Source organism: Bordetella sp. FB-8 (assembly GCF_000382185.1).
In the GTDB taxonomy this organism is placed as follows: domain Bacteria; phylum Pseudomonadota; class Gammaproteobacteria; order Burkholderiales; family Burkholderiaceae_B; genus Bordetella.
Genome location: NZ_KB907784.1, coordinates 3,415,212 through 3,471,040, shown reverse-complemented (window position 1 = coordinate 3,471,040; position 55,829 = coordinate 3,415,212). Strand labels below are relative to the sequence as shown.

53 protein-coding genes, 1 tRNA gene and 2 pseudogenes (2 of these 56 cut by a window edge) are annotated in these 55,829 nt (G+C 63.8%); 23 read left to right on the top strand and 33 right to left on the bottom strand.

What is annotated here, in order from left to right:
* Both glcE and glcF read left to right on the top strand, forming a co-directional pair.
* Positions 1-911 carry the 3' portion of a glycolate oxidase subunit GlcE gene (glcE, locus tag H143_RS0116575; protein ID WP_019939385.1) on the top strand. It extends 193 nt beyond the left edge of the window, so 911 of the gene's 1,104 nt are visible here — the last part of the coding sequence; its start codon lies beyond the left edge, outside the window; the stop codon is at positions 909-911.
* Positions 912-2,141 carry a glycolate oxidase subunit GlcF gene (glcF, locus tag H143_RS0116570; RefSeq protein ID WP_019939384.1) on the top strand — a complete coding sequence of 410 codons (1,230 nt, stop codon included), beginning with the start codon at positions 912-914 and terminating at the stop codon, positions 2,139-2,141. It begins immediately after the preceding gene.
* Between the two features lie 20 nt (positions 2,142-2,161).
* Here the strand turns inward: glcF and H143_RS0116565 are convergent, their stop codons facing one another.
* From H143_RS0116565 to H143_RS0116505, 13 genes are all read right to left on the bottom strand, one after another.
* On the bottom strand, positions 2,162-3,571 hold the full coding sequence (locus H143_RS0116565; protein ID WP_019939383.1) for an FAD-binding oxidoreductase: 1,410 nt from the start codon (positions 3,569-3,571) through the stop codon (positions 2,162-2,164).
* Positions 3,568-4,386 carry an N-formylglutamate deformylase gene (gene hutG / locus H143_RS0116560; protein ID WP_019939382.1) on the bottom strand — a complete coding sequence of 273 codons (819 nt, stop codon included), beginning with the start codon at positions 4,384-4,386 and terminating at the stop codon, positions 3,568-3,570. Before hutG ends, H143_RS0116565 begins: the two co-directional genes overlap by 4 nt.
* Positions 4,387-4,441: 55 nt before the next feature.
* Positions 4,442-5,830 (bottom strand): formimidoylglutamate deiminase, encoded by a 1,389-nt coding sequence (locus tag H143_RS0116555; protein WP_019939381.1) that lies wholly within the window; start codon positions 5,828-5,830, stop codon positions 4,442-4,444.
* Complete coding sequence (gene hutI, locus H143_RS0116550; RefSeq protein WP_019939380.1) at positions 5,827-7,050, bottom strand: imidazolonepropionase; 1,224 nt, start codon at positions 7,048-7,050, stop codon at positions 5,827-5,829. Before hutI ends, H143_RS0116555 begins: the two co-directional genes overlap by 4 nt.
* A gap of 11 nt (positions 7,051-7,061) precedes the next feature.
* The gene (locus tag H143_RS0116545; RefSeq protein WP_019939379.1) at positions 7,062-7,658 is read right to left on the bottom strand and encodes a HutD family protein; all 597 of its coding nucleotides are present in this window, start codon (positions 7,656-7,658) and stop codon (positions 7,062-7,064) included.
* Positions 7,655-8,323, bottom strand: a complete 669-nt coding sequence (locus H143_RS0116540; protein ID WP_019939378.1) for an amino acid ABC transporter permease — start codon at positions 8,321-8,323, stop codon at positions 7,655-7,657. Before H143_RS0116540 ends, H143_RS0116545 begins: the two co-directional genes overlap by 4 nt.
* A 10-nt stretch (positions 8,324-8,333) precedes the next feature.
* Positions 8,334-9,086 (bottom strand): transporter substrate-binding domain-containing protein, encoded by a 753-nt coding sequence (locus H143_RS0116535; RefSeq protein WP_019939377.1) that lies wholly within the window; start codon positions 9,084-9,086, stop codon positions 8,334-8,336.
* Between the two features lie 78 nt (positions 9,087-9,164).
* The gene (hutU, locus tag H143_RS0116530; RefSeq protein WP_019939376.1) at positions 9,165-10,889 is read right to left on the bottom strand and encodes a urocanate hydratase; all 1,725 of its coding nucleotides are present in this window, start codon (positions 10,887-10,889) and stop codon (positions 9,165-9,167) included.
* 91 nt (positions 10,890-10,980) lie between these two features.
* Positions 10,981-12,540 (bottom strand): histidine ammonia-lyase, encoded by a 1,560-nt coding sequence (gene hutH, locus H143_RS0116525; protein ID WP_081627145.1) that lies wholly within the window; start codon positions 12,538-12,540, stop codon positions 10,981-10,983.
* Positions 12,541-12,686: 146 nt separating this feature from the next.
* Positions 12,687-13,445, bottom strand: a complete 759-nt coding sequence (gene hutC / locus H143_RS0116520) for a histidine utilization repressor (RefSeq protein WP_051094507.1) — start codon at positions 13,443-13,445, stop codon at positions 12,687-12,689.
* Positions 13,446-13,453: 8 nt separating this feature from the next.
* The gene (locus H143_RS0116515) at positions 13,454-14,230 is read right to left on the bottom strand and encodes an ABC transporter ATP-binding protein (RefSeq protein WP_019939373.1); all 777 of its coding nucleotides are present in this window, start codon (positions 14,228-14,230) and stop codon (positions 13,454-13,456) included.
* Positions 14,230-15,018 (bottom strand): ABC transporter permease, encoded by a 789-nt coding sequence (locus H143_RS0116510; RefSeq protein WP_019939372.1) that lies wholly within the window; start codon positions 15,016-15,018, stop codon positions 14,230-14,232. The genes H143_RS0116515 and H143_RS0116510 overlap by 1 nt, the downstream gene beginning before the upstream one ends.
* Entirely contained in the window at positions 15,015-15,977 is a 963-nt protein-coding gene (locus tag H143_RS0116505; protein ID WP_369751154.1) for an ABC transporter substrate-binding protein, read from the bottom strand. Before H143_RS0116505 ends, H143_RS0116510 begins: the two co-directional genes overlap by 4 nt.
* Positions 15,978-16,212: 235 nt before the next feature.
* Here H143_RS0116505 and mnmA point away from each other — a divergent pair, with 235 nt between their 5' ends.
* On the top strand, positions 16,213-17,337 hold the full coding sequence (mnmA, locus tag H143_RS0116500) for a tRNA 2-thiouridine(34) synthase MnmA (protein WP_026350163.1): 1,125 nt from the start codon (positions 16,213-16,215) through the stop codon (positions 17,335-17,337).
* A 15-nt stretch (positions 17,338-17,352) separates the two neighbouring features.
* Here the strand turns inward: mnmA and H143_RS0116495 are convergent, their stop codons facing one another.
* Entirely contained in the window at positions 17,353-17,961 is a 609-nt protein-coding gene (locus tag H143_RS0116495) for a glutathione S-transferase (protein WP_019939369.1), read from the bottom strand.
* A gap of 176 nt (positions 17,962-18,137) precedes the next feature.
* Between H143_RS0116495 and purB the strand changes: the two genes are divergently transcribed.
* Together purB and H143_RS0116485 are read left to right on the top strand one after the other, a co-directional pair.
* Positions 18,138-19,514 (top strand): adenylosuccinate lyase, encoded by a 1,377-nt coding sequence (gene purB / locus H143_RS0116490; RefSeq protein WP_019939368.1) that lies wholly within the window; start codon positions 18,138-18,140, stop codon positions 19,512-19,514.
* 35 nt (positions 19,515-19,549) lie between these two features.
* Complete coding sequence (locus H143_RS0116485) at positions 19,550-20,005, top strand: cytochrome c (protein ID WP_019939367.1); 456 nt, start codon at positions 19,550-19,552, stop codon at positions 20,003-20,005.
* 12 nt (positions 20,006-20,017) lie between these two features.
* Here H143_RS0116485 and H143_RS0116480 read toward each other — a convergent pair whose 3' ends face one another.
* From H143_RS0116480 to H143_RS0116470, 3 genes are read right to left on the bottom strand one after another with little or no spacing between them, the layout of a single operon-like run.
* On the bottom strand, positions 20,018-20,752 hold the full coding sequence (locus H143_RS0116480; RefSeq protein WP_019939366.1) for a hypothetical protein: 735 nt from the start codon (positions 20,750-20,752) through the stop codon (positions 20,018-20,020).
* Entirely contained in the window at positions 20,749-21,690 is a 942-nt protein-coding gene (locus H143_RS0116475; protein WP_019939365.1) for an ornithine cyclodeaminase family protein, read from the bottom strand. Before H143_RS0116475 ends, H143_RS0116480 begins: the two co-directional genes overlap by 4 nt.
* Before the next feature lie 51 nt (positions 21,691-21,741).
* Positions 21,742-22,413, bottom strand: a complete 672-nt coding sequence (locus H143_RS0116470) for a cytochrome b/b6 domain-containing protein (RefSeq protein ID WP_019939364.1) — start codon at positions 22,411-22,413, stop codon at positions 21,742-21,744.
* Positions 22,414-22,536: 123 nt separating this feature from the next.
* Here H143_RS0116470 and H143_RS0116465 point away from each other — a divergent pair, with 123 nt between their 5' ends.
* Positions 22,537-23,586, top strand: coding sequence for an AI-2E family transporter (locus tag H143_RS0116465; RefSeq protein ID WP_019939363.1), 1,050 nt, complete (start codon positions 22,537-22,539; stop codon positions 23,584-23,586).
* A gap of 41 nt (positions 23,587-23,627) precedes the next feature.
* Here the strand turns inward: H143_RS0116465 and H143_RS22160 are convergent.
* From H143_RS22160 to H143_RS0116430, 6 genes and pseudogenes are all read right to left on the bottom strand, one after another.
* Positions 23,628-24,385 (bottom strand): IS5 family transposase gene (locus H143_RS22160; RefSeq protein ID WP_196801278.1). Its coding sequence is split into 2 segments (ribosomal slippage): positions 23,628-24,064 and positions 24,064-24,385, totalling 759 coding nucleotides; the frame shifts between segments, so codons are not numbered across the junction.
* A 58-nt stretch (positions 24,386-24,443) separates the two neighbouring features.
* Positions 24,444-24,735: pseudogene (locus H143_RS21440) on the bottom strand (YnfA family protein).
* Between the two features lie 39 nt (positions 24,736-24,774).
* Complete coding sequence (locus tag H143_RS20940; RefSeq protein WP_019939362.1) at positions 24,775-25,839, bottom strand: OmpA family protein; 1,065 nt, start codon at positions 25,837-25,839, stop codon at positions 24,775-24,777.
* Positions 25,836-26,681: a motility protein A gene (locus tag H143_RS0116440; RefSeq protein WP_019939361.1), complete on the bottom strand. Its 846-nt coding sequence runs from the start codon at positions 26,679-26,681 to the stop codon at positions 25,836-25,838. The genes H143_RS20940 and H143_RS0116440 overlap by 4 nt, the downstream gene beginning before the upstream one ends.
* A 161-nt stretch (positions 26,682-26,842) precedes the next feature.
* Entirely contained in the window at positions 26,843-28,414 is a 1,572-nt protein-coding gene (locus H143_RS0116435; RefSeq protein WP_019939360.1) for a benzoate-CoA ligase family protein, read from the bottom strand.
* Between the two features lie 22 nt (positions 28,415-28,436).
* Complete coding sequence (locus H143_RS0116430) at positions 28,437-28,907, bottom strand: DUF4863 family protein (protein ID WP_026350162.1); 471 nt, start codon at positions 28,905-28,907, stop codon at positions 28,437-28,439.
* 162 nt (positions 28,908-29,069) lie between these two features.
* Here H143_RS0116430 and H143_RS0116425 point away from each other — a divergent pair, with 162 nt between their 5' ends.
* The 5 genes from H143_RS0116425 (at position 29,070) to H143_RS0116405 (ending at position 35,890) form a co-directional block, all read left to right on the top strand.
* Positions 29,070-29,975 carry a helix-turn-helix transcriptional regulator gene (locus tag H143_RS0116425; protein WP_019939358.1) on the top strand — a complete coding sequence of 302 codons (906 nt, stop codon included), beginning with the start codon at positions 29,070-29,072 and terminating at the stop codon, positions 29,973-29,975.
* A gap of 97 nt (positions 29,976-30,072) precedes the next feature.
* Positions 30,073-31,734, top strand: coding sequence for a 2,3-epoxybenzoyl-CoA dihydrolase (boxC, locus tag H143_RS0116420; RefSeq protein WP_019939357.1), 1,662 nt, complete (start codon positions 30,073-30,075; stop codon positions 31,732-31,734).
* Positions 31,735-31,814: 80 nt separating this feature from the next.
* On the top strand, positions 31,815-33,242 hold the full coding sequence (gene boxB / locus H143_RS0116415; protein WP_019939356.1) for a benzoyl-CoA 2,3-epoxidase subunit BoxB: 1,428 nt from the start codon (positions 31,815-31,817) through the stop codon (positions 33,240-33,242).
* 72 nt (positions 33,243-33,314) lie between these two features.
* Positions 33,315-34,550, top strand: coding sequence for a benzoyl-CoA 2,3-epoxidase subunit BoxA (gene boxA / locus H143_RS0116410; protein ID WP_019939355.1), 1,236 nt, complete (start codon positions 33,315-33,317; stop codon positions 34,548-34,550).
* A gap of 86 nt (positions 34,551-34,636) precedes the next feature.
* Complete coding sequence (locus tag H143_RS0116405; protein ID WP_019939354.1) at positions 34,637-35,890, top strand: hydantoinase/carbamoylase family amidase; 1,254 nt, start codon at positions 34,637-34,639, stop codon at positions 35,888-35,890.
* A gap of 43 nt (positions 35,891-35,933) precedes the next feature.
* Here H143_RS0116405 and H143_RS0116400 read toward each other — a convergent pair whose 3' ends face one another.
* Positions 35,934-37,199, bottom strand: a complete 1,266-nt coding sequence (locus tag H143_RS0116400) for a M20/M25/M40 family metallo-hydrolase (protein ID WP_019939353.1) — start codon at positions 37,197-37,199, stop codon at positions 35,934-35,936.
* A gap of 118 nt (positions 37,200-37,317) precedes the next feature.
* On the opposite strand from H143_RS0116400, the gene H143_RS0116395 reads away from it, so the two are divergent.
* A complete protein-coding gene (locus H143_RS0116395; protein ID WP_019939352.1) occupies positions 37,318-38,013 on the top strand; it encodes a GntR family transcriptional regulator in 696 nt (231 codons plus the stop codon).
* Between the two features lie 11 nt (positions 38,014-38,024).
* On the opposite strand, the gene H143_RS0116390 is transcribed toward H143_RS0116395, so the two are convergent.
* From H143_RS0116390 to H143_RS23020, 6 genes and pseudogenes are all read right to left on the bottom strand, one after another.
* A complete protein-coding gene (locus tag H143_RS0116390) occupies positions 38,025-38,747 on the bottom strand; it encodes an amino acid ABC transporter ATP-binding protein (protein ID WP_019939351.1) in 723 nt (240 codons plus the stop codon).
* Entirely contained in the window at positions 38,728-39,387 is a 660-nt protein-coding gene (locus H143_RS0116385) for an amino acid ABC transporter permease (protein ID WP_019939350.1), read from the bottom strand. Before H143_RS0116385 ends, H143_RS0116390 begins: the two co-directional genes overlap by 20 nt.
* Positions 39,384-40,052, bottom strand: coding sequence for an amino acid ABC transporter permease (locus tag H143_RS0116380; protein WP_026350161.1), 669 nt, complete (start codon positions 40,050-40,052; stop codon positions 39,384-39,386). Before H143_RS0116380 ends, H143_RS0116385 begins: the two co-directional genes overlap by 4 nt.
* Positions 40,053-40,078: 26 nt before the next feature.
* Positions 40,079-40,861 carry a transporter substrate-binding domain-containing protein gene (locus H143_RS0116375; protein WP_019939348.1) on the bottom strand — a complete coding sequence of 261 codons (783 nt, stop codon included), beginning with the start codon at positions 40,859-40,861 and terminating at the stop codon, positions 40,079-40,081.
* A gap of 202 nt (positions 40,862-41,063) precedes the next feature.
* Positions 41,064-41,717, bottom strand: a pseudogene (locus H143_RS23025) (M20/M25/M40 family metallo-hydrolase); the annotation flags it as partial.
* A 63-nt stretch (positions 41,718-41,780) separates the two neighbouring features.
* Entirely contained in the window at positions 41,781-42,083 is a 303-nt protein-coding gene (locus H143_RS23020; protein WP_231378515.1) for a hypothetical protein, read from the bottom strand.
* Between the two features lie 270 nt (positions 42,084-42,353).
* Between H143_RS23020 and H143_RS23195 the strand changes: the two genes are divergently transcribed.
* The gene (locus tag H143_RS23195) at positions 42,354-43,913 is read left to right on the top strand and encodes a methyl-accepting chemotaxis protein (RefSeq protein WP_019939345.1); all 1,560 of its coding nucleotides are present in this window, start codon (positions 42,354-42,356) and stop codon (positions 43,911-43,913) included.
* Positions 43,914-44,039: 126 nt separating this feature from the next.
* Here the strand turns inward: H143_RS23195 and H143_RS0116360 are convergent, their stop codons facing one another.
* Both H143_RS0116360 and H143_RS0116355 read right to left on the bottom strand, forming a co-directional pair.
* Positions 44,040-45,587 (bottom strand): methyl-accepting chemotaxis protein, encoded by a 1,548-nt coding sequence (locus H143_RS0116360; protein ID WP_369751153.1) that lies wholly within the window; start codon positions 45,585-45,587, stop codon positions 44,040-44,042.
* 328 nt (positions 45,588-45,915) lie between these two features.
* Positions 45,916-46,000 (bottom strand) — tRNA-Leu (locus H143_RS0116355).
* Positions 46,001-46,258: 258 nt separating this feature from the next.
* Here H143_RS0116355 and H143_RS0116350 point away from each other — a divergent pair.
* Both H143_RS0116350 and H143_RS0116345 read left to right on the top strand, forming a co-directional pair.
* On the top strand, positions 46,259-47,653 hold the full coding sequence (locus H143_RS0116350; protein ID WP_019939343.1) for an OFA family MFS transporter: 1,395 nt from the start codon (positions 46,259-46,261) through the stop codon (positions 47,651-47,653).
* Positions 47,654-47,667: 14 nt separating this feature from the next.
* The gene (locus H143_RS0116345; protein ID WP_019939342.1) at positions 47,668-47,799 is read left to right on the top strand and encodes a hypothetical protein; all 132 of its coding nucleotides are present in this window, start codon (positions 47,668-47,670) and stop codon (positions 47,797-47,799) included.
* Positions 47,800-47,985: 186 nt separating this feature from the next.
* Here the strand turns inward: H143_RS0116345 and H143_RS0116340 are convergent, their stop codons facing one another.
* Entirely contained in the window at positions 47,986-48,627 is a 642-nt protein-coding gene (locus H143_RS0116340; RefSeq protein WP_255345330.1) for a response regulator transcription factor, read from the bottom strand.
* A gap of 361 nt (positions 48,628-48,988) precedes the next feature.
* On the opposite strand from H143_RS0116340, the gene thrS reads away from it, so the two are divergent.
* The 8 genes from thrS to pdeR all read left to right on the top strand — a co-directional run.
* The gene (gene thrS / locus H143_RS0116335) at positions 48,989-50,941 is read left to right on the top strand and encodes a threonine--tRNA ligase (protein WP_019939340.1); all 1,953 of its coding nucleotides are present in this window, start codon (positions 48,989-48,991) and stop codon (positions 50,939-50,941) included.
* A 42-nt stretch (positions 50,942-50,983) separates the two neighbouring features.
* Positions 50,984-51,529, top strand: a complete 546-nt coding sequence (gene infC, locus H143_RS0116330; protein WP_081627078.1) for a translation initiation factor IF-3 — start codon at positions 50,984-50,986, stop codon at positions 51,527-51,529.
* A gap of 146 nt (positions 51,530-51,675) precedes the next feature.
* On the top strand, positions 51,676-52,632 hold the full coding sequence (gene gshB, locus H143_RS0116325; RefSeq protein WP_019939338.1) for a glutathione synthase: 957 nt from the start codon (positions 51,676-51,678) through the stop codon (positions 52,630-52,632).
* A 16-nt stretch (positions 52,633-52,648) separates the two neighbouring features.
* Positions 52,649-53,050 carry a PTS sugar transporter subunit IIA gene (locus tag H143_RS0116320; RefSeq protein WP_019939337.1) on the top strand — a complete coding sequence of 134 codons (402 nt, stop codon included), beginning with the start codon at positions 52,649-52,651 and terminating at the stop codon, positions 53,048-53,050.
* Between the two features lie 37 nt (positions 53,051-53,087).
* The gene (locus tag H143_RS0116315; protein WP_019939336.1) at positions 53,088-53,357 is read left to right on the top strand and encodes an HPr family phosphocarrier protein; all 270 of its coding nucleotides are present in this window, start codon (positions 53,088-53,090) and stop codon (positions 53,355-53,357) included.
* Positions 53,358-53,409: 52 nt separating this feature from the next.
* Positions 53,410-55,125, top strand: a complete 1,716-nt coding sequence (ptsP, locus tag H143_RS0116310) for a phosphoenolpyruvate--protein phosphotransferase (protein WP_033366789.1) — start codon at positions 53,410-53,412, stop codon at positions 55,123-55,125.
* 112 nt (positions 55,126-55,237) lie between these two features.
* A complete protein-coding gene (locus tag H143_RS0116305; RefSeq protein ID WP_019939334.1) occupies positions 55,238-55,432 on the top strand; it encodes a hypothetical protein in 195 nt (64 codons plus the stop codon).
* 176 nt (positions 55,433-55,608) lie between these two features.
* A protein-coding gene (pdeR, locus tag H143_RS0116300; RefSeq protein WP_019939333.1) for a cyclic di-GMP phosphodiesterase crosses the window boundary here: on the top strand, positions 55,609-55,829 show its 5' portion. It continues 1,792 nt past the right edge of the window; the window shows 221 of its 2,013 coding nt (coding positions 1-221); it begins with the start codon at positions 55,609-55,611; its stop codon lies beyond the right edge, outside the window.

Genomic DNA, 55,829 nt, shown 5'->3' with positions numbered 1-55,829 from the left:
TGGTGACGGCCCGCGCCGGCACGCCGCTGGCCGAGCTCGAGTCCGAGCTGGAGCGCAGCGGGCAGATGCTGGCTTTCGAACCGCCGCATTTCGGCGCCGCCGCGACGGTGGGCGGTTGCGTGGCGGCGGGCCTGGCGGGTCCGCGCCGCATGGCCGCGGGCAGTGTGCGCGACTTCGTGTTGGGGGTGCGCGTGCTGGATGCGCAGGGCAATCTGACCTCCTTTGGTGGCGAGGTCATGAAGAATGTGGCCGGCTACGATGTGTCGCGTCTGATGGCCGGCTCCCTGGGTATCTTCGGTGCGCTGCTGGAAGTCTCGCTCAAAGTGTTGCCGCGTCCGCTCGAAGAATCCACGCGTGTGCTCGAAGCGACCCAGGACGAGGCCTTGAAGCTTTTCACGGATTGGCGCAGCCAGCCGTTGCCGATCTCGGCATCGGCCTGGATGCCGGACGAGGTCGCCTCCGGCGGGGGGAGGCTGGCCGTGCGCCTGTCCGGCGCGCCGCCCGCTGTGCGGGCTGCCGTGGCGCGTATCGGTGGCGACGATCTGGGCGATGCCCGCGCCTGGTGGCGCAGCCTGCGCGAACAGACCCATGACTTTTTCGATCGCGAACGGCCTTTGTGGCGCGTGGCGCTGCCGCCGACGGTGCCCTCCCTGGACTGCGGGCCGATGCTGCTTGAGTGGGGCGGCGCGCAGCGCTGGTTCAGCGGTTCGGCCGACGCCAATGCATTGCGCGCGGCGGCCGAGCGCGCAGGCGGCCATGCGACGCTGTTTCGTGCCGCTGAGGGGGGCGAACCCGAGGGCGGGGTCTTCCATCCCTTGCCGCCGGGCGTGGCCACGATCACGCGGCGGCTCAAGCAGGAACTCGATCCATCAGGCCTGTTCAATCCGGGCCGGCTCTATCCGGAGCTTTAAATGCAGACCCATCTGGCTTCCTGGGCGCAAGACACCGAACCGGGCAAGGAGGCGGACGCCATCCTGCGCCGCTGCGTGCACTGCGGCTTTTGCTCGGCCACCTGTCCAACCTATCAGGTCCTGGGCGACGAGCTGGACAGCCCGCGCGGGCGCATCTATCTGATCAAGCAGGTGTTCGAGGGGGCCGAACCGACGGTGGCAACGCTGCAGCACCTGGACCGCTGCCTGACCTGCCGCAACTGCGAGGCGACCTGTCCGTCGGGCGTGCAATATGGCCATCTAGTCGATATAGGCCGCAAGGTGGTGGCTGAGCGCGTGTCGCGGCCTCTGGTGCAGCGCCTGCAGCGGTTCATGCTGCGCAAGGGCCTGAACTCTTCCTGGTTCGCGCCGGCCTTGCGGTTGGGGCAATCGCTGCGCAGCCTGTTGCCGCCGGGAGTACGGCGCAAGGTGCCGGCTCGGCGCGAGGTCGGCGTGCTGCCCGACGCGTCGCGCCATGAACGCCAGGTGCTGATGCTGGCCGGCTGCGTGCAGCCGGCCATGATGCCCACGATAGACGCGGCCACCATCCGCGTGCTCGATGCGATCGGAATCGGTGCGCGCGTGGCATCGAGCGGCGGTTGTTGCGGCGCGATCAATTTTCATCTGGATGCGCAGGACGAGGCGCTGGCGCAGATGCGCGCCAATGTGGATGCGTGGTGGCCGCTGGTCGAGCGCGGCCAGATCGAGGCTATCGTGATGAACGCTTCAGGCTGTGGTGCGATGGTCAAGGAGTATGCGCACCATCTGCGTGGAGATCCGGACTATGCCGAACGCGCGGCGCGCGTCGTGGCCTTGGTCAAGGATGTGGCTGAGGTTGTGGCGCCTCATGCGACCGAACTGAAGGCGCGCATGCCATCGACCGATGCGCGCACCGCGTTTCATCCGCCGTGCACCTTGCAGCATTGGCAGGGGCTGCGGCCCCTGAGCGAGACGTTGCTGGCCGATCTGGGATTTGCGCTGCAGCCCTTTGCCGAAACGCATTTGTGCTGCGGCTCGGCGGGAGCTTATTCAGTGCTCGAGCCAGACCTGTCGCTGTCCTTGCGGGACCGCAAGCTGTCGCACCTAGAGCAGGCCCGGCCCGACGTGATCGTCTCTTCCAATATGGGGTGTATCGGACACCTGCAGAGCGGGACGCAGGTTCCGGTCAGGCACTGGATCGAGGTCGTGGACGAGCGGCTGCGAGGGACTTGATTGCCGATCTGGCGGTGTGCTTACCGCTGCGCAAGGATTTTGCCGGGGTTGAGCAGGCCGTGCGGGTCGAGCGCCTGCTTGAGCGCCCGCATGGCAGTCAGTTCGGCAGGAGTGCGGCTGGCGGGCAGGTAGGGCTGTTTGATGCTGCCGATGCCGTGTTCGGCCGAGATGCTGCCGCCCGCTTCCGACACCCGTGTATAGACCAGCTCGTCGACCATATGCTCGGCTTGCGCGCGGCTGGCAGCCGGGATGTGGCGGGCATCGACGCTGATATGCAGATTGCCGTCGCCGATGTGGCCGAAGCGCAGCATTACCGGCTGTGGCAGGCCTGGCCAGCGCCTGCGCATCTCGTCCGCGCAGGCCTGGGCCACCTCGCCTATCTTGGGTAGGGGCAGGCTGACGTCGAAGTTGATCGGATCCATGCGGGTGGGGAATTCGGCCGGGGCCTCTCGTACGCGCCATAGTGCCGCCGACTGGGCTTCGGATTGCGCCACGACGGCATTGGACAGGTCGCCGGCATCCATGGCCAGTCCCAAGGCGTCCTGCAGCTGTTCGGCCAGCGCGGCGGCGTCGTTGCCGATGACGGCGATCAGCGCATAGAACGGGTGCTTGTCGGCCATGGCCGAGCGGGCCTGCATCCACTGCAGGGAGGTTTCGTAGAAATCGTCCCACATCAGTTCGAACGAGGTCAACGCCCCGGGAAAATACTGCTGCAGCCGGCCCAGCACAGCCAGCGCGGCTTCGTAGCGGGGCAGGCCCAGCAGCGCGGTGGCGCGGCTGCGCGGCGCGGGGCGCAGTCGCAGCAGGGCGCGAGTGACGATGCCCAGCGTGCCCTCCGAACCGATGAACCACTGCTTGAGATCGTAGCCGGTATTGTTCTTGAGCATGGGGCGCAGCATGGGCAGCACGGTGCCGTCGGCCAGCACGACCTCCAGGCCCAGCACCTGCTCGCGCATCATGCCGTACTGCAGGACTTCCATGCCGCCGGCGTTGGTGCTGATGTTGCCGCCGATCTGGCAGGAACCGCGCGCGCCCAGGTCCACGCCGAACAGCATGCCAACTTCGCGTGCGGCTTGCTGTATGGACTGCAAGGTCGCGCCGGCCTGGACCTGCAGCGTGGCGCTGGATGCGTCGACGGACTCGATGGCGCTCATGCGCGCAAGCGACAAAGCGACCGTATCGGCCGCCGGGATGGCGCCGCCGGCCATGCCGGTCAGGCCCCCCTGAGGCGTGACGGGAACGCGATGCGCGTTGCAGACGCGCAGGACTTGCGAGACTTCTTCGGTGCTGGCGGGCAGCAGCAGGGCCAGCGGCTGCGTGGGCGTGTGGCCGCTCCAGTCGGTATAGTGCGCCAGGGGGATGTCCTGGCCGGTGCGCAGGCCCTTGTCGCCCAGGATGACGCCCAATTCGTCGATGAATGCGTGGCTCATATCGCCTTGCTCCGCAGAAAGTGCAGCATGGCCTGGAGCATGCGCTGCAGATGGGGCTGAATCCCGGCGGCCATGTGTGGCAGGTAGTCGAAGGGCGGCGTTTCCTGCATGTAGGTGCTTTGGCACATTTCGAGCTGGACGGCGTGTACGCCGTCCAGCGGCCGGCCGTAATGGCGGGTGATGTAGCCCCCGGTATAGCGGCCGTTCAGTACCCACGTATAGCCAGAAGCCTCGCCAGCGACGGCGGTGAGGGCCTGCGTCAGGGCGGCGTCGCAGGTGGCGCCTCTGTTGGTGCCGAAGTTCAGGTCGGGCAATTTGCCTTCGAAGAATTGCGGTAGTACAGAACGGATGGAGTGAGCATCCCACAGGCCTGCAACGCCATGCTCGGCGCGTATGCGTTTGAGTTCTTGCTCGAGCTTGGCGTGATAGGGGCACCACACGGTTTCGCGGCGCTCGGCGATCTCGGCGTCGCCGGGTTCGTCCGCTTTGCTGCGGTAGACCGCCGTGGCGTCGAAGGTGCTAGTCGGGCACAGGCCCGTGGTGGCCTGACCGGGATAGAGACTGGCGCCATCCGGTGGACGATTCAGATCGATGACGTAGCGCGAGTGCGTGGCCACCAGGATCGAAGCGCCCAGCTGGCGGGCGAACTCGTAGAGCCGCTCCAGATGCCAGTCCGTGTCGGGTACGTGTCGCGCGTTCTCTGACAGGTGCGCAGCGATGCCCGGCGGTATGTAAGTGCCGGAGTGCGGCATGGACAGCAGCAGCGGCTCGGTGCCCTGATGAAAATGAAAGGCGGGGCGGTCTGTGATGGACATGATGAACGCAGTTGTATGAAAAAATTGAGCGGGCGCGCTGGGGCCCACGGATGCCTTATGAGCGCATGACCCGGGCGCGCGCCTGAGCGAATGCGGCAGCGGCCTGTTCATGCAGAGCGTGACGGCCGCGCGTGATGCGTTCGACGCCGCCGCAGAACACGCGGTCGACCGCGGAGGTGCGATGGCTGGCGAACACATGGCCCGACAGCATGGCGCAGGCGGGCAGGCCGCGCAGGGCCGTATGCTCGGCGTCGAGCACAATAAAGTCGGCGCGCTCTCCGGCGTTCAGGCCTGCAATCTTACGCCCCGACGCCTGCGCGCCGCCGCGCACGGCGGCAAGCATCATGTGCGTGGCGACATCGGGATGCCTGGCGCTGGCGGCGACATTGCGCTGGCGCAGGGCCAGCCGTTGGCTGTATTCCAGCATCAGCAATTCCTCTGCGGCGTTCACAGTGGCATGGCTGTCCGAGCCCAGGCCCCAGGCGCCGCCCGCGGCCTGCCAGGCGGGCAGGTCGAAGATGCCGTCGCCCAGATTGGCTTCGGTGGTGGGGCACAGTCCGGCCACCGCCCGGCTATGTGCGGCATCGCGGTATTCGTCCGGTGTCATGTGCGTGGCGTGCACCAGGCACCAGCGCGCGTCGACCGGCATGTGCTCCAGCAGCCAGCGCACCGGACGCCTGTCGCTCCAGGCCAGGCAGGCGTCGACCTCTGCAGTCTGCTCGGCGATGTGGATATGCACTGGTGCGGTTGCGTCCTGCGCGTGCAGTCCGGCTACGGCCTCGGCCAATGCCTGGGGCGGCACGGCGCGCAGCGAATGGGGCGCCAGGCCCAGCCGCGCGTCTTGCGCCGCGCACAGCGGGCGCAGGGCGGCCAGCATGTCGAGCATGGCCTGCGTTTCATTGAGGAAGCGGCGCTGGCCCTCGCCCGGTGGCTGGCCGCCGAAGCCGCCGCTCTGGTAGAGCACCGGCAGCAGGGTCAGGCCGATGCCCGCAGACTCGGCGGCGCGCAGCAGTGCATGGGAGAGCTCGGTGCGGTCGGCATAGGGCTGGCCGTCGCGATCGTGATGTACGTAGTGGAATTCGCAGACCGAGGTATAGCCTGCTTGTAGCATTTCCACGTAAAGCCAGGTCGCGATGGTCTCAAGTAGTTCGGGCGTGATCTGCGCGGCGAAACGGTACATCTGCGTGCGCCAGCTCCAGAAGCTGTCCTGCGCCTGACCGCGGTATTCGGTCAGGCCGCCGAAGGCGCGCTGGAAGGCATGCGAATGCAGATTGGGCATGCCGGGCAGCACCGGTCCGTTTGCGTGCGCCGCGCTGGCCGGGCAGGGAACACCGGCTTGCACGGACGTGAATTGGCCCGCTCCGTTCCAGACGAGCAGGACGTCCTCGGCCCAGCCTTCGGGCAACAGCGCATGCGCCGCATGCAATTGGTGTATTTGCGTCATGATGTCGCTATGCGTCCTTGGCGGACGATGGCGTGGACCGGGCGCTGGCCGAACCAATAGGCCAACTCGGAGGGCTCTTGCAGCGACCACAGCACGAAATTGGCGGGACGGCCCAGGTGCAGCGCGCCATGCGTATCGGCGATGCCCAGGGCGCGCGCCGCATGCAGGGTGATGCCCGCCAGGACCTCCGGCACTGTCAGGCGAAACAGCGTACAGGCCATATTGGCCATGAGCAGCAGGCTGAGCGCGGGCGAGGTGCCAGGATTGTGGTCGGTGGACACCGCCATGGGCACGCCGGCCGCGCGCAGTGCGGCAATGGGCGGCAGGTGTGTATCGCGCAGCGCATAGTAGGCGCCGGGCAGCAGCACTGCCACGGTCCCGGCCGCTTTCATGGCGTCTATGCCTTGCTGCGACAGATGCTCGATATGGTCGCAAGACAGGGCTCGATAACGCGCGGCCAGGGCCGCGCCATCCATGTCGGACAGCTGTTCGGCATGCAGTTTGACGGGCAGGCCCAGGGACTGGGCTGTGCGAAAGACTTGCTCGGTTTCGGCCAGCGAAAAGGCGATACGCTCGCAGAACACATCCACCGCATCGACCAGACCTTCGGCGGCCAGGGCGGGCAGCATCTCCTCGCAGACCAGGTCGATGTAGCCGCCGCTTCTGTCTGTGTACTCGGGTGGCAGGGCGTGGGCCCCGAGGAAGGTGGCGCGCACCGTCACGCCATAGTCCAGTCCGAGGCGGCGAACCACGCGCAACTGCTTGCGCTCGTGTTCGAGCGCCAAGCCATAGCCGGACTTGATTTCGACGGCGCAGACACCCTCGTCCAGCAGGGCTTGCAGGCGCGGCGCGGCGCTGGCGTAGAGTTCGTCCTCGCTGGCTGCGCGCGTGGCGCGCACGGTCGAGACGATGCCTCCGCCGCTGCGGGCGATGGTCTCGTAATCGGCCCCTTCCAGGCGCATGGCGAATTCATTGGCACGCTGGCCGCCGTACACCAGGTGAGTGTGGCAATCGACCAGGCCCGCAGTCGCCAGGCTGCCTTGGCCGTCATGACGGGGAAGTTCGGCGTGTTCGATGGGCAGAATCGCCTCCAGACCTATCCAGGCCAGCTTGCCCTCGCGCACCACCAGACACATGCCAGGCAGGACCGAGCCGTCGGTCTGCATCAGACGCAGGTTGTGCCAGAGGCCGTCGGCGCCGGGCAGCGCGGAAAAATCCATCCTGGCCGGGCTCATGGTTGGGCCGTTGCGTGCATGCGCACGCAGATCAGGGCGGCATCGGCGCAGAGAGGCTCGAGCCGCCAGGCCAGGCTCTCCTCGGCCCACCAGCCGCCCTGGCCAGGCTCGAGCCCGTACTGCGTCGTGTTGGTTGAGGCATGGGCATGCCAGCGGCCCTGCGCGGCCAGCAGCATACCGTGCGCGGACGCCGCGCTCGATGCGGATGCGCGCAGCACCTTTATTTCCGCACCGAGCAAAGCCCTGCGCGTCATGACGTTCAAGTCGCTGGACACTGCGCCCAGCATGGTGCCGTGGATCATGGCTTCACCGGGAAAAGGAAAAGGCTCGAGCGGCCGGTTCAACACATGATCGATCGCGCCATCGCTTGACGCCAGCCGCACGCCCGGTCCGTCCAGCAGGGTAATGATGCGGTCCACGCCCGCAAACGCCGAGAACGGGCCGCTGGCGGCGATGGCAGCAATACTCAGCCGCCATTGGAAATCGTCCATGCCTGCGCCCGGTGGCCAGCAGGCGATCTCGCGGGTGACGCCGCCGCCGTTCTTCCAGGGCGACGCGGGTAGGGTGGCGCGGTCGAATCGCTGCAGGCTCATCGCACCAGTCCTCCGGCGCGCAGGCGCCTTTCGAGTCCGTACAAGGCCAAGGCCGTGATGCCGGTCAACACGAAATACACGAGGCCGATGACCAGGTAAACCTCCAGCGAGCGATAGGAAACGCTGATGATCTTCTGGCCTTCGTGCATGAGATCCTGGATGGTCAAGAGCGATACCAGGGCCGAATTTTTAATGAGTGCGATGAATTCATTGCCCAGCGGCGGGATCATACGCACGAAAGCCTGGGGCAGGATGACGTGACGCATGGCCTTGCGCGGCGTCATGCCGATGGATAGGGCGGCTTGCAGCTGTCCGCCCGAGACCGATTGGATGGCGCCGCGCACGATCTCCGAGACATAGGCCGCAGAGTACATGCCCATGCCGATCACGCCGCAGAAAAAGGCCGGCAGCAGTATGCCGAAGTAAGGCAGGCCGAAGAACCAGATAAAGAGCTGGACCAGGAGGGGCGTGCCGCGGATTACGGCCAGGTAGGCCGTGCAGAAACCGTAGACGATGCGGTGGCCGGAAGACAGCCGCCCAATGCCGATCAGCAAGCCCAGCACGCAGCTCAGCGCCAGCGCGCCGAGCGTGACCGCCACGGTGATCAGCGTGCCGTGAAGCAGGTCATGCCAGCCGGCGAGGACCGGCGAGAAGTCCAGGCGCATCGGCGCGTCCTTATTTGTCGTTGGAGAGCCACTTGTGCACGATCTTGTCGTAGGTGCCGTCGGCCTTGAGTTGCGCGAGCGCCTTGTTCAGCGCGGCCGTGAGCTGGGGTTCGCCTTTGCTAACCGCCATGCCGTAGGCTTCGGTGGTGAGTGGCTTGGGCAGCACTTTGAGCGTGCCTTTGGTGCGCGCGAATTGATAGGCTGCGGGCATGCCCGTGACCGCGGCGTCGGCGCGGCCGATCTCGACCAGGTTGAACATCTGCTCGTTCTGCTCTACCTCGACGGTGTGTATCCTGGGGTAGTGGGTCTTGAGGTATTCAACCGACTTGGTTCCAACCTGAACGGTGACGTTCTTGCCGTCCAGGTCGGCGATCGACTTGATGGCGTCGTTGTTCTTCTTGACCATGACCACCAGCCCGCCGGCGTAGTACGAGTCGCCGAAATCCACTACTTTGGCGCGTTCGGGCGTGATGTAGATGGCCGATACCGCCATGTCGAAGCGGCCCGAGAGCACACCCGGGATCAGGCCCTTGAAGTCGATCTGGGTCCACTGCACGGTCTTGCCCATCTGCTTGGCCAGGGCGTTGGTGAGGTCGATGTCAAAGCCGGTCATCTTGCCGTTTTCGACGAACTCCATGGGTGGGAACGTGGCGTCGGTGGCGATGCGGATGACATGATCGGCGGCCAGGGCCGGCGCGGCGCTCGCCAGGGTCAGGCTGCAGGCCAGCAGGGCGCGGGCCAGGAAGGTGCGACGGTTTTGCATGGAATCCCCTTGTTGTGAATGTCGGTACCTCGGGCGCGCTCGGGCCGATACTGGCCCGGGTGTCTGGGCCGACGCGTTCTATTTCACCATAGGCAGGTTCAGCCTGTGCCTTTTGGCCGTCTGCACGGCCTGGTCGTAGCCGGCGTCGGCGTGACGCATGACGCCGGTGGCCGGGTCGTTCCACAGCACGCGGGCCAGACGCGCGTCGGCTTCCTGCGTGCCGTCGCATACGATTACCATGCCGGCGTGCTGCGAATAGCCCATGCCCACGCCGCCGCCGTGGTGCAGGCTGACCCAGGTGGCCCCGCCCGCGGTGTTGAGCAGCGCGTTGAGCAGGGGCCAGTCGGACACCGCGTCGGTGCCGTCGCGCATCGCCTCTGTTTCGCGGTTGGGGCTGGCCACCGAACCGGTGTCCAGGTGATCGCGGCCGATCACGATGGGCGCCTTCAGTTCGCCCTTGCGCACCATTTCGTTGAACGCCAGGCCGGCCTTGTGGCGCTCGCCCAGTCCCAGCCAGCAGATGCGCGCGGGCAGCCCTTGGAAGCTGATGCGCTCGCGCGCCATGTCCAGCCAGCGGTGAGTGTGCTTGTTATCGGGAAAGAGCTCCTTGATCTTGGCGTCCGTCTTGTAAATGTCCTGCGGGTCGCCCGACAGCGCCACCCAGCGGAAGGGCCCCTTGCCTTCGCAGAACAGCGGGCGGATGTAGGCCGGCACGAAACCGGGGAAGTCAAAGGCATTGGCCACGCCCTCGTCGTAGGCCACTTGGCGGATGTTGTTGCCGTAGTCCACCGTTGGGATGCCCATGGCCTGGAAGTCGAGCATGGCCTGGACATGCGCGACGCAGGAGCGGGCAGCCGCGGCCTTGAGCTCTGCGTGGCGCGCCGGGTCGGCGGCGGCATCGCGCCATTGCTGCACGGTCCAGCCCGCGGGTAGGTAGCCGTTGATGAGGTCGTGCGCCGAGGTCTGGTCGGTGACCAGGTCCGGTTTGATGCCGCCGGCGCGGGCGCGCCTGACCAGTTCGGGCAGGATCTCGGCCGCGTTGCCCAGCAGCGCGATGGAAACGGCCTGTTTCGCGGCGGTGTGCTGCGCGATGAGCGCGATGGCCTGGTCGATGTCCTTGGCCTGCTTGTCCACATAGCGGGTGCGCAGGCGAAAGTCGATGCTGCGCTGCTGGCATTCGATGTTGAGCGAGACGGCGCCAGCCAGCGTGGCGGCCAGCGGCTGCGCGCCCCCCATGCCTCCCAGGCCGGCAGTCAGAATCCATTTTCCCGATAGATCGTTGCCGTAGTGCTGGCGGCCGGCTTCGACGAAAGTCTCGAAGGTGCCCTGAACGATGCCTTGGCTGCCGATATAGATCCAGCTGCCAGCCGTCATCTGGCCATACATGAAGAGGCCCTTGCGATCGAGCTCGTTGAAGTGTTCCCAGTTGGCCCAGCGCGGCACCAGATTGGAGTTGGCAATGAGCACGCGCGGGGCGTTTTCATGGGTTTTGAAGACGCCGACGGGCTTGCCGGACTGGACCAGGAGGGATTCGTCGGCTTCGAGCTTGCGCAGACTGGCCAGGATCTGGTCGTAACTGGCCCAGTCCCGCGCGGCGCGGCCGATGCCGCCGTAAACGACCAGATCCTGCGGACGCTCGGCTACGGCGGGGTCCAGATTGTTCTGAATCATGCGATAGGCCGCTTCGATGAGCCAGTTCTTGCAGTGCAGCTGGTTACCGGTGGGGGCATGGATGACGCGGCTGGAGTCGTGGCGGGCGGCGGCGGTGGCGGCGGCCTGGGAAGTGCGGGTGTCGGCGTTCATGGTTTCTGGTGTCCTTGCAGGTGGAGCTGGCTGTGCTGCGCTTGCGTGCTTACTCATTGACAGTGCGCGCTCAAATGACGATGGCTGTCTTTTATTGATGCGACGGCAGGATGTTTTGCAGCGCCGCGGGCCATTCGGAATTGAGCGCCCATTGCTTCATCGCCTCGATATCGTCGGCCAGGTAGCGGTCCTTGTCGAGGAAGGCGACTTTCGTCCTGATGCGGGCAAATTCGGCTTCGATCAGGGGCGAGCTCTTGGGGCCGCGCCTGAGTTCCATGCCCTGCGCGCCGGCCATGGCCTCGATGCCCAGGACGACCGCCGTGTTGCCCACCATCTCGGCCAGGCGGCGGCCGGCATAGGTGGCCATGGATACGTGGTCTTCCTGGTTGGCCGAGGTGGGCAGGCTGTCGACACTGGCGGGGTGCGCGTGGGACTTGTTTTCCGAGGCCAGGGCTGCGGCGGTGACCTGGGCGATCATGAAGCCGGAGTTGACGCCGCCATCCTCGACCAGAAAGGGCGGTAGGCCAGACAGGCCGCTGTCCAGAAGCAGGGCCAAGCGGCGCTCGGCGATTGCGCCGATCTCGGCGACGGCCAGGGCAATGATGTCGCTGGCGAAGGCGACGGGTTCGGCGTGGAAGTTGCCGCCGGAGATGACATCGCCGTTGTCGAACACGAGCGGATTGTCGGAGGCGGCGTTGGCTTCGGTGGCGAGCACGCGCGCGGCGTGCGTGAGGTTGTCCAGGCAGGCGCCCATGACTTGCGGGATACAGCGCACGGAGTAGGGGTCCTGCACGCGGCCGCAGTTGGCGTGCGAGGTCACGATCTGGCTGCCCTCGAGCAGGGCGCGCATGGCCCCGGCCACCGCGATCTGTCCGGCTTGGCCGCGCGCGGCATGGATGCGCGCGTCGAAGGGCTTGACCGAGCCCTGGATGGCTTCGAGCGACAGGGCGCCGGACACCAGGCCTGCGGCCACCAGGCGTTCGGCGCCGAACAGGCCCGCCAGGCCCAGCGCGGTCGAGACCTGGGTGCCGTTGAGTAAGGCCAGGCCTTCCTTGGGACCGAGTACGAAGGGGGCCAGGCCGATGCGCTTCATGGCTTCACGGCCGGAGATGGTCTGACCCTCGGGGGTGTCGGCGCTGCCTTCGCCGATCAGCACGCAGGCCAGGTGGGCCAGCGGGGCCAGGTCGCCCGAGGCGCCTACCGAACCCTTGGAGGGGATGCGCGGCAGGATGCCGGCGTTGTGCAGGCCCAGTAGGGCGTCCACCAGTTCCGGGCGCACCCCGGAATGGCCGCGCGCCAGGCTTACGGCCTTGGTGGCCAGCACCAGGCGCACCACCGACGGCGGCAGCGGATCGCCTGTACCCACACTATGCGAGATCACCAGATTGCGCTGCAGTTCGGCCAGCCGTTCGGGCGCAATGCGTGTGCTGGCCAGCTTGCCGAAGCCGGTGTTGATGCCATAAACGGTCGCGCCGGTATCGACGATGTGCCGCACGGCCGCTTGCGAGGCCCGCAGCACGGCTTGCGAGTCCGGATGCAGCGCGAGGGCGGAACCGCCCGCGTGGATGCGGCGCAGGTCGGACAGGCCGACGCGACCGGGTTCTAGCACGAGTCCGGCGGTGGACGAAGAGGAGTCGCTTGCGTTCATCATGGTGAGATGGACCTTGGTTGTCTTGTCTTGTATATACAAGCTAAACAATAACGCACTCCCCCAGGTTTTGTTGATCTAGGGATTTCCCTGGGTCATGCCGGAACCGCGCTGCGCTGCGCCGGGCCTTGTCTACGACGGGGGAAGATTCAACTGCTCGCCAGGAGGCCGCCCGGCGTGAAGCGGCTGCCGAGCTGATAGCGGGTGCTGGGATGCAGGCAGCGCACCAGCGTGACCGGCAGGCCATGGGTCCAGGTGCGGCGGGTCAGCAGCAGGCAGGGCTGGCTGGCTTGCATTTCAAGTTGGCGGGCTTGTTCGGCACTGGGTAGTACGGCGTCGATGACGTGTTCGATCTGGTCGCAGGGAATGTTGCGCAGCAAGTATTCGGAAGGCTGAACCAGTGTGAAGTCCTGCAGGCCGAATTGCGGCGCGGCCTGCGGGTTGACATAGCGGTCTTCGAGCTGCACGGGCACGCCGTCCTCGCGATGCACGCACAGGGTATGAAAGACCGACATGCCCACGTTCAAATTCAGCGCGGTGGCCACTTCCAGCGGCGCCGAGACGCGTTCGCTCACCAGCACGTCGCAGTGGTAGTCGTGGCCGCGGCGGCGGATTTCCTCGGCCAGGTTGGCGATATGCAGCAGCGTGGACTGCGGTTTTTCGCGCGCGACGAAACTGCCCACGCCGGCGATGCGCTCGACCTGGCCCTGCGCGGTGAGCTCGCGCAGGGCACGGTTGACCGTCATGCGCGAGATGCCGAACTGCGCCACCAGCTCGTGTTCGGACGGCAGACGATGGCCGGGCGGCCAGGCGCCGTTGGTGATGTTGCGCGAGATGAAGTCCTTGATTTGCTGGTACAGGGCCACGGAGCCGGGGCGTGCCTGGGCATTGTTCATGGTGGGATGCATGGCGCGGCTCAATGCGCCGCCGCCATCGCCTCTATGCGGATTTCCTCAGTCAGCCTGGCTTTGATGTCCATGAAATCGGGCGAGGTCTTGAGGGTATAGCTGCGCGGGTGCGGAAAGTCGACCGGAATGTCGGCTTTGATGCGGCCGGGGCGGGCACTGAACACCACCACGCGGCTGGCCATGAAGATGGCCTCATCGATGTCGTGGGTGACGAAGATCACGGTTTTTTGCGCCGACTCCCATATGCCCAGCAGCAGCTCCTGCATGAGCACGCGGGTTTGGTTGTCGAGCGCGCCGAAAGGCTCGTCCAGCAGCAGGATGCGCGGATCGTTGGCCAGCGCGCGGGCGATGGCGGTGCGCTGCTGCATGCCGCCCGAGAGCTGCTTGGGATAGTGCTGTTCGAAGCCGCGCAGGCCCACCTTGGCGATGAAGTCGTCGCTGCGCTCTTTCTGCTCGGCCGGACCCAGGCCGCGCTCGCGCAGGCCGAAGCGGATGTTTTCCTCGATGGTCAGCCAGGGAAACAGGGTATAGCTTTGGAACACCATGCCGCGGTCGGCACCGGGGCCTTCAACGGGTTTGCTATCGAGCAGCACCCTGCCGGTACTGGGAAAATCCAGGCCGGCGACGATGCGCAGCAGCGTGGACTTGCCGCAGCCCGAAGGCCCCAGGATCGTGACGAAATCGTTTTCCGTCACAATCAGATCGATGGGTTGCAGGGCCTGCGTGGCCTGGCCTCGCTTGCTTTCGAATACGCGGGTGACGTTCTGCACGGACAGCAGGTTCATCAGAGATTGCTCCAGGCGAAGATGCGACGGTTGACCGCCTTGAAGACGAAGTCGGAAATCAATCCGATGATGCCGATGGTGATAATGCCGAAGATAATCTGCCCGGTGTTCACCAGGATCTGGCTCTGCACGATCATGTGGCCGATGCCGGTGGAAGCGCCGATCAGTTCGGCAACGATGACGTATGTCCAGGCCCAGCCCAGCACCAGCCGCAGGATCTCGGCGATGCCGGGGGCGGCGCCGGGCAGCAGCACGCGGCGCACCACACCGCGATAGCTGGCCCCCAGCGTGTAGGCGGCCTCAACCAGGTCGCGCCGCGCGCCGCCGACCGTCACGGCCACCATCAGCACGATCTGGAAGAACGAACCGATGAAGATCACCAGCAGCTTCTGCACCTCGCCGATGCCGGCCCAGAGAATGAGCAGCGGAATGAAGGCCGAGGCGGGCAGGTAGCGGCAGAACGAGACGAAGGGTTCGAAGAAGGCTTCGATGCGTTTGTATGCGCCCATGACGATGCCCAGCGGCACGCCGACCGCGCTCGCTAGCGCGAACCCGCCCAGCACGCGCCAGACGGTCATGCCGATATCGGTGAGGAAGTTATATTGGGCGAACAGGTTCCAGCCTTGTCGCAGCATGGTGAGCGGATCGGCCAGGAACAGGGGCGGGACCAGGCCGCCATAGGTGATGGCGGCCCAGGCAGCGATGAAAAGAGCGAAGAAGGCGGCGCCCAGAACCCAGCGCTCGCCCGAGCCGACGGGCTCGAGCGGTGCGAGTGCGCGACGCTTCACTTGATGTAGCTCGCGTCGTAGAGGGCCGCGTAGTTGTCGGGCAACTTGCGGATGACGCCGGCTTCCTTGAGGATCACGGACGCTTCCTTCATGAAGGGCACGATCTGGCTGGCGAAGAACTTTTCGTTGTCCGCGCGGTTGGCCCAGCGCAGCAGGGAGGCCGATTCCTTGAATTGCTGGGCCGTCTGCTTGGATGCCGCGCCCATGATCGTGTAGGCCTGGTCGGGATCCTTGGTGATCATGTCCAGCGCGTCGAAGTAAGAGTCGGTCAGCGCCTTGGCCGTCTTGGGGTTGGCCTTGAGCCACTTGGGCGAGCAGCCGACCGTGTCCATGATCATGGGGTAGTCGAGGGTGGTGGCCAGGATGTGGCCGACCTGGGGCTTGTCGCGCACAGACGAGAGGTAGGGTTCGTAGGTCGAGGCCGCATCGTTGCTGCCGGCGATGAAGGCCTGTGCGGCGGCATCGGGTTCGAGTGTGACCACATTGATATCTTTCATGGACATGTGGTTCTTGTTCAGCACCCATGCCACCAGGAAGTACGGCGAGGTGCCGGGCGCGCTGACGGCCACGCTCTTGCCTTTCAGGTCGGCAATGCTCTTGATGCCGTTGCGCGCCACGATGCCGTCCGCGCCATAGGACTTGTCCATTTGGAAGATCTGCGTGATGGGCACGCCGTTGGTGTTCCAGGCCACATGCGTTTCGACGGTGGTCGCGGCGCATTCGATCGAACCCGAGGCCAGCGCCAGGTTGCGCGATGACTGCGGGATCATCTTCAGGTCGACTTCGATGCCGTGCTTCTTGAAGATGCCTGCCTTGTCGGCCAGGATCAGCGGCGCAAAGCCGGTCCAGCCCGAAATGCCCAGGGCCAGCCTGGTGTTTTCGGCGGCCATGGCCGGTGTGGCGATGCCGGCGCTCACTGCGGCGGCGACGGCTAGTCTTCCGAATGATCGAATCATCATGACGTGTCCTGTAGGGGGAGGAGATCCAACGCCTCATGGCGCCAGTCGCGGCTATTTTCGCCACATTATTCTCAACCTGTCTATACAATCCAGGCGGCGCTGGGCTAGGACTAACCCTGGGCTGCCGCGATCGGGGCGTCGGCCTTGTGCTTTCGCCGTCCATGCAAAGTCCGGGAAAATCGTCGTGGTCGCGGCTGGCGGGCATTCAGGACCATAGCGTTAAAATGTGGCCATCATGTCAGCTATTTCAGCAAAAAAGGCCCCCAAGGGCCGCGTCGTCGTCGGCATGTCGGGCGGCGTCGATTCCTCGGTCACTGCCTGGCTGCTCAAGCAGCAGGGCTACGAAGTCGTCGGCCTGTTCATGAAGAACTGGGAAGACGACGATGACTCCGAATACTGTTCCACCCGCCAGGACTTGCTGGACGCGGCCAGCGTGGCTGATCGTGTGGGCGTGGAGTTCGAATACGTCAATTTCGCCACCGAATACAAGGACCGCGTCTTCGCCGACTTCCTGCGCGAGTACTCGGCGGGGCGCACGCCCAACCCCGACGTGCTGTGCAATGCCGAGATCAAGTTCAAGGCCTTTCTGGACCACGCCATGTCGCTCGGTGCCGAGCATATCGCCACCGGTCACTACGCACGCGTGCGTCGCGCCGACGGTGCGTCGGGTTCCGAATACCAGTTGCTCAAGGCGCTGGACGGCACCAAGGACCAAAGCTATTTCCTGCACCGCCTGAACCAGGCGCAATTGGCGCGCACCCTATTTCCCCTGGGAGAAATACCCAAGACCGAAGTGCGTCGCATCGCCCATGAGATCGGGCTTCACAACGCCGCAAAGAAAGACTCGACCGGCATCTGCTTTATCGGAGAGCGGCCGTTTCGCGAATTCCTCGGGCGCTACCTGCCCACTGCGCCCGGCCCCATCCTCACGCCCGAAGGCCAGAAGGTCGGCACGCACCACGGCCTGTCGTTCTATACCCTGGGCCAGCGCAAGGGCCTGGGCGTGGGCGGGGTCAAAGGCAGGCAGAACGAGGACGGCACCGCGCAGGCCTGGTATGTCGCCCGCAAGGACCTGGACAAGAACATACTTTACGTGGTGCAGGGCCACGACCATCCCTGGCTGTTGTCCGACGCGCTTCTGGCCCAAGACGCCAGCTGGGTGGCAGGCCGTCCGCCCGAGGCGGGCGCTTATGGCGCCAAGACGCGTTATCGCCAAGCCGATGCCGCTTGCGCATTGTCCGCCGCGCAAGGCGCGCAATTCATGTTGCAGTTCGATCAACAGCAATGGGCCGTTACGCCAGGGCAATCGGCCGTGCTTTATGACGGCGACGTGTGCCTGGGGGGCGGAATGATTGCTTGATTTTGTTGCGTGGCGTCAGATCACCGGCACCGTATCGACGAACGACTGGCGTACCGCCAGCTTGTCGAACAGCCGGGCCAGGTTGGTCTGGGAAGTCCGCCAGTCCAGATCAGGGAAGCGCAGGTCCAGATAGCCCAGCGCGCAGCCGACAGCGATATCGGCCAGCGTGTAGTTGATTCCCATGCAGTACGGATTTTCGCCCAGGCTCTTGTTCATGGCATCGATGCTGGCATGGATTTTGCCGTAATGCCGTTCAATCCATTCGGCGCTCTGCTGGGCCGCGGGACGCATGCGTTCTCTGACGATCATGATGCTGGCGTCCAACAGACCGTCGGCGATGGCCTCCCAGCACTTGACCGCGGCGCGCTCGCGGCCGGATTGCGGCAGCAGGCGCGCGACGGGAGAGAGCGTGTCGAGATATTCGACGATGACGCGCGAGTCGAACAGGGCGCCGCCGTCTTCCATCACCAGGCATGGCACCTTGCCCAGCGGGTTGTACTTCTGGATTTTCGTGTCGGGCGACCAGACGTTTTCGATTTCCACCTGATAGTCCAGCTTTTTTTCGGCCATGACGATCCGAACTTTGCGGACGTAAGGACTGGTAAGCGAGCCGATCAGTTTCATGAGTGACAGAATGCGAAGTCGAAAATACGAAGTCAGAAAGCGGGCGAAGTATAGCAGGGGGGCCTCTATTCCTGTATCAATTTGGTCGCAGGTGGGTCCGGGGCGATGCGCCATTGCGACAGTCAGGGCGGGTGGGGGTGGTAAAATTTCGCGCTTATTTTCTTAGCGAATCCGCCATGCAAATCGCCCAAGCGCTCACCGAACTCAATGCCCTGTCGCCGCTGGACGGCCGTTATGCGGCCCGGGGCAGTGCCCTGCGCGGCTTGCTGTCCGAAGCAGGCTTCATGGCGCACCGCGTCGAAGTCGAAGTGGCCTGGCTGATCGCCCTGTCGGACGCAGGCCTGCCCGAGCTGGCCCCCTTCAGCGAGGGCGCGCGCGAACGCCTGGACGCGCTGGTCGCGGCCTTCTCGGAAGACGATGCGCAGCGCATCAAGGAGATCGAGCGCGTCACCAACCATGACGTCAAGGCCGTCGAATACTGGATGAAGGAAAAAGTGATGGGCGACGAAGAACTTTCGCGCGCCGCCGAATTCATCCACTTTGCCTGCACCTCGGAAGACATCAACAACACCTCGCATGCGCTGATGCTCGTGCGCGCGCGCGAACAGGTGCTGCTGCCGCGTCTGCGCAAGCTGGCTGCCAAGCTCGCCGAAATGGCCGTGGTCCACTCGGCCCAGCCCATGCTGTCGCGCACCCATGGTCAGCCCGCCAGTCCAACCACGCTGGGCAAGGAAATGGCTAACGTGGCCGAGCGCCTGACGCGCGCCATCGCCGCCATCGAGGCGGTCGAGCCCCTGGCCAAGATGAACGGCGCCACCGGCAACTACAACGCGCACATGTCGGCCTATCCCGAAGTGGACTGGCCCCAGTTCAGCCGCAAGGTCCTGGCCGGTTTGGGTTTGACGCAAAACCGCCACACCATCCAGATCGAACCGCACGACTGGATGGCGGCGCTGTTCGATGCGGTCGCGCGCGCCAATGTCATTCTTCTCGACCTGGACCGCGATATCTGGGGTTACGTGTCGCTGGGTTATTTCAAGCAGCGCTTAAAGGAAGGCGAAGTGGGTTCGTCCACCATGCCCCACAAGGTCAACCCCATCGACTTCGAAAACTCCGAGGGCAACCTGGGCCTGGCCAATGCCGTGCTGCGCCATCTGGCTGAAAAGTTGCCGGTGTCGCGCTGGCAGCGCGACCTGACCGATTCGACCGTGCTGCGCAATCTGGGCGTGGGTTTCGGCTACAGCCTGGTGGCCTGGGACTCCTGCCTGCGTGGCCTGGACAAGCTGGAGGTCAACACCGCTGCCATCGACGCCGATATCGACGCTTGCTGGGAGGTGCTGGCCGAGCCGGTTCAGACGGTCATGCGCCGCTATGGCCTGCCGCAGCCCTACGAACAATTGAAGGCTTTGACGCGCGGCAAGGGCATCAACCAGGAAGGCCTGCGCGAATTCATCACCGGCCTGGCCTTGCCTGAGGACGCCAGGCAGCGCCTGCTGGCCATGACGCCGCGTTCCTACGTTGGTCTGGCGGTGGAGCTGGCCCGCGCGGTATAGTGTTCGAACTGCCTGCAGCGCCAAGGAGATTGCTCATGCGAGAATTTGCGGCCGTTATCGGCTCCACCCTGATTCTGAGCCTGGCGGCGCTTGCCGCCGCCCCGGCTCATGCGCAGTTCGCCAGACCGCAGGATGCGGTCAAGTATCGCCAGTCGGCGATGACGCTGATGGCGGCACATTTTGGCCGCCTGGCCGCAGTGGCGCGTGGCGCCGCTCCCAACGATCCGGCGCAGGTGAAGGAAAACGCCCATGTGCTGCAGATGCTCGCTTCGCTGCCTTGGTCGGCCTATGGGCCGGGCATGCAAGGCGGTGACAGCAAGTCAAATATCTGGAGCAATCCGGCGGACTTCAAGCATAAGCGTGAAGTCCTGCAAACCCATATTGCGGCCTTGTCGGCCGCGGCGGATGCGGGCGATATCGCCAAATTGCGTGCAGCGGTGGGAGCAGTGGGGGCAAGCTGCAAGGCCTGCCACGACGCCTATCGCAAATAGCGGTGCGCGGCGTCAGTGCTGCACGCTGCGTTGCCCCTGGGCATCGTAGTCGCCAGGCTTTATCGTCATCGGGTCGACGATGCGGCATTGCGCGTTGCGGATCTCGTCCGTTTTGCTCAAGGGCGTCACCTGCCACGAACGGGTGAAGCTGGCGCCAGCCAGCCACCAGGTTTTTTCCGCCACGCATTCCATCAACGTGCATTGGCCGGGCGCAGCCAAGCCCGGAAATGCGCAATGGGCGCTGGGTCCGCCTACCCAGGTCAGGCTGTAGGTGGTTCGCGTTCCCCATAGCTTGCGCCCACCCTCGCTGCTGAACGCCAGGAGCTGGCTCCGCGGGACGCCGTAAGTCTGGCCTTGGGCAGTATCCTTGCCGTAGTGCGCAAAGAACTCGAACGGATGCCGGAACCCGAACAGCAGTATCGCCGCAGCCACCAGCAGCCAGACCAGGCCGGCTAGCGGCCAGGCCAGCAGATCGCGACCATATCCCAGCGGGCGTATGGCTATCGTCGCGACGCCGCTTGCCACTGCCAGCGCGCCCAACAGTAGCGCCAGATGCGCAACCGTCCAGTGCGCGGTCCGCAGGTATTGACCGATATGCGGCTTGAACGCGCAGAGAATTGCCGCCAAGGCGAACAGGGACGTAATCAGCGCGCACGCAATGAAGGCGGCCGACATCGGCTCCTTGAGCGGCTCCGTCTCGTCCAAGGCTTGGTCGCCGTCCGAGGTTTCGTCGTAGTCCGGTTTCATCGCGATCCCGACTCCGTGGCTAGGCAAGCCGCGGCAAGATCTTCGAGCGCGTTGCCCACAGCCTTGAACACCGTGATTTCTTCGGCACGTTGCCTGCCGGCGTGCTGACCCCGGCAAAGCTGGACCAACTGCGCGCGTATCGATTCTTTGCGCAGGACGCCTGCCTTGACCGGTTCGAGCAGATCGCCCGCCTTGAGCAATGCTTCGTCGGTGTCGACGAAAACCGAGGTGCCGACATAGCAGTCATTGTCGCTTTCGCGCATCGTGGGCTTGAAGCTGCCGATCAGGTCCAGGTGCGTGCCGGGACGCAGCCATTTGCCTCGGATCAGGGGGGCCGTCGACAGCGTCGCGCAGGAGACGATGTCGGCCTGTGCGACGGCGGTTTCGAGATTCGCGGTGGGTTCAGCGTCGTATCCGTCGAGCTTGAGCTGCGCGGCAAGCCGACGGGCGCTCTCCTGGCGGACATTCCAGATCAGGACGCGTCTGATGGGACGCACCGCGCTATAGGCTTGGGGAATCACCGCCGCGACCCGGCCGGTTCCCACCAGCAGCAGCGTCGATGCGTCGGGGCGGCTCAGGTATTGCGCCGCCAACGCCGAGGCGGCGGCCGTACGCCGGGATGTAATGGTGTCGCCGTCGAGCATGGCCAGGGGAACTCCGGTCTGCGCGTCCAACAGCAGGTAGGTCGAATGCAGGCCCGGCAGCCCGCGATCACGATTGCCGGGGTAGATCGACACGGTCTTCAGGCCGAGCTTGCGGCCAGGTTGCCAGGCGGGCATGAGCAGTAAGGTGCCGCTCGATCCGGGATCGCCGTTGTCGATGGTGTGCGCATGGCGCAAGGGAACTTCGCAGCCTTCCCGGAACATGGACCGTAGCGCTTCGATCAGGCCGGGCATGGGTAGGCGTTTCGAGGTCTCGTTCTGGTCGATTATCTGCATAAGCTGGAAAAAGAAATGCCGCTGGGCCGACCGCGGGCTACCCGAGAAAAATCATGAGCCCAGCGATCGTATCCAAAGCACGAAGGCCGCCACGCCGACAGCCAGAGCCAGCGCCCGCAACCGCACGCCGGCGCCGTCGGCGCTGGGGGGGGTACCTGCCGGCAGATGGTCGACAGGCTTGTCGCCCGCGATCATGGCGCGCACCAGGGGTTCTTTGCGGACCAGGGTGTGCCAGGCCACGGCCAGCAGGTGCAGGATCACCAGCGCGAGGATGATCCATTGGTTGGCCCTGTGCAGCGAGGTCAGGAAGTCGGCTGTCGATTCGGATACGGTGTTGTAGAGCGGGCCTTGGACCATGATGTCGTCGGAAGAAAAAAGACCCAGCACGGCCTGTACGCCCACATCGACCAGCATGGCCATCACCGACAGGGCGCCCAGTGGGTTGTGTCCGGCGCTCTTGGCCGTGCCGGCTGCCATGTCGCGCAGATAGGCCCATATCTGGCCAGGGCCTTTCACGAAGCCGCCAAAGCGGGCGTGGCGCGGGCCTATGAAGCCCCATATCACGCGAAAGATCACCAGACCCAGGGCAGTCAGGCCGAAGCGCACGTGCCAGTCCATATACAGTCCTCCCAGCTTGGCGCTGACGTAGGCGCCGACGATGCAGGCGGCAAAGCACCAGTGGAAGACGCGGGTGGGCAGATCCCAGATACGCACGTTGGGCATGGCGGCGGGCGTTGGAGTTGGAGGGCTGCGAGCAATGTAGCATCAAGGCGCCTGTCCGAGTGCGTAAAGCAGGGCGCGGGAAGGGCGTAGCGGCTATGATCGACCTTCTCTGAGGAAAGGCGCATGAACCGGTCCACCCTGATGCACGACAAGAATTTCCATGCTTTGCTGGCCCTGGTGTCGGTGGCTTTTGGCTGGGTGCTGTGGCCGTTCTGGGGCGCAGTGTTCTGGGGAACGGTACTGGCGATCCTCTTTAGCCCGGTCCAGCGCCGGCTGGTAGTGCGCTTGCGCGGCCGGCGCAATCTGGCGGCGCTGCTGACCGTGTTGCTGGTGCTGCTGGTGGCGATCCTGCCGCTGGCCTTCATCGCCGGATCGTTGGTGAACGAGGGCGCGTTGCTCTATCAGAGCCTGCGCAGCGGCAGCCTGGATTTCGGTGCCTATGTCCAGCAGGTCCAGGCAGCGTTGCCGGGCTGGCTGCACGATGTCCTGGCCCATTTCGACCTCTACAATTTGGACAGTCTGCGCAACAAGCTGAGCCAGGGCGCCATGCAGGCTAGCCGTTTTCTGGCGACCAAGGCTTTCAGCATAGGCCAGGACACGTTTCAGTTCGTGATCAACCTGGGCATCATGCTGTACCTGCTGTTTTTCCTGCTGCGCGACGGGCCCGGGTTGTCCCGTCGCATGCTGCGCGCGATTCCTTTGAGCGACGAGCACAAGGAGCCGCTGATGCAGAAGTTCACCACCGTGGTGCGCGCCACCGTCAAGGGCAATGTGGCGGTGGCGGCCGCGCAGGGCGTGCTGGGTGGCTTCATCTTCTGGGCGCTGGGCATCCAGGGCGCGCTGCTGTGGGGCGTGGTGATGGGTTTCCTGTCGCTGCTGCCAGCGGTCGGCTCGGCCTTGGTGTGGGTGCCGGTTGCAGTCTATTTCTTGCTTACCGGCGCTTTGTGGCAGGGCATCGTATTGGTGCTGTTCTGCGTGCTGATAATTGGCATGGTGGACAACTTTCTTCGGCCCCTGCTGGTGGGTAAGGAAACCAAGCTTCCAGATTATGTGATCCTGATTTCGACTCTGGGCGGCATGGCGCTAGTGGGCCTGAATGGCTTCGTGATCGGCCCGCTGGTGGCGGCTTTGTTCATGGCCGCCTGGGACCTGTTCTCACCGCACGAGGATTGAGACGCGGCGGCAGTATCCGAGTTGTAGGCTAGGGTCTGTCATCAATTGAGCCAAATGACGGCAGCGGCGAGATGAATGGCGCCAAGGAACGCGGTGCGGGTTTTATCGTAGCGCGTGGCGATGGCGCGGTACTGCTTGAGGCGGGCGAAGAAGTTCTCGATCAGGTGACGCGCCTTGTACAAGTGCCGGTCATAGTCTCGCTGGTGCTTGCGTGTGCGTAGAGAGGGGATGACGACGGACTTTCCAGCGCGTAACAGGGGTTCGATCACGCGCTGCTGCGCGTCATAGGCTTTGTCGGCCATCACTGTTTCCCCTTGCGTATGCGGCAACAGGGCATCGGCCCCTTCCAAATCCGAGGCCTGCCCCGGCGTCAGGTGAAAACGCGTTGGGTTGCCCAGCGCATCGACCGTGGCATGAATCTTTGTGCTCAGCCCCCCTCGGCTGCGTCCGATGGCTTGCGCCTGAGCCCCCCTTTTCCGCCTGTGCCATGCTGGTGGGCTCGCACAATCGTGGCATCTATCATCGCGTACTCGTTGTCCGCATCCTGTGCCAGCGCCTCAAACACGCGCCGCCACACGCCGCTACGGCTCCAACGCATGTGCCTCAGATGCACGACGCGGAAATCCCCGAAGCGCTCCGGCAAATCCCGCCAGGGTATACCTGCGCGATAGCGATACAGCACCGCCTCTACGAATAGGCGATTGTCTCGCGCGGTCACGCCAGCATGGCCCGCTCGCCCAGGCAGCAAACCTTCAATCCGCTCCCACTGATCATCTCGCAATGCATATCGTCTCGACATACGGCCGAAGTTTGGAACGCCTGGCCTAAAATCTCAAGCCATCAATTGATGACAGCCCCTAGGCCGCGGGTTGCAGGCCGATCACTGCCATGCCGGCCAGAGCCAGGAACGCGCCGGTCCAGTCCCAGCGGGTCAGCGCCACGCCGTCGACCAGGCGCAGCCAGAGCCACAGCGATGTACATGCCGCCATAGGCCGCGTAGACGCGTCCTGCGGCGGCTGGGTGCAGGGTCAGCAGCCATGCGAACAGCGCCAGCGATACGGCCGAAGGCAGCAGCAAACCGTAGCTGCGGTGTTGGGTCAGCACCAGCCATGCCAGATAGCAGCCGCTGATTTCTGCCACGGCGGTCATGGCCTAGAGCAGCACGAGATTGAGTAGCGGCATGGTGGTTCAGCGTTGCGTCGGCGCAGCCACCGGCCTGGCGCCGGTAATCAGAATCCTGGCAGGTGGCTCGGGCACCGTCGGCTCGGCGGCTATGGCCGGCCGGGCAGCCGGCGGCGATGCCTCGGGTCGGGCGGCCACGGGTTCGTCGGGGTGATGCGGCTGGATCTGCAGTATCAATTCCACGCGCCGGTTGGCCGCGCGGCCTTCGGGCGTGGAATTTGACTCGATTGGCCGGGTGTCGGCGTAGCCCACGGCGCGCAAGCGCTTTTCGTTCACGCCATCGCGTACCAGCGCTCGCAGCACGCTGGTGGCGCGGCTGGTCGAAAGTTCCCAGTTCGAGGGGAATTGCCGGGTTTTGATGGGCTGATTGTCGCTGTGGCCCTCCACCGACACGGGATATTGGGTGCGGTTGATGACCACGGCCAGCTTCCTGAGCACGGCCAGGCCTTCTGGGTTGAGCGTGTCCTGGCCCGAAGGAAAGAGCAACTCGTTGCTGATGCGAAAACTGATCGATTGGCTGTTGATCAACACCTGCACGTCCTTGCCCAGATTCTCCAGGCCCAGGTCCTTGATGGAGGGCGCCTTCATGGGCGCGGCGGACGGCATGGCCGGCTGTTCGGAGCGCGGCAGCGGACCGACGTCGGCCGGGTTGGCGGGTGGCAGTTCCCCGGGCAGGGGTACCTTGGACCAACTGGCCGGAACCAGCGGTGTTTCGTCGAATTTGATCGGACCTGCGTAGGCCGGCAATCCATGGCTGTCGACCGAACCGACCAGGACTGCGGGCTTATCGACCGGCTTGTGCGTTTGCGGCAGTCGGGAAATGCCCAGCATCACCACCAGCATGGCCAGCAGCAAAGTGAGCATGTCCAGATAGGTCAGCAGCCAGTTGTCCGATTCGTGATCGACGAGATCGGGCACATGCCAGCGCGCGAAACGGTCGCTATCCAATAGGCTCTGGCGGGCGGGAGAGAAACTGCGCTGACGCGTGGCTTCGCGCTTGCGCTGATCTACCAGGTCCGCCAGCGAGGGGCGGCGGCGCTGCTGGATGATGGTCGCAGGGCCATCGCTCATGACCGGCCCGTCACCTTCACGGACGGGACGCGCTGGCGGCGCGCGCGCCTTACGACGGGCGCCGCGGGGCCGCCGTCGTCGATTTCGTCGTCGACATGCAGCATGAAGGAGTTCAGGGTCTCGCGCACCAGAGCCGGGCCGCGCCTCTCGCACATCATCGAGACGCCTTGCATGATCATATTCATCAGCACGACACGCTGCTCGGTGCGGCGCTCGAGCTTGACGGCAATGGGCTTGCAGATCAGATTAGACAGTAGCAGTCCGTAAAACGTGGCCATGAGCGCGATGCTCAGGTGATGGCCGATCAGGTCCATGCCGCCGGTGCCCAGCACGGTCATCAGACTGACCAGGCCTATCAGGGTGCCCAGCATGCCGAAGGCCGGCGCGAAGCTGGCCATGGTGCGGAACATCTGGGATTCTGCGTGTTCACGGGCGCGCAGCCGGGCGATGCGCCATTGCAGCAGCTCGATGATCTGATCTTCGGGTGTGTGGTTGATGATGAGCTGCACGCCGGTGCGCAGGAAGGGATTGGTCACCTTTTTGAGCGCTTCCTCGGCTTTGTGCACATCCTCGTTCATCCACATCTGGGCCAGGTTGCTCAGTTCGTCGATGTCGCGCTGGATAGGGAGCCTGTCGCTGCGGAATATGGCGCGCAGCAGGTGGGGGATGCGCAGCACTTCGCGCATGGGGTAGCTGATGAACAGGGCGGCCAGGGTGCCGCCGATCACGATGATCAGGCCCGGCAGGTTCAGATAGGCCCAGCTGTTGATGGCCGAGAACACCAGCACCAGGATGAGGGTGATCAGACCGAGGACCAAGCCGATGAGAGTGGAAAGATTCATGTGTGCGCTGCATGCCCCATGGAAATCGGCCCGATGGGGGATCGGGCCGCCTCGGCTCGCAGCCGAGTTAGGGATATCCTAGTGGAATTCTAGCCAGCGCCGCGCCAAGGCAATCGGAGATAAAGGGGGTGAAAGATCAGGGTTTTGCAAGAAAAATTTTGTCAAACCTTCGCGGGCTCGGCGGCGCCTTCCCTTTGCCTCAGCCGGAAACGCTGTATTTTCCCTGTCGCGGTCTTGGGAAGTTCCTCGATAAAGTCGATTTCCCGGGGGTATTTGAACGGCGCGAGCCGGGTCTTGACGTAGGCCTGCAGCGACGCGCAGGTGGCGGACCCGGCCTCGTTGCCGTCGCGCAGCACCACGAAGGCCTTGGTCTTGACCAGGCCGTCCTGGTCGGCCACGCCGATTACCGCGGCCTCGAGCACGGCCTCGTGCTGGATCAACACGTTCTCCACCTCCACCGGCGACACGTACTGGCCGCTGACCTTGATCATGTCGTCGCTGCGGCCGGCGTAGGTGTAATAGCCCTCGGCGTCGCACTGATATTTGTCGCCGCTCTTTAGCCAATCGCCCAGGAAGCACTGGCGGGTCTTCTCGCGGTTGTTCCAGTACATCAAGGCGGTGCTGGGGCCCTTGATGTACAGATCGCCGATGGTGCCCGGCGGCACCGGTTGACCCTGTTCGTCGCGCAGTTGAACCTCGTAGCCCGGCACGGGCTGGCCGGTGGTGCCGTAGCGCAGCGCGCCTGCGCGGTTGGAGATGAAGATGTGCAGCATCTCTGTCGAGCCGATGCCGTCGAGGATATCGCAGCCGAAGTGGCGCGTGTAGCGCTCGCCGATGTCGCGCGGTAGCGCTTCGCCGGCCGAGGTGCACACGCGCATCGCCACGTGTTCGCGCGGCGGTAGGTCGGGCGAAGCCAGCATGCTGGCGTAAAGTGTGGGCACGCCGTAGAACACGGTGGGGCGGTGTTCGGTCAGGCGCTTGAACACGGCCTGAGGCGTGGGGCGTTCGCCCATCAGCACCACGGTGGCGCCCACCGACAGCGGGAAGGTCAATCCGTTGCCCAGGCCATAGGCGAAGAACAGCTTGGCTGCCGAAAAAGCGATGTCGTCTTCGTGTATTCCCAGGACGGGTTTGCCATACAGCTCGGCCGTATACCAAAGGTTACCGTGGGTATGCACTACACCCTTGGGTTTGCCGGTGGAGCCGGAGGAGTAGAGCCAGAAGGCAATTTCGTCTGCCTGCGTGCGCGCCGCGGCCACGCAGGGCGCGGCCGCAAGCAGGGCTTCGAGTTCGGCCGCGCCGGTCGGCAGTGCTTGCACGGGTTGCGACACCACGACGTGGGCGACATCGTGCCCCCCATGCGCCAGCGCAGCCTGCAGCATCGGCAGCAGGCTGCCCGAGACGAATGCGGCACGCGCGCGGCTGTGCTGCAGCATATAGGCGTAGTCGTCGACCGACAGCAGGGTATTGACCGCCACCGGTACCACGCCCGCATGCAGCGCGCCCAGAAAGGCCACGGGCCAGTCCACCGTGTCGTGCTGCAGCAGCAGGACGCGTTCTTCACGGCGCAGGCCCAGGCCTTGCAGTAGCCCGGCAAAGCGCGCCACGCGCTCGGCCAATTCGCCATAGCTCAAGCGCCGGCTGTCGTCGATATAGGCCGTCTTTCCGGCGCGCGTGGCATTGAGTTCGGTCAGATGGCTGGCGAAATTGAGTTCGGCAGGGCAAGTGGTCATGAGGAGTCTTATCCGGGTTGATTCAATCACGGGTGAATTCGATGGCGCCTTGCGGCAGCAGATACAGCACGAGGGCGCGGCCCCCGTTTACCGTGGGGCTGTGCGCCGAGTCCGGGCCGTAGACCAGCCAGCCGGCGTCGTGGCCGTCGAATCGGGCCGGGCCGGCCAGCGGCATGATCAAGTCGATTTCCCCGTTCGGGTGCGCATGGTATGGGCCGGCCAGGTTGTCCATGTCCACCACGTCGACCGAGTAGCCGGCCAGATCCTCGGCCGGCTTGATGACGCGGCCGTAGCGGATGCCGGCGGCCTCGTGCTTGCACATCCAACCGGCCGCAACGGCGCTTTTGCAGGCTTCGAAAATGCCGCGGTAGACCGCACTGGTCGGACCGAATTCGCGGTTGAGCCGGTCCTGCAGTGCCAAGTTCAGGGCATGGCCGGCGATGCTGTCGGTGACTTCGCGCATCAGCCCGCGAAATTGCTCAGGCGTACTCATAATGTCTCCCTTACACTCTGGCCCGTTTCGCATGCGCGCTACGCCCGCTTGCCGGCCTTTATCTATTGTGTGGATGGAAAAATAATGCGCTTTTATGGACGGGTCAAGCAATATAATGCATGATGTGAAAAAATCCTTCCTACCTCAGGAGCGGGCACGACCATGAGCGAAGCGCTAGACCGGGTTTCTGCCCCGCCGCCGCGCGAAACGGTTTTTCTGGCAGCTCTGGGCGAGCGTGTGCGGCGCCTGCGAGCCATCCGCGGCATGACGCGCAAGGGCCTGGCGCAGGCCACCGGCGTGTCTGAGCGGCACTTGGCCAACCTCGAGCAGGGGGTGGGCAATGCCTCGATCCTGGTGCTGCTGCAGATCGCCCGGGCTTTCGGCTGCGCCCTGGCCGAGTTGGTGGGGGATGTCACAACCGGTTCGCCTGAGTGGCTGTTGATCCGCGATCTGCTCGATGGCCGCGGCGAAGATCAGTTGCAGCGCGCGCGCGAGGCGCTGACGCAGTTGTTCGGCGTTGGCGTCGAGCGCGCGGGGCGCATGCGCCGCATCGCGCTCATCGGCCTGCGCGGCGCGGGGAAATCCACGCTGGGCCAGATGCTGGCCGACGATCTGGACTATCCCTTCGTCGAGCTGAACCGCGAGATCGAGCGCGTGGCCGGGTGCGGACTTCTCGAGATCCACAATCTCTATGGCCCCAGCGCCTATCGTCGTTACGAGCGCCGTGCGCTCGAAGAGGCGATGCAGATCTACCCCGAAATGGTGCTGGCCACGCCGGGTGGTCTTGTGTCCGAGCCGGCCGCCTATAACCTGCTGCTCGAGCGCTGCTACACCATTTGGCTGCGCGCCACGCCCGAAGACCACATGGGTCGGGTCATGGCGCAGGGCGACTTCCGGCCCATGTCGGGCAATAACGAAGCGATGGCCGACCTCAAGCGCATTCTATCCGGCCGCGAGGCTTTCTATGCCAAGGCCGACCTCACCTGGAACACCAGCGGCAGGTCGCTGGATGAGAGTTTTGTCGGCCTGCGGGATCAGGTGCGCAAGGCGGCGGGCGCCTTGGTATAGAAAAAGATTGATTTCTGCATTTTAGTGCATTATTCTGTTGTTCATGAATTATTGTGCTTATTGAATATTTCGGTAAGCACCCTGAAGGAGACAGGCCATGAGCAGCACGACCCCCCAGGTGGACTTTCGCACCGACCCCCAGCAATACCGTCACTGGCGCCTGAGCTTCCAAGGCCCGGTCGCCACCCTGGCCATGGACGTGGCCGAAGACGCCGGCCTGCGCCCCGGCTACAAGCTCAAGCTCAATTCCTACGACCTGGGGGTGGACATCGAGTTGCACGACGCCTTGCAGCGCATCCGCTTCGAGCATCCCGAGGTGCGCACGGTTGTGCTGACCAGCATGAAGGAACGCATCTTCTGCTCGGGCGCTAATATCTTCATGCTGGGCCTGTCCTCGCACGCCTGGAAGGTGAACTTCTGCAAGTTCACCAACGAAACCCGCAACGGTATCGAAGACTCCAGCCGCCATAGCGGCCTGAAATTCATCGCGGCGGTCAACGGCGCCTGCGCCGGGGGCGGCTACGAGCTGGCGCTGGCCTGCGATGAAATCCTGCTCGTCGACGACCGCTCCTCGTCGGTGGCGCTGCCCGAAGTGCCGCTCCTGGGCGTGCTGCCCGGCACCGGCGGCCTGACCCGCGTGACCGACAAGCGCCGCGTGCGCCACGATCATGCCGATATCTTCTGCACTTTGGTCGAAGGCGTGCGCGGCGAGCGCGCCAAGGCCTGGCGCCTGGTCGACGAAGTGATCAAGCCCGCGCAGTTCGGCGCCGCCGTCCAGGCTCGCGCCCTTGAACTGGCCGCTGGCAGCGACCGTCCGGGCGAGGGCGCGAGCGGCATCGAACTGACACGCCTGGCGCGCACCGAAGATGCCGACGGCATCGCCTATCAATATGTGGACGTGCGCATCGACCGCGACAAGCGCCTGGCCACCTGGACGGTACGCGCGCCGCAAGCGCCGCTGCCGCAGGGCATCGAAGCCATCGTCGCCGCGGGCGCCTCCTGGTGGCCGCTGCAGGTGGCACGCGAACTGGACGACGCCATCCTGCACCTGCGCACCAACGAGCTGGAAATTGGCACTTGGGTCTTCAAGACCGAGGGCGATGCGCAGGCCGTGCTGGCCGCCGACGCCGACCTGCAGGCTCACGCCGGACACTGGTTCGTGCGCGAGACTGCGGGCATGCTGCGCCGTACGCTGGCGCGCCTGGACGTGACCTCGCGTTCGCTCTTGGCCTTCATCGAACCGGGGTCGTGTTTCGCCGGCACGCTATTCGAACTGGCTTTGGCTGCCGACCGCATCTATATGCTGGACGACGCCCAGGCCGAGTCGCCCGCGGCCATCGTGCTGGGCGAGCGCAATTTCGGCGCCTATCCCATGGTCAATGGCCAGAGCCGCCTGCAGCGGCGCTTCTACGACGAGGCTGGCCCGATGCAAGCCGTACGCAGCCGCATCGGCCAGGCCATCGAGCCGGGCGAGGCGCAGCGACTGGGCCTGGTCACCTTCACGCCCGATGAGATCGACTGGGAAGACGAACTGCGCATGGTGCTGGAAGAGCGCCGCGCGCTGTCGCCCGACGCGCTGACTGGTCTGGAGGCCAATCTGCGCTTCGGTCCTGGCGAAACCATGGAGACCCGCATCTTTGGCCGCCTCACGGCCTGGCAGAACTGGATTTTCAACCGTCCCAACGCGGCCGGCGAGAAGGGCGCTCTCAAGCTTTACGGCAAGGGAGAGCAGGCTGCTTTTGATTGGAACCGCGTCTGACCGCACCCGATTTCCGCGCACCGTCAACGACACACCGCGGGCCGGCCCGACACCGGTCCGATAGAACCAGGAGACACCTCATGTCCGGCATCAACTACAGCGAGAAGATCCCCAACAACGTCAACCTCTCCGGCGACCGCGCGCTGCAGCGCGCCCTCGAACATTGGCAGCCCAACTATCTGCAGTGGTGGCAGGACATGGGGCCCGACGGCTCGCACAATTTCGACGTCTATCTGCGCACCGCGGTCAGTGTCGAACCCGACGGCTGGGCGCATTTCGGCCACGTCAAGATGCCCGACTATCGCTGGGGCATCTTCCTCGCGCCGCAGGACGGCCAGCGCAAGATCCATTTTGGCGAGAACATGGGGCGCGAGGTATGGCAGGACGTGCCGGGCGAGCATCGCGCCAATCTGCGCCGCATCATCGTCACGCAGGGCGACACCGAACCGGCCTCGATCGAGCAGCAACGCCACCTGGGACTGACCGCGCCGTCGCAGTACGACCTGCGCAACCTGTTCCAGATCAACGTGGAAGAGGGCCGCCACCTGTGGGCCATGGTCTATCTGCTGCACCGCTACTTCGGTCGCGACGGTCGCGAAGAAGCCGACGCGCTGCTCGAACGCCGCTCGGGCGACACCGACAATCCGCGCATCCTGGGCGCCTTCAACGAGAGGACCCCCGACTGGCTCGCCTTCTACATGTTCACCTATTTCACCGACCGCGACGGCAAGTTCCAGTTGTGCGCGCTGGCCGAATCGGGCTTCGACCCGTTGGCCCGCACCACCAAATTCATGCTGACCGAAGAAGCGCATCACATGTTCGTGGGCGAATCGGGCGTGTCGCGCGTAATCCAGCGCACCTGCGAAGTGATGAACCAACTCAAGACCGACGACCCCGCCACGATACGCGCGGCCGGTGTGATCGATCTGCCCACCATTCAACGCTACCTGAACTTTCACTACAGTGTCACTATCGATCTGTTCGGCGCGGACCAATCGTCCAACGCCGCTATCTTCTACGGCGCTGGCTTGAAGGGACGCTTCGAAGAAGGCAAACGCACGGACGATCACCAGCTCAAGAACGACACCTACCGTGTGCTGCAGGTGCAGGACGCCAAATTGGTCGAGGTCGAGGTGCCCATGCTCAACGCGCTCAACGAAGTGCTGCGCGACGATTTCATCCGCGACTCGGTGGCCGGCGTGGGGCGCTGGAACAAGGTAATCGAGAAGGCGGGCATTCCCGTGCGGCTGACGGTGCCGCACAAAGCGTTCAACCGCCAGATCGGCACGCTCGCGGGCGTGCGCGTCTCGCCGCAGGGCGAGGTGCTGGGCGATGCGCAGTGGAAGGCCAACGTCGACCGTTGGCTGCCCACGCCGGAAGACCGCGCCTTCGTCGCCTCGCTCATGGGCCGCGTGGCCGAGCCCGGCAAGTTCGCCAACTGGATCGCGCCGCCGGTCATGGGCATCAACCGCAACCCCGTGCAGTTTGAATACGTCCGCTTCAACTGAGGTTCATAATCGGAAGGCGCCGGCTCACCCGCCGGCTTGCCAATAGGCCGATCCTGCGATGGAAGCAAAAAGATGAGTGCGCCCCTGCCCGCCGAAGTGTTGAAGCAGCATCTGATCGATCCCGAGATATGCATCCGCTGCAACACCTGCGAGGAAACCTGCCCGGTCGATGCGATTACGCACGACGGTCGCAACTACGTGGTGGACCCGGCCATCTGCAATGGCTGTATGGCCTGCATTCCGCCGTGTCCGACCGGTTCGATCGACAACTGGCGGCTGATGCCGCGCGAAGAGGCCTACAGCCTGCAAGACCAGTTCAGCTGGGACGAGCTGCCTCTCGAAAAGCCGTCGTCCACCGGGGGCGAGGCCGTCGCGGCGCCGCTCCAGAATTCGCGGGACGCCTCCGCGCGCGCGGCGCAAGCGCCGGCATTTACGGCACCTGGTTCGGTGCTGCCGCCGTGGTCGGCCGCGCATCCTTACGTGAACCTTTACGCGCCCAAGGCGCCCATCACTGCGACCGTAGTGGGCAACTATCGCGTCACTGATGCCCAGATGGGTAGCGATGTGCATCACATCGTGCTCGATTTCGGCAAGCTGTTCTTCCCCGTGCTGGAAGGGCAGTCGCTGGGCATCCTGCCGCCGGGCGCCGACGCGCAGGGCCGCGCGCATTTCGCGCGCCAGTATTCAATCGCCAGCCCGCGCGACGGCGAGCGTCCTGGCTACAACAACCTGTCCCTGACGGTCAAACGCGTCACCGAAGACTACGACGGCAAGCCCTTGAACGGCCTGTGCTCGAACTATCTGTGCGATCTGTCCAAGGGCGACACGGTGCAGGTCATCGGCCCGTTCGGCAACAGCTTTCTCATGCCCAACCACGCGCGCGCCAATCTGGTGATGATCTGCACAGGCACGGGTTCGGCGCCCATGCGCGCCATGACCGAGCATTGCCGCCGCCGCATTGCGCAGGACGTCAACGGCAAGCTCATGCTGTTCTTCGGCGCGCGTACAGAGCGCGAGCTACCGTATTTCGGTCCCTTGATGAAACTGCCCAGGGACTTCATCGACATCAATCTCGCGCTTTCACGCGAGCCGGATCAGCCCAAACGCTATGTGCAGGACGCGCTGCGCGAGCGCGCCACCGACGTGGCCGCGCTGCTGGCCGACGAAAACACCTACATCTACGTCTGCGGACTCAAGGGCATGGAAGAGGGGGTGCTGCTGGCCTTGCGCGAGGTCGTTGGCGCAGGTTGGGACGCCTTGCATGCCCAGTTGCGTGAGCAGGGGCGCCTGCACCTGGAGACCTATTAGTTTCGGGATATTGTGGGATTTTTGTATACAAAAATTGTTAGAATTATCCGTAGCGCGCTAGCCCGGCGCGGTTGCGGAGTCCCGCCATGCCCGACCCTACCGTCCTTAGCGCAACCGCGCTGGGCCCTGTAATCCTCGCCCAGGCCCACGAGCTTGCCAAGCATTCGGACGACTCCGATGGCCTGACGTGCGCCTACATGACCGCGGCGCACCGCAAGGTCGCGGCCCAATTGGCCCTGTGGATGCGCCAAGCCGGGTTCGATGCCGTGCGGGTGGATGAGGCTGGCAATGTCGTCGGACGCTATCGGGCCTGTCCCCGGGTCCAGGCGCCGCCTCTGGTGGCCGCCGGCAGCCACTACGACACCGTGCGCAACGGCGGCCTGTACGACGGTCGCCTGGGCATCTTGCTGCCGATGGCGCTGGTGGCCCAGTGGCATGCGCGACATTGGCGTCCGGATTTCGATTTCGAAGTCGTAGGCTTTGCCGAAGAAGAAGGCGTGCGCTTTGGCAGCACTTTTTTGGGTTCGTCCGCCTACATCGGCCGGTTCGACGCCGCCATGCTGGCGGCGCACGATGGGCTGGGCATATCCATGGCGCAGGCGTTGAACGACGCGGGCCACGATCCGCGGGCGCTTGCCGCGGCGGGCGCAGGCGCGCGCCCGGACCATTACTTCGAGGTTCATATCGAACAGGGGCCTGTGTTACTGGCGCGCGGACTGGCCGTGGGAGTGGTCAGCGCTATCGCCGGCGCCACGCGCAGGCGCTTCACGCTGCAGGGCCGGGCCGGACACGCGGGTACCACGCCTATGGACATGCGCCGCGACGCGGCCTGCGCCGCAGCAGAGATCGTGCTGGCGATCGAAGCGCGTTGCCGCGCCCATCCGGAGCTGGTCGGCACCGTCGGCAAGATTGAAGTGCCTGGCGGCTCCATCAATGTGGTGCCGGGTCGATGCGCCTTCACGCTGGACCTGCGCGCACCCGTGGACGCGCTGCGCGACGCTGCGCTGGCCGATATTTTGTCGGCGGCCGGAGAAATCTGCGCGCGGCGCGGCATCGAGCTGGAATCCGAAACCCTTATGGGCGTGCCTGCCACGCCCTGCGACCAGCACGCCCGCGCGCTTTGGCGCGAGGCAATCGCCGCCCAAGGGCTGGAAGTCTGCGAACTGCCATCGGGGGCGGGGCACGACGCGATCAAGATGGCCGAGGTTGCGCCGGTGAGCATGCTGTTCGTGCGTTGCGGCAACGGCGGCATCAGCCATCATCCGGACGAAACCGTCAGCGCTGCCGACATCGACACCGCTGCGGTCGTCACCCAGGCGTTCCTGTCGCGGCTGGCATGAGCCGACGGGCCGCGCCCGGGCGGCCCGTGTCCGCGCGCAGGCCTCAGTCGGCGCGCAGAATGTCGGCCAGAGTATGCGCCACCACCCGGGTCGCGCCGTAGAGATCGTTCAGGCGCAGGTTTTCGTCGGTGTTGTGGCCGCGCGCCTCCATCAGTGTGCGCGGGCCCGCGCCATACAGCACGGTGGGGATGCCGCGCTGGGTATAGTGGCGCGCATCGGTGTAGAGCGGTACCCCTTGGACGGGCACATCGACGCCGAAGACCGCCTCTGCATGCCGGCGCAGCGGTTCGATGAGCGCCGCGGCGCCCGGCAGCTCCACCAGCGGTTCGGTCAGCAGAAGGCGCCGCGTTCGGACCTCGATGCCTTGCGCGCAGGCGCGGGCTGCCTCGGCGATGACCGCACACAGTTCGGCTTCTGCCTGCGGGCCGGACTCTTCGGGAATCAGGCGCCGATCGAGGCGGAAAGTCACCAAGTCGGGCACGACATTGGTATTGATTCCGCCTCGTATCAAGCCGATGGTCATGTTCGGCGAGCCGATGCCAGGCACTGCCGATGCGGCCTCGCCCAGGCCGCGCCGATAGACATACAGCGCCTGCATGATGGCATTGGCCGCCTGCAGGGCATCCACGCCGGTATGCGGCATGGCCGCGTGAGCCTGACGGCCGTGCACGCTGACTTCCAGATGCAGGCAGCCGTTGTGCGCAGTGGTGACGTGATAGGCAAACCCGGCGGAAATCGCCAGGTCGGGACGGCTGGCACCGCTATCGAGCAGAAAGGCCGGGCCGTTGAGGCCGCCGGCCTCCTCGTCGTAGGTCAGGTGCAGCTCGATGGCGCCGCGCAGGCGTGCGCCTGCGCGCTGCGCCTCTCTGAGCGCGAGCAGCGCCCAGGTGTATGTGGCGAAGTCGGACTTGGACACCGCGACACCGCGCCCATACATGACCGCCCCGTGCCGCGGGTCCTGCTCGATCTGCGCACCATAGGGTTCGCGCGTCCAGCCCTGGCCGGGCGGCACCACGTCGCCGTGGGCATTGAGCGCGACGACCGGACCGTCTTCGGAAAAAGCGTGGCGCACGATCAGGTTGATAATCGAGGCCATGCCTTGCTCGCGTACGCGTTCGATGTCCGGGGTATAGCGCTCCACCGGCAGCGCCAATCCGGCCAGCAGGCGCTCGGCCAGCTCTGCATGGGGCGCGCAATCGCCGGGAGGGTTGTCCGAGGGTTGGCGCACGAGCTCGGCCAGGAATCGGGTCTGGGCCGGCTGCTGAGCCAGGAGGAATGCGTCGATGGAGTCGAAGATCTGCGTGGACATGGGAAGAACCGAAGCAAGAGGAAAACGGCGCGTGGGCGGCGCCGCAAGAGGCCGATTTATTGAATGCAAAAATTGTATTCAATAAGTGTAGTTAAATTTTAGATAGACTATCGCTGCCATGAAGCCGACCTCCACCGCCAAGCCCCCCGATTTGAGCGCCGAACAAATCGCGCGCAGCATTTCCGATGCCATCGTCGCACGCCAACTGCCCCCGGGCACGCGTTTGCGCGAAGAAGCGCTGGCGCGGGCCTACGGGGTCAGCCGCACCAAAATCCGCGCCGCGCTGTTGATGCTGTCCAAGGACAAGCTCATCCGCACCATGCCGGAGAAGGGGGCGTTCGTCAGCAAGCCCAGCGCCGCCGAGGCCCGCGAGATCTACGCAGTGCGCCGCATCCTGGAAAGCGCGCTGGCGCGCGAGTTTGTTTTGTGCGCCAAACCCGTCGACTACAAGCGCATCGACCTGCACCTCAAGAACGAACGCCAGGCCATCGCCGGGCCGGACGTGCATCTGCGCAATCAATTGCTGGGCAGGTTTCACATCCTGCTGGCCGAAGTGGTCGGCAACACGGTGCTGACCGAGATGCTCCAGGAACTGTCGGCGCGCAGCGCCATCATTACCGTGTTCTACCAATCGACCATCGATGCCGGCTGTTCGCACGACGAGCACGTTGCGTTCATCAAGGCTGCCAAGACGGGCGACGCAGCGCGGGCTTGCGAGCTGATGGTGCGGCATATCGAGCACGTCGAACAAAGCCTGAAATTCACCGGCGAACACGACGGCGGCGTGGACCTGGTTTCCGCGTTGCTGGCCTGAGCGGGCCGCAGTCACAGGCCCAGGAATTGCCGCAGCTCGGCTGTTTGCGGCGCGTTGAACAGTTCCTGAGGCGCACCGGACTCGTGGATGCGGCCCTGGTGCATGAATACGACGCGGTCGCAGACTTCGCGCGCAAAGCGCATCTCGTGCGTCACCATGAGCAGCGTCATGCCGTCGGCCGCCAGCTCGCGCACCACGGCCAGCACCTCGGCCACCAGTTCCGGGTCCAGGGCAGAGGTAATTTCATCGCACAGCAAGGCCATCGGCTCCATGGCCAGGGCGCGCGCGATGGCCACGCGCTGCTGCTGGCCGCCGGAGAGCTGGTCGGGCCAAGCGTCGAATCTGTGCAGCAGGCCGACGCGATCGAGCATGCGCCGCGCCGTGGCCTCGGCTTGATCGCGCGGCACCTTCCGGGTCACCATGGGCGAGAGCATGACGTTGCGCCCGACGGTCAAGTGAGCAAAGAGATTGAACTGCTGGAAGATCATGCCCACCTTGAGCCTGAGGGCGCGCAGGCGCAGCTCGTCGGCGGCGACCTGCGCGTCGGCGACCATGATGGCCCCGCTGTCCGGCGTTTCCAGACCATTGATACACCGCAGCATCGTGCTTTTGCCCGAACCGCTCTTGCCGATGATGGCCACGACCTCGCCTGCGTCCACGCGCAATGTCACGCCCTTGAGTACTTCGTTCTCGCCAAAGCGTTTGTGCACATCTTCAAGCGCGATCAGCGGCATGTTGCAATCTCCTTTCCAGACTATGACTCAAATAGGACATGGGCCAGCACAATGCGAAATAGATCAACGCCGCATAGCCATAGACCGTGAACGGCTCGAACGTCGCATTGGTGATGATGGTTCCGGCCTTGGACAGTTCGGTGAAACCGATAATGGAGGTGAGCGCCGTGCTCTTGACGATCTGCACGGAAAAACCCACGGTCGGCGCAATCGCCAGCCTGAGCGCCTGGGGCAGGATGACATGGCGCATCTGCTGGAAATAGCCCATGGCCAGGCTGGCTGAGGCTTCCCACTGGCCGCGCGGCACTGACTCGACGCAGCCGCGCCAGATCTCAGCGAGAAACGCCGAGGCCCACAGGATGAGCGCCATGCCGGCCGCAAGCCACGAAGGCACGTCCAGTCCGAATAGCGACAGACCAAAAAAAGCCAGGAACAACTGCATCAGCAGCGGCGTGCCCTGGAATAGTTCGATGTACAGGCGCGCAGCTGCGCGCAGCCCGTTATGGCGCGAGGTACGGGCCAGCAGCAGCACCATGCCCAGTATTGCCGCGCCGGCAAAAGTCACCAGCGAAAGCACCGCGGTCCAGCGCGCGCCCAGCAGCAAGCCGCGCAATATGTCCCATTGCGTGAATGCCGTCATGCGGATCTCCTGCCGAAATACCAATGTCCGAGCAGCAGCAGGATCTGCCGGGTCAGCAACGACAGCGCCAAGTACAGGCCCGTGGCCACCAGGTACGACTCGAACGCGCGAAAGTTGCGCGACTGGATGAAATTGGCCGCGTAGGAAAGGTCGGGCGCGGCAATCTGCGAGCAGACGGCCGAACCCAGCATCACGATGACAATCTGCGACACCAGCGCCGGCCACACGCGGCGCAGCGCCGGCTTGATCACTATGTGCATGAATGTCTGGACGCGCGACATGGCCAGGGAGGCGGCGGCCTCGAACTGCCCGCGCGGTGTGGCCGCGATGCCCGCGCGGATGATCTCGGTGCAGTAAGCCCCGAGATTCAAGGCCATGGCCAGGCAGGCGGCGTTCATCTCTCCCATGTGGATGCCCAGCGACGGCAGGCCGAAGAAGATGAAGAACAACTGGATCAGGAAGGGGGTATTGCGCACCAGTTCGACATAGGCGGTGACGGGCCTGCCCACGAGGGCCGGGCCGTGCGTGCGCGCCCAGGCGCCGGCCACACCCATGAGCAGGCCGAAGACCGCGCCGAAGACGGTCAGCTCGACCGTCACGGCCACTCCCTTGATCAGCACGGGCGTATAGGCCAGCACCGCGCCGAAATCAAACTGATAAGCCATCGTGACCCCTTGATCCGCCGGTTCGTTCACAGATCCTTGGGCAGCGGCAGGCCGAGCCAGTGTTCAGAAATCTTGTTCAGCGCGCCGTCCTTCCTGGACTTGGCGATGATGGTGTTGACCTCCTTCATCAGCGCCGGCTCGTCTTTGTTCATGCCGACATAGCAGGGCGAATTGCTGATCAGGAATTTGGGCTGAGGTTCCTTGGCCGGATGACGCGCGACGATGGCCGCCGCCACGACATTGCCCGTGGCGATCAACTTCACCTGCCCTGACAGGAAGGCGGTGATGGTGGCGTTGTTGTCTTCATAGCGTTTGATGTCGGCCGTGGGCGGAGCAATCTTGGACAGCGCCAGGTCTTCGATGGCACCGCGCGTCACTCCGATCGTCTTGCCCGCCAGATCGGCGGCGTCCTTGACCTTCACGTTGGCCGGGCCGAAGACGCCGTTGTAGAAGGGGGCATAGGCGTCGGAGAAATCGAGGACTTTGGCGCGCTCGGCATTCTTGCCTAGGCTGGAGATCACCAGGTTGACTTTGTGCGTCTGCAGGAAGGGGATGCGATTCTCGCTGGTGACCGGGACCAGATCGATCTTGACGTGCATCTGCTTGGCGATCAGGCGCGCCATGTCGATGTCATAGCCCTGCGGCTGCATATCGGTGCCCACCGAACCGAAGGGTGGGAAGTCCTGCGGCACGGCAACCTTCAGGACGCCGGCGTGGCGGATGTCAGCCAGCTCATCCGCATGGGAAACAGCAGACGTCAGCATCGTCGCCGCGGCACAAAAAGAGAGAAACAGCTTTCTGCGGTTCATCGTCGTATCTCCAGGGTGGTAAGTAAGTTTGGAAAAATGCACACCATATCGGTATACAAAAACCAAAGCAAAGACTGTGCCAACTTGGCGGCGAAGGCGTCCGGCACGGCACTTCGGAAGTGTCGTGCCTCGTGCTGTGCGGGGATGAACCGCAATGGCGCATAGTTGCACCATTATGGCGCGCCCGGCGCTGCGGCCGGCGTCAGCCCAGCTTGCGCAGAAAGGCGATTACAGCGCGTCCCGCCCGCTCGGTGTCTTCGGTGGCGATGCTTTCTTGCGGGCTGTGGCTGATGCCGCCATTGCCGCAGCGGGTGAACAGCATGCTCACCGGTGCGACGTCTTCGAGGATCTTGGCGTCGTGGCCCGCACCCGACGGCAGTTCGAATGCAGGCTGGCCCAATTCGGCCAGCACGGCTCGCCACATCGCGCGATGCTCGGTCGAGCAAGGCGCGGCGGCCACGGTCCAGGGTGCCTGGGTGTCCTCGATGCTGACATTGCGGCGGGCGCATATCTCCTGGATCTTGCGCTCGATGTCGGCCGCCGCCGCGTCGCGCGTGGCGTCGTCCGCGGCACGGATATCCAGACTCATCCGACAGGCGCCCGGGATCACGTTGACCGACCCGGCGGGTACTTCCAGCATACCCACGGTGCCCACCAGCGTCTCGGTCTGGCTGCAGCGCTCTTTCACATAGAGCCTAATTTCTGCGGCGGCGCAGGCGGCGTCGCGGCGCATGCGCATGGGCGTAGTGCCGGCGTGTCCGGCCCGGCCCTTTAGCCGCAGCCTGCGGCGCATGCTGCCCGCGATCGAGGTAACCACACCCAGCGCCAGGCCGGCATCGAGCAGCACGGGGCCTGCTCGATGTGCACTTAGAAATAATGCTTGATGCGCGTTGTGTCGACAGCGGCCTGGGCGACGTCGTCAGGGTCCAGGCCGGCATCGGCCATGCTCTGGCGCACAGTCGCCCTGGGCGTCGGCCAAGTCCAGCCAGGCGGGGTCGTAGCAGCCGATTACATTGCCCACCGCATCGGGCCTTACTGTATCGAAACCGGCCTCCCGCATCCACTGGCCTATCTGCCTGGCCGTGGCGCGCCTGGCCGTGGCGCGGTGCGCGCCAGTCAGGTAAGTGCAGGTCAGATTGCCTTGCTGGTCGGACCAGGCCGCCAGCGTGTCGGCCCAGGACATGACGAGGGGGCCATATTTCAGTGTGTCTTGGGGTTGCATCGTGTCGGGATAATCCGGAGTCAGCCAAGCCACTATTTAAGCGCAACCTCCGGCCATGCGGGTATCGTTGCGGTTCGTGTGCGTGCATCCGTCGGTGCCGCGATTTTTTTGAGTTCCGGGACTACTGTCAAGAACCGCAAATTGGCATCGGTCGTCAGTTTGGCGCTGACCTGGCTAGGTTTACGATCAGGCCAAATGGACCGGACCGGTGCTGTGCTTGCCGGGGACCGAAGTCCGGTGCACAACCCCTTGCCAGGTGGTGGAGACAAAGTGATCCGATTCCGTTCGCTCCAAGCGCAGGTCGATGCGCTGTCCAAGAAGCTTCTGGCCCAGTACTCCGAGGCATTCAGGCTGGATCCTTCCCATCCGGTGGAAATCAAGGGCCGCCAGACGCCCTTGATGCTCAACGGCGACCGACCGGTCAGCCTGCAGTGCGACGTGCTGGATCGCTTCGAGCAGCAGACGGGCAGCGTCGCATCCATCCTGGCGCGAACGGGCGACGATTTCATCCGCGTGGCGACCAGCGTGAAAGATTCCCAGGGCAACCGGGCGCTGGGTGTCGTGCTGGATCGCTCGCATCCTGCCTATGCGCTCAACCAGGCGGGTAAATCCTATTTCGGCAATACCACGTTGGCCGGACGCAAATTCGTCTTCGACTACCGCCCCATCTACGATGATCAAGGGCGCATCATCGGCATCTTCGCGGTCGGCCTGGACATCAGCAGATTCCGCATCCTGTCACTGGCCGAATCGTTGGGCCTGTCGGCCTTCGCAATGGCGCTAGTGCTGCAGGCCGGGCTGGATTTCCTGACCGCGGCATTCAAGAGTCGGTCGGGCAGTCTGAATTGGATCAATGCATGGTCCAGCCTGGGGATGGCCTGCCTTTTCGGCCTGGGGGTCTATGCCGTCATCCAGCGCAAGGTAGGACGGCAACTGCAGGTGGCGCAAGCCGCAGCCCGGCTGTTGGCCAGTGGCGACCTGTCGAGACAGATCGCGGTCAAGCGCGGCGACGAAATCGGTTTGCTCTTTGACGCGCTGAACGGCATCAATACTGGCCTGGCCAACCTGGTCAGCAATGTGCGCACATCTACCGACACCCTGGCCGTGGCGTCGCGCCAGATCGCGGCGGGCAATGCCGAGCTGTCCTCGCGCACCGAGACGCAGGCCAGCTCTCTGGAGCAGACCGCCGCGGCCATGGACCAGCTTACCTCTACCGTGCACAGCAACGCCGAGAATGCGGAGCAGGCCAACCGCCACGTGGGTTCGACGTTCGAGCTGGCCAGCCAAGGATCTTCCCTGATGGGGCAGGCGGTGGCCACAATGCACGGCATCCGTTCGTCCTCGGGCAAGGTGGCCGAGATCGTCGGTACCATCGAAGGCATCGCCTTCCAGACCAATATCCTCGCCCTGAACGCCGCGGTCGAGGCCGCGCGCGCTGGCGAACAGGGCAAAGGCTTCGCGGTGGTCGCGGGCGAGGTTCGCACGCTTGCCCAGCGCAGCGCCGAAGCGGCCAGGCAGATCAAGAGCTTGATCACGGACTCGGTGGGCAAAGTCAACGAAGGCAGCCAGTTGATCGACCAGGCCGGTCAGACCATGACGCAGATCGTGGCCTCGGTGCAGGAAGTGACTCAACTGATGTCGGACATTCACCGCGCCGGCGCCGAGCAGAGCACTGGCATCGAAGAGGTCAACCGCGCCGTCTCGCACATGGACGAGATGACCCAGCAGAATGCGGCGCTGGTCGAAGAGGCCGCCGCGGCGGCGGCCAGCATGCAGGAGCAGGCCGGTTCGCTCGCGCGCTCGGTGGGCGTATTCAAGCTGGCCCTGTAACAGATTAGCTCTGCAGACGCTGGGGCTCGGGCAGGATCGGCGGGAAAAAGACTCCAGGAGCCGCTATGAGGCCTGGAGGTGGAACAAAAAATCACCTCGCCAGCTTTTCCCTGCTTGAATCCGGCGCTATCTCGCCAGCGTGAACTTCTCGACCAGGCTCGTGAGCGACTTGGCCTGATCGTCGAGCGACTGGGCCGCCGCCGCTGCTTGTTCGACGAGCGCCGCGTTCTGCTGGGTGCTCGAATCCATTTGGGAGATCGCGTCGTTGATTTCCTCAATGCCTGAACTCTGCTCGGAGGTGGCAGCCGAGATCTCGTTCATGATGTCCGTCACGCGCTTGACCGCTTGCACGACTTCATCCATCGTCCGGCCGGCTTCTTCTGCAAATTGCGAACCGTTGCCGACGCGCTCGACCGAGGTGGTGATCAATTCCTTGATTTCCTTGGCTGCCGATGCGCTGCGCTGGGCCAGGCCGCGCACTTCGCCGGCGACCACCGCGAAGCCTCGGCCGTTCTCGCCGGCGCGCGCAGCCTCGACCGCGGCGTTCAGGGCGAGGATGTTGGTCTGGAATGCAATACCTTCGATTACACCGATGATGTCGCCGATGCTTCTGGCGCTTTCATTGATGTCGGTCATGGTGGTCACCACGCGCCCGACCACCGCGCCGCCTTTCTCCGCGATCTCCGACGCATTGTTGGCCAGCGCGCTGGCCTGCTTGGCGTTCTCGGCGTTCTGGTGCACCGTTGAGGTCAACTGCTCCATGCTGGTGGCGGTTCGCTCCAGCGCTATCGACTGTTGCTCGGTGCGCTTGGAAAGGTCGAGGTTGCCCATCGAAATCTCGCCCGCGGCGAGCGATATGGTTTCGGCGCTTGTCGCGATCTCGCCGACGATGCCCGACAGGCTGCCTTGCATGTCGTGCAGCGCCGCCAACATGCTCGAGTTGTCGTCGCGCTTGAGTTTTATCTTGCCTGACAGGTCGCCCGCCGCGATATGGCTGGCGATGGCCTTGGCATAGGCGGGCTCGCCGCCGAGTTGCGTGGTCAGGCGCCGCACTACGACCTCGCTGATGACAAAAGCAAGCAAGATGAGCGCGATCGTTATCGCGGCAATCATGACGAACGACGAACGGTAGATGGAATCGGAGGCGTCGATGGTCGCCTTAGCGGCAAGGCCGCACTGCTGCACGAGATCGTCGATGGTCTTCTCGAGCTTGCCAGTCTCCACCAGTAGCGACACATCCTGCATGCCGACCTGCCAGTTCATCTGCGAAAGATCCAGCGACTGGGCTTGCACCAGTTTGACGAATTTGCTCAGATCTTGGGCCCAAGTCTTGCTGCCGGCGTCGAACTGTTTTGCCAGCCCGACCGCCTTGGCGTCCGACGGGTTCAGGTGTTGCGACAGCGTTTCCATCTGCGCCGTCAGCTTCAATACGTTTGTCTGGATGTCGTTGCCCAGATCCTGGCGTTCTTTCGTGGTGGTCGCGGTGAGCAGCATCTTTTGCGCCCGGCTCGCCCGCAGCATCGCTGCGCGCGCTTCCTCTGCCGCGAGGCTCACGACATAGCCTTGTTCGTAGATCGATTGGGTTGAATCGTGCAGGCGGCTGTTTTGCTTGAGAGAAAATGCGCCGATTGCAAATGTACCTATCAACAGCAGCGCGAAGGCGAGTCGGAGCATCGATTTGACCGCCATGCCTGCTCGGCGGGAGCGCGGTCTCCTTTTTGCCGTTGCCACGCTTTCCGGTTGCCGGCTGTTTGGCAGAAGCCTCGCATCGGGGTGTTTTCCGAATGCAATCGCGGGTACTTTCATATTGCCTCTCGCTCAGTGAGATTTAATGCTTACATGGCCATATGACATCCCATACTTTGACGGCCATGATTCGACCCGAATTTTATTAATAAAGGGCTGGAGTTTTAATAAGCAAAAACCCCGCAAATTCAACAATTTGCGGGGTTTTTTTCATGGCTTTTCAATGCATGACATTCCATGCATGAAACATATGCGGTGGTGCCCAGGAGAGGACTCGAACCTCCACACCTTGCGGCACATGGACCTGAACCATGCGCGTCTACCAATTCCGCCACCTGGGCACATCTTGCTTTGAGCAAGAATATTATTCTAGTTTTTATCCCGTCCCTGTGTCAAATCAGTCGGCGTGGTGATGTGCATATATGTAAAAAATATCACATTGCGAATGTGAGTTCTGTGATTTATGGTTGCTACACAAAATACAAAAAGTAGTGATGACGCGGTATTTCGACAGGTTTGTTGCAAATTCAATATGAATTTATTTGCATATTCCAAGGCAAGTGTCGGACTGCCGTGCAACCCTCATACGGAGACAATCAATGAACAGTGCCTATGACTCAACCGGCCATGCCGCGCCGTTCTTTTCGAAGGAAGCGACCATCGCCAAACCGGGATTTTCCCGCTGGATGGTGCCGCCCGCAGCGCTGGCGGTGCATCTTTGCATCGGGCAAGCCTACGCATTTTCGGTATTCAACGGCCCGCTGACCAAGGTGATCGGCATCGAAAAGTCGGCGCCGGGCGACTGGCCGCTGACCACGCTGGGTTGGATTTTCTCGCTCGCGATCTTTTGTCTCGGCCTGTCCGCTGCGTTCGGCGGTAAATGGCTCGAACGCGTCGGGCCGCGCCTGGCGATGTTCGTCGCCGCCTGCTGTTTCGGCGGCGGCTTCTTGATTTCGGCCCTTGGCGTCAGTCTGCACCAGATATGGCTGTTGTATCTGGGCTACGGTGTGATCGGGGGTATCGGATTGGGCATAGGTTATGTTTCGCCGGTGTCAACATTGATCCGCTGGTTCCCCGACCGCCGCGGCATGGCGACCGGCATGGCGATCATGGGTTTTGGAGGCGGCGCAATGATCGCCGCGCCCTTGTCGGTAGCGCTGATGAATCATTTCAAGAGCGCCACGAGTGTGGGCGTTGCTCAGGCCTTCGTTGTGATGGGTATCCTTTACTTCATTTCGATGGTGATCGGCTCGCTCGCGGTCCGCGTTCCACCAGCGGGCTGGAAGCCGGCAGGCTGGACGCCGCCTGAGACCACGCAGCACAAACTGATCACGGCCAATCACGTGCACATCGACCAGGCGCTCAAGACGCCCCAGTTCTATCTGATCTGGCTGGTGCTGTTCTTGAATGTGACGGCCGGCATCGGCATTCTGGGACAGGCGTCGGTCATGATCCAGGAGAGCTTCAAGGGCGTGGTAAGCGCAGCGGCGGCGGCCGGCTTCGTCGGGTTGCTGTCCCTGTTCAATATGGGAGGGCGTTTCGCATGGGCCTCGGCGTCGGACTGGGTCGGACGCAAGAACACCTATTACATTTTCTTTGTGCTCGGCGCGATCGCCTATATCAGCGTGTCAATGTTCGCGGGCGGCGGCAATGTGCCAATGTTCGTGCTGACCTACTGCATCATCATTTCGATGTACGGCGGCGGTTTCGCGACGGTGCCGGCCTATCTTGCCGACATTTTCGGCACGGCCTATGTCGGCGGCATCCACGGCCGGCTTTTGACTGCATGGGCTGCAGCGGGTATCGCCGGGCCAGTGCTTGTCAACTACATCCGCGCCTATCAGGTCGCGCATGGCGTCGTGAAGGCGGACGCCTACACCATGACTGTGCACATCATGGCGGGGCTGCTGGTCGTAGGCTTCATGTGCAACGTGCTGGTCAAGCGCGTCAATGAGCGCCATCACATGACCGACGCGCAGTTCGCAACAAACTGACAGGAGACGCGAAGATGAACGATGCAAGCAATCAGGTCCACCCGACCAACAAGCCCATGCTGGCCGTATTCTGGCTCTATGTGCTGATTCCCCTCGTATGGGGAGTCGTCAATACGCTCAACCAGGCGCTCAAGCTGTTTAGCTGAGGCGCCGTTTCCCGGTGCCGAAAACAGGCATCGGGGTGCAGTCCGATTGCCATCCCTCCCGAAGGGTGCGCATCCCGGCGTGCGCGTGGGCACATTGCGAATATTCGCCCAGGTCGCTCTGGGCTTCGTGACCCTGCCAGGCGCGTGCCGGCATACCCATGCGCGGCATCCCTGTGGTGTCGCCCCCTAGCCTGGCAACCACGATTCGAATCTTTTCTTTAGGTACAGTCCCAGGGCTAGGTCGTCGGCCAGGCCGAGTTTGCGCATGGCCCGGCGTTTGTGGCTGCTGATGGTCTTCTTGCTGCGCGACAGACGCCGGGCCGCCTGAGTAACGGACAAGCCCTGAGAAATATGGCGCAGTACCTCGGTTTCTGTCGCGCTCAATTGCGCAGCGACGTCGTCCGGCCTGCCCGGACGGATGCGCCCGCCGATACTCAGATGGAATTGACGCGGTTGTTGCGCGGCGGCATGGACCATGTCCCGGATCAGTGGTTCCGGATCGGCCTTGGATAGATAGCCGCAAGCGCCTGCGCGAAAAGCCGGGTAGGCCGTGCTTCGGGCCGGATCGGCTGAAAGCGCGACCACGGCCATCTTGCTGGCGCGGCGCCTGATGCGACGGATCAGGCTCATGCCGTCGCAGGCGGCGTCGGGCAAGTTGTAGTCGACGATGGCGACATCGCAGCGCAGCTGGGCCAGGCTTTCAAGAAAGCGGTCAGCCGAGGTTTCGGTCAGCACGACCTCGATTCGCGCATCCTGGCTCAGGCAGGTAGCCAATCCAATGACTGTCACGGGGTGGTCATCGAGGATTGCGACGCGAAGGCAGCGCATGGCAGCGGGCCGCCCGTCTGCGGCCATTTGGGAAGCGGGCAGGGAAGCCGGACCTGAAGGTTTGCGCATGGAGAAGGGTGGCATAGGCAGGCCTGAGTCTTTTCTTAATAAATGCTGAATTCATTGGGATTGCTGATGTTACATGGACCTTTCATTTTTCTGTCTTATGGGATTGTATTTCGGACTGAGTTCCATTCTCGATCATGCTTTTCGGAAAGAATCGATCTGAGTCGGACTTGTCCACGCGCGCTGCGTTATCGGGCCATCTCCTCGCATAAAGCGCTACAATCGATCAGTACGGCATGGCAATCAAAACGAACGCGGCGACCGGCCGCGTTCGTCGTTTCTGGAAATTACTTCGATGCTACAAATCACGCTGCCCGATGGTTCTGAGCGCCAGTTTCCTGGCCCCGTCACAGTTGCGCAGGTTGCGCAGTCCATCGGTACCGGGCTGGCCAAGGCAGCGCTGGGCGGCCGCGTCACGGTCACGGGCGGCAATCCCAGTCTGGTCGATACCAGTCATCGTATCGAGCAAGACGCTGCCCTTGCCATCATCACCGCCAAAGACGCCGACGGTCTTGACTTGATCCGCCATTCCTCGGCGCACCTGCTGGCCTATGCCGTCAAGGTGCTGTTTCCCGAAGCCCAGGTCACCATTGGTCCGGTGATCGAGAACGGCTTCTATTACGACTTCTCGTACAAACGGCCCTTTACGCCCGAAGACCTGCAGGCCATCGAAAAGAAGATGACCGAACTTGCCAGGAAGGACGAAGTCGTCACGCGCGAAGAATGGAAGCGCGACGATGCCGTGGCCTATTTCAAGGGTATCGGCGAGGCCTACAAGGCCGAGATCATTGCCGCGATTCCAAGCGATCAGACCATCAGTCTGTATCGCGAAGGTCAGTTCGTTGACCTGTGCCGCGGCCCGCACGTTCCGTCCACCGGCAAGCTCAAGGTGTTCAAGCTGATGAAGGTGGCCGGCGCCTACTGGCGCGGCGACAGCAACAACGAGATGCTGCAGCGCATCTACGGCACCGCCTGGGCGACCAAGGAAGAGCAGGACGCCTATCTGCACATGCTGGAGGAGGCCGAACGCCGCGACCACCGCAAGATCGGCCGCGAACTGGACCTGTTCCACATGCAGGAAGAAGGCCCGGGGCTGATCTTCTGGCATCCCAAGGGCTGGGCCTTGTGGCAGCAGGTCGAGCAGTACATGCGCCGCGTCTATCAGGATAACGGCTACCAGGAAGTGAAGGCGCCGCAGATCCTCGACCTGTCGCTGTGGAAGAAGACGGGCCACTGGGACAACTATCGTGAAAACATGTTCACGACCGAGTCCGAGAACCGCATGTATGGCCTCAAGCCTATGAACTGCCCGGGCCATATCCAGATTTTCAACGCCGGGCTGCATTCGTACCGCGAACTGCCGCTGCGCTACGGCGAATTCGGCCAATGTCATCGCAACGAGCCGTCGGGCTCGCTGCACGGCATGATGCGCGTGCGGGGCTTCACGCAGGACGACGGCCACATCTTCTGCACCGAGGACCAGTTGCAGCAAGAGTGTGCGCACTACACGACGCTGCTGCAGCAGGTCTACAAGGACTTCGGTTTTACCGAAGTCCTCTACAAGGTGGCTACGCGCCCGGAGAAGCGCATCGGCGACGACGCCACCTGGGACAAGGCCGAGCATGCGCTCATGGAAAGCCTGCGCGCGACCGGCTGCGACTTCGTCGTGGCCCCTGGCGATGGCGCTTTCTACGGCCCCAAGATCGAATACACGCTCAAGGACGCCATCGGCCGCCAATGGCAGTGCGGCACCATGCAGGTGGACTTCTCCATGCCCGTGCGCCTGGGGGCCGAATACGTCGACCAGAACGACCAGCGCCGTGCGCCGGTGATGCTGCACCGGGCCATTCTAGGGTCGCTGGAGCGGTTCATCGGCATGCTGCTCGAAAACTACGCCGGCGCGATGCCGCCCTGGCTGGCTCCGGTGCAGGCCGTGGTCTGCTGCATTTCCGAACCATCGGCCGATTATGCGGCGCAAATTACGCAAACCCTGAAAAAACAAGGCTTTAGGGTTGAGCCAGATTTGCGTGGTGAAAAAATCACCCGTAAAATCAGGGAGCACAGCCTGCAAAAGGTTCCGTATATCCTCGTCGTGGGCGACAAGGAAAAGCAAAACGGCACGGTTGCCGTGCGTGGTCTGGGTGGTCTGGACTTGGGCGTCATGGCGCTCGCGGACTTCACCAGCCGCTTGTCCGAAGATGTCGCCACGCGCCGCAGTCTGCCGCAAGCCGCAGCCGATCAGGCATGACGCCACGGCCGCATATTTGATTAACTACTAGGAGTTTTCAACATCGCAACTGAAAAGAGCGTACGCATCAACGGTGAAATCCGCGTCCCCGAGGTGCGTCTGATAGGTCTGGAGGGAGAACAGCTCGGCATCGTCAAGATCGCCGATGCGTTCCGGCTTTCCGAACAGAGCGACGTGGATCTGGTGGAAATCGCGCCCAACGCCGAGCCCCCAGTCTGCCGTCTGATGGACTACGGCAAGTTCAAGTACCAGGAACAGAAGCGCCAGGCCGAGGCGCGCTCCAAGCAGAAGGTCATCCAGGTCAAGGAAGTGAAATTCCGTCCTGCAACTGACGAAGGCGATTATCAGGTCAAGCTGCGCAATCTGCGGCGCTTCCTGGAAGAGGGCGACAAGGCCAAGGTCACGCTGCGCTTTCGCGGCCGCGAAATGGCCCACCAGGAACTAGGTATGCGTGTTCTCGAGCGCGTGCGAGACGACCTGACCGAACTGGCGCAGGTCGAGGCCATGCCCAAGCTTGAGGGCCGCCAGATGGTCATGGTGCTGGCGCCCAAGAAAAAGGCCAGCGGCAAGGTCGAAGTGTCGGTCTGATCCTGCGCTGACAGGTTTTTGCAGCAAACCCACGGCCCGGCCGTCCGCAATGGATGGCCGGGTCGTCGTGCTTGTAGGGGTATGCCTTTGCCCGCAGCTAAATTCAGTTACCATGAATCGGGTATGAATCTCGGGTAGAAAACCCCATGCATGTCTTGTTCATTATCGATCCTTTGCCGCTTCTGAAGGCGTACAAAGACAGCTCTGTCGCCATGATGCGGGCCCTGGTCGCGCGCGGGCATACGCTCAGCGTGGCGCTGCAGGGTGAACTCTATATCGAGGCCGGCATTGTGCGCGTGCGCGCCACGCCCATTAGCCTGGTGTCGGGCGCTGACCCGCACGGGCATGCCTGGTGGAGCGAGTCCGGTCCGGCCGTCGAGGCGTCTTTGAAGGACTTCGGCGCTGTCCTGATGCGCAAGGATCCTCCCTTCGACATGGAGTATGTCTACTCCACGCACCTTTTGGGCTATGCGCAGGATCAGGGCGCGCGCGTATTCAACAGCGGTGCGGCTATTCGCAACCATCCCGAGAAGCTGGCCATTACCGAGTTTCCCGAACTGGTTTCGCCCACGTTGGTCACGCGCGATATGGACCGCATCCGTGCTTTCCATGCGCAGCACGGCGACGTTATCGTCAAGCCGCTGGACGGGATGGGCGGCACGGGCATATTCCGTCTGCGCGCCGAAGAACCCAACCGCAACGCCATCCTGGAAACGCTGACTGGCAACGGCACGCAGACCATCATGGCACAGCGCTACATTCCCGAGATCGTCAAGGGCGACAAGCGCGTGCTGCTGATCGGCGGCGAACCCGTGCCTTACTGCCTGGCGCGCATTCCGCTGGCCGGCGAGACGCGCGGCAACTTGGCCGCCGGCGGGCGCGGCGTGGCCCAGCCGCTTTCCGATAGCGATCGCCGTATCGCTGAGACGGTAGCCAGGCGCATTGCCGGACGGGGCCTGCTGCTGGTGGGCCTGGACGTCATCGGCGATTGTCTGACCGAAGTCAACGTCACCAGTCCGACCTGCTTTGTCGAGATTACCGAACAGACGGGCTTCGACGTTGCCGACTTCTTCGCTCAGGCGCTCGAACGCGCCGTAGCGTGAGGGAAAGGGGGCTGAAATGACGGGCATCGTCATCGTCGTGCACGCTCCGTTGGGCGAGGCTATGTCCGAAATGGCCCGCCATGTCCTGGGCGACAGCGTTGCCGATTCGCTGGCCGTGCACGATATCCTGCCCGACGATCAACCCGAGGATCGGGTGCCCCAGGTCCTGGCTGATATCCGGCGCCTGGCGCGCGAGAACGGCGCGCTGGTGTTGACCGATCTGGTGGGCGCCACGCCGGCCAATATCGCCAAGCGCGCGATAGTCCAGGCCCAAACCGAGGGGTTTACTTGCTGCCTGCTGGCGGGCTTGAACACGCCCATGCTGCTTCGGGCATTGACCTATCGCAGTTTGTCACTAGCCGAAACGCGTGAAAAAGCCTTGGCAGGGGGCGTACAAGGCTGTCTACAGGTAGACTAGTTGCCAATTCAAAAAAACGTATTGATATGGGCTTCTTATGGCTACTTCAGACATCGTCATCAGCAACAAGCTTGGTCTGCATGCTCGGGCCGCGGCCAAACTTACCCAGCTAGCCAGTCGATTCAGCAGTGAAATCTTCATTTCGCGCGGTGCGCAGCGCGTCAATGCCAAAAGCATCATGGGCGTGATGATGCTCGCCGCGGGCCTGGGTACCACGGTGCGGCTGGAAGCCACGGGCGGCGATGCCGATCAGGCCTTGTCGGATATTCAGACTTTGTTCGATGAAAAGTTTGGTGAGCACGAGTAACGCAATCTTCGACGGTCCGGTGTTGGCCGATCCTCCCGGCGCGGTGGTGGCCTTGCGCGGCAAGGGTGTGGCACGGGGCTATGCCATAGGCCGTGCGGTCGTCATGGGCGCCGCCGCCCTCGAAGTCGCCCACTACCGCATTGCGCCCGATGACGTCGAAAGCGAGTGCCGCAGGCTGCGGGATGCGCTGACGCGTGCCCAGGCCGACCTGCATCATCTGGCCAACAACCTGCCCGAGGACGCCCCGCGCGAGCTGGGCGCCATGCTCAACGTTCACCGCCTGCTCCTGGGCGATCCGCTCCTGGCTGACGAGGCCCAGGCGCTGATCCGCGACCGTCACTACAACGCCGAGTGGGCGCTCACGGCCCAGGGCCAGTTGCTGGGTGAGCAGTTCGACGCCATGGAAGACGAGTACTTGCGCGAACGCGGCGGCGATGTGCGCCAGGTGATCGAGCGGGCGCTGCACGTGCTGTCGGGCACTCCGGCGCTGCTGCCCGAAGAGACGGTCTGCAGCGGTGGCGGCGGCGAGCCGCTGGTGGTGATCGCGCACGATATTTCTCCGGCAGACATGCTGCGCCTGCGCGGTGCGCGCTTCTCGGCGTTTGCCACCGATCTGGGCGGGCCTACCTCGCATACGGCTATCGTGGCGCGCAGCATGGGGGTGCCGGCCGTGGTGGCCATGGGCAACGTGCGCGACATCGTGCGCGATGGCGACATGATCATTGTCGACGGTGCCTCGGGCACCGTGCTGATCAACCCATCAGAAACCATGCTGGCGCAATACCGCGGGCTGCAGCGCGTCTACGCCGACGAGCGCGCCGAACTGGAGCTTCTGCGCGACGAGCCTTCGATCACGCTGGACGGCATCAGCGTGAAGCTGGAAGCCAATATCGAGCTGCCCGAAGAGGCTCCCGCTGCGCTGGCCGCGGGAGCGCAGGCCATCGGCCTGTTCCGCAGTGAGTTTCTTTTCATGGGGCGTGCCGAACTTCCGGGTGAGGAAGAACAGTATCAGGCCTACGCGTCGGTGGTGAGAGTCATGGCCGGCAGGCCGGTCACGATCCGAACCCTGGATATCGGCGCCGACAAGACGCTGGACGACGAAGTCACGGTGGCCACTAATCCGGCGCTGGGTCAGCGCGCGATCCGCTACTGCCTGGCCCGCCCCGAGATGTTCGCCACCCAGCTGCGCGCCATTCTGCGTGCCTCCGCGCACGGGCCGGTGCGCCTGCTTATTCCCATGATCGCGCATATGCACGAGGTGGAGGCAACCTTCGCTGCCGTCGCGTCGGCGCGGCGCGAACTCGATGCGCGCGGGCAGGCATATGCGCTCCATATTCCCGTGGGCGCCATGGTCGAGATCCCGGCCATGGCTATTGCCATCGAGCCTTTCGTGCAGGTGCTGGACTTTCTGTCTATCGGTACCAACGACCTGATCCAGTACGTGCTGGCCATTGATCGGGGCGATCATGACGTCGCCAGCCTGTACGATCCGTTGCATCCGGCGGTGCTGCGCCTTCTGGCCCATACCATCAATGCCGGCGAGCGCGCCGGCAAGCCGGTGGCGGTGTGTGGCGAGATGGCGGGCGATCCGCGCTACACGCGCCTGCTGCTTGGCCTGGGCCTGTCGGAGTTCTCTATGCATTCGCAGCAGTTGCTGGATGTCAAACGCGAAGTGCGCCGGGCGCATTCCAACGCGCTGCGTGCGAAAGTGGCCAATGTACTTAACCGCGCCTTGCCGGTGGACTTGGCAAGGCTGGAGCAGGCCTGAACTGGCCCGGCCAATTTTTTATTGAGATTTGGACCACCTTGCGGGCATGCTCTGTTGCGGCGCGAATTCTATAGGACTAAGATCAAGCGGAGTGTTTCATAAGGAGAACACCATGCGAAGCGTCATCTCCAGTTGTGCCAAGCGTTTGAAAGCCTTGCCAAAGACGCTGCGCGTCTATCGGCGAAACATCGAGGAAATGGCGAACATCGCAGCGTGCATGTTGGTTCAGAGCATGTCGCATAAAGCCTCGCGGCGCATGAGACCCGTTCCGATCCGCATCGACGAGTATCGCGACAGGCGCCGCTGAGCGCAAACCATTTTCTTCGCCCCGAGCGGCCAGGTATTTGAGCTTGGTCGCTTTTTTGTCGCCAGACACCAATCGGCGACGCTGGCATTCGGCCGAGCTTTTCAATGTTAAAGTCCATAAGTACGCTGTATTCATGAAATAACTTCGAATACGCGCTTTATGGGCGAGGTTTTGCCATGCACGAGGATGACCTGAGCGACAGTGAAGTACTGGAACTGCACGTCGGTACAAGCAGTCCTTGCTGGCGCCTGGACAGCGACAGCAATGCTCTGGAACTGGCGGCGGTCCGCGGCCTGGCGAATACTGGCGTGGCGCTCGATTCGGACCAGGCTGCCGGAATCCGCAGATTTACGGGCGTCACCTCCACCATCGAGCTCGACATTTCCCTGTTTGGCCG

Bases quoted from the DNA above. Each gene is read 5' to 3' on its own strand.
- glcF (WP_019939384.1), top strand. From the start codon at position 912: ATGCAGACCCATCTGGCTTCCTGGGCGCAAGACACCGAACCGGGCAAG.
- H143_RS0116565 (WP_019939383.1), bottom strand. From the start codon at position 3,571: ATGAGCCACGCATTCATCGACGAATTGGGCGTCATCCTGGGCGACAAG.
- hutG (WP_019939382.1), bottom strand. From the start codon at position 4,386: ATGTCCATCACAGACCGCCCCGCCTTTCATTTTCATCAGGGCACCGAG.
- H143_RS0116555 (WP_019939381.1), bottom strand. From the start codon at position 5,830: ATGACGCAAATACACCAATTGCATGCGGCGCATGCGCTGTTGCCCGAA.
- hutI (WP_019939380.1), bottom strand. From the start codon at position 7,050: ATGGATTTTTCCGCGCTGCCCGGCGCCGACGGCCTCTGGCACAACCTG.
- H143_RS0116545 (WP_019939379.1), bottom strand. From the start codon at position 7,658: ATGAGCCTGCAGCGATTCGACCGCGCCACCCTACCCGCGTCGCCCTGG.
- H143_RS0116540 (WP_019939378.1), bottom strand. From the start codon at position 8,323: ATGCGCCTGGACTTCTCGCCGGTCCTCGCCGGCTGGCATGACCTGCTT.
- H143_RS0116535 (WP_019939377.1), bottom strand. From the start codon at position 9,086: ATGCAAAACCGTCGCACCTTCCTGGCCCGCGCCCTGCTGGCCTGCAGC.
- hutU (WP_019939376.1), bottom strand. From the start codon at position 10,889: ATGAACGCCGACACCCGCACTTCCCAGGCCGCCGCCACCGCCGCCGCC.
- hutH (WP_081627145.1), bottom strand. From the start codon at position 12,540: ATGATGAACGCAAGCGACTCCTCTTCGTCCACCGCCGGACTCGTGCTA.
- hutC (WP_051094507.1), bottom strand. From the start codon at position 13,445: ATGCATCCCACCATGAACAATGCCCAGGCACGCCCCGGCTCCGTGGCC.
- H143_RS0116515 (WP_019939373.1), bottom strand. From the start codon at position 14,230: ATGAACCTGCTGTCCGTGCAGAACGTCACCCGCGTATTCGAAAGCAAG.
- H143_RS0116505 (WP_369751154.1), bottom strand. From the start codon at position 15,977: ATGATGATTCGATCATTCGGAAGACTAGCCGTCGCCGCCGCAGTGAGC.
- mnmA (WP_026350163.1), top strand. From the start codon at position 16,213: ATGTCAGCTATTTCAGCAAAAAAGGCCCCCAAGGGCCGCGTCGTCGTC.
- H143_RS0116495 (WP_019939369.1), bottom strand. From the start codon at position 17,961: ATGAAACTGATCGGCTCGCTTACCAGTCCTTACGTCCGCAAAGTTCGG.
- purB (WP_019939368.1), top strand. From the start codon at position 18,138: ATGCAAATCGCCCAAGCGCTCACCGAACTCAATGCCCTGTCGCCGCTG.
- H143_RS0116485 (WP_019939367.1), top strand. From the start codon at position 19,550: ATGCGAGAATTTGCGGCCGTTATCGGCTCCACCCTGATTCTGAGCCTG.
- H143_RS0116480 (WP_019939366.1), bottom strand. From the start codon at position 20,752: ATGAAACCGGACTACGACGAAACCTCGGACGGCGACCAAGCCTTGGAC.
- H143_RS0116475 (WP_019939365.1), bottom strand. From the start codon at position 21,690: ATGCAGATAATCGACCAGAACGAGACCTCGAAACGCCTACCCATGCCC.
- H143_RS0116470 (WP_019939364.1), bottom strand. From the start codon at position 22,413: ATGCCCAACGTGCGTATCTGGGATCTGCCCACCCGCGTCTTCCACTGG.
- H143_RS0116465 (WP_019939363.1), top strand. From the start codon at position 22,537: ATGAACCGGTCCACCCTGATGCACGACAAGAATTTCCATGCTTTGCTG.
- H143_RS20940 (WP_019939362.1), bottom strand. From the start codon at position 25,839: ATGAGCGATGGCCCTGCGACCATCATCCAGCAGCGCCGCCGCCCCTCG.
- H143_RS0116440 (WP_019939361.1), bottom strand. From the start codon at position 26,681: ATGAATCTTTCCACTCTCATCGGCTTGGTCCTCGGTCTGATCACCCTC.
- H143_RS0116435 (WP_019939360.1), bottom strand. From the start codon at position 28,414: ATGACCACTTGCCCTGCCGAACTCAATTTCGCCAGCCATCTGACCGAA.
- H143_RS0116430 (WP_026350162.1), bottom strand. From the start codon at position 28,907: ATGAGTACGCCTGAGCAATTTCGCGGGCTGATGCGCGAAGTCACCGAC.
- H143_RS0116425 (WP_019939358.1), top strand. From the start codon at position 29,070: ATGAGCGAAGCGCTAGACCGGGTTTCTGCCCCGCCGCCGCGCGAAACG.
- boxC (WP_019939357.1), top strand. From the start codon at position 30,073: ATGAGCAGCACGACCCCCCAGGTGGACTTTCGCACCGACCCCCAGCAA.
- boxB (WP_019939356.1), top strand. From the start codon at position 31,815: ATGTCCGGCATCAACTACAGCGAGAAGATCCCCAACAACGTCAACCTC.
- boxA (WP_019939355.1), top strand. From the start codon at position 33,315: ATGAGTGCGCCCCTGCCCGCCGAAGTGTTGAAGCAGCATCTGATCGAT.
- H143_RS0116405 (WP_019939354.1), top strand. From the start codon at position 34,637: ATGCCCGACCCTACCGTCCTTAGCGCAACCGCGCTGGGCCCTGTAATC.
- H143_RS0116400 (WP_019939353.1), bottom strand. From the start codon at position 37,199: ATGTCCACGCAGATCTTCGACTCCATCGACGCATTCCTCCTGGCTCAG.
- H143_RS0116395 (WP_019939352.1), top strand. From the start codon at position 37,318: ATGAAGCCGACCTCCACCGCCAAGCCCCCCGATTTGAGCGCCGAACAA.
- H143_RS0116390 (WP_019939351.1), bottom strand. From the start codon at position 38,747: ATGCCGCTGATCGCGCTTGAAGATGTGCACAAACGCTTTGGCGAGAAC.
- H143_RS0116385 (WP_019939350.1), bottom strand. From the start codon at position 39,387: ATGACGGCATTCACGCAATGGGACATATTGCGCGGCTTGCTGCTGGGC.
- H143_RS0116380 (WP_026350161.1), bottom strand. From the start codon at position 40,052: ATGGCTTATCAGTTTGATTTCGGCGCGGTGCTGGCCTATACGCCCGTG.
- H143_RS0116375 (WP_019939348.1), bottom strand. From the start codon at position 40,861: ATGAACCGCAGAAAGCTGTTTCTCTCTTTTTGTGCCGCGGCGACGATG.
- H143_RS23020 (WP_231378515.1), bottom strand. From the start codon at position 42,083: ATGCAACCCCAAGACACACTGAAATATGGCCCCCTCGTCATGTCCTGG.
- H143_RS0116360 (WP_369751153.1), bottom strand. From the start codon at position 45,587: ATGCTCCGACTCGCCTTCGCGCTGCTGTTGATAGGTACATTTGCAATC.
- H143_RS0116350 (WP_019939343.1), top strand. From the start codon at position 46,259: ATGAACAGTGCCTATGACTCAACCGGCCATGCCGCGCCGTTCTTTTCG.
- H143_RS0116345 (WP_019939342.1), top strand. From the start codon at position 47,668: ATGAACGATGCAAGCAATCAGGTCCACCCGACCAACAAGCCCATGCTG.
- H143_RS0116340 (WP_255345330.1), bottom strand. From the start codon at position 48,627: ATGCGCTGCCTTCGCGTCGCAATCCTCGATGACCACCCCGTGACAGTC.
- thrS (WP_019939340.1), top strand. From the start codon at position 48,989: ATGCTACAAATCACGCTGCCCGATGGTTCTGAGCGCCAGTTTCCTGGC.
- gshB (WP_019939338.1), top strand. From the start codon at position 51,676: ATGCATGTCTTGTTCATTATCGATCCTTTGCCGCTTCTGAAGGCGTAC.
- H143_RS0116320 (WP_019939337.1), top strand. From the start codon at position 52,649: ATGACGGGCATCGTCATCGTCGTGCACGCTCCGTTGGGCGAGGCTATG.
- H143_RS0116315 (WP_019939336.1), top strand. From the start codon at position 53,088: ATGGCTACTTCAGACATCGTCATCAGCAACAAGCTTGGTCTGCATGCT.
- H143_RS0116305 (WP_019939334.1), top strand. From the start codon at position 55,238: ATGCGAAGCGTCATCTCCAGTTGTGCCAAGCGTTTGAAAGCCTTGCCA.